50 protein-coding genes and 2 tRNA genes (2 of these 52 cut by a window edge) are annotated in these 56,630 nt (G+C 71.8%); 16 read left to right on the top strand and 36 right to left on the bottom strand.

Annotation, left to right across the window (positions count from 1 at the left end; translation table 11 throughout):
• On the bottom strand, nt 1–514 hold the beginning of the coding sequence (locus tag PVE36_RS04865; protein WP_277454930.1) for an ATP-dependent DNA helicase RecG. 1,712 nt of this gene lie to the left of the window's left edge; only the first 514 of its 2,226 coding nucleotides appear in the window; it begins with the start codon at nt 512–514; its stop codon lies beyond the left edge, outside the window.
• Entirely contained in the window at nt 514–2,175 is a 1,662-nt protein-coding gene (locus tag PVE36_RS04860) for a DAK2 domain-containing protein (protein WP_277454928.1), read from the bottom strand. Before PVE36_RS04860 ends, PVE36_RS04865 begins: the two co-directional genes overlap by 1 nt.
• Before the next feature lie 210 nt (nt 2,176–2,385).
• Here PVE36_RS04860 and rpmB point away from each other — a divergent pair, with 210 nt between their 5' ends.
• Nucleotides 2,386–2,580, top strand: a complete 195-nt coding sequence (gene rpmB / locus PVE36_RS04855) for a 50S ribosomal protein L28 (protein WP_185990182.1) — start codon at nt 2,386–2,388, stop codon at nt 2,578–2,580.
• A gap of 95 nt (nt 2,581–2,675) precedes the next feature.
• Here the strand turns inward: rpmB and thiL are convergent, their stop codons facing one another.
• Nucleotides 2,676–3,689, bottom strand: a complete 1,014-nt coding sequence (gene thiL / locus PVE36_RS04850; protein WP_277454926.1) for a thiamine-phosphate kinase — start codon at nt 3,687–3,689, stop codon at nt 2,676–2,678.
• 55 nt (nt 3,690–3,744) lie between these two features.
• On the opposite strand from thiL, the gene PVE36_RS04845 reads away from it, so the two are divergent.
• Nucleotides 3,745–4,212, top strand: a complete 468-nt coding sequence (locus PVE36_RS04845) for a DUF3515 family protein (protein WP_277454925.1) — start codon at nt 3,745–3,747, stop codon at nt 4,210–4,212.
• Nucleotides 4,213–4,323: 111 nt separating this feature from the next.
• Here PVE36_RS04845 and PVE36_RS04840 read toward each other — a convergent pair whose 3' ends face one another.
• Nucleotides 4,324–5,451, bottom strand: coding sequence for a D-alanine--D-alanine ligase family protein (locus tag PVE36_RS04840; protein ID WP_277454924.1), 1,128 nt, complete (start codon nt 5,449–5,451; stop codon nt 4,324–4,326).
• A gap of 30 nt (nt 5,452–5,481) precedes the next feature.
• On the opposite strand from PVE36_RS04840, the gene PVE36_RS04835 reads away from it, so the two are divergent.
• Nucleotides 5,482–6,603, top strand: a complete 1,122-nt coding sequence (locus PVE36_RS04835) for a PLP-dependent transferase (protein ID WP_277454923.1) — start codon at nt 5,482–5,484, stop codon at nt 6,601–6,603.
• Between the two features lie 43 nt (nt 6,604–6,646).
• Here the strand turns inward: PVE36_RS04835 and PVE36_RS04830 are convergent, their stop codons facing one another.
• Both PVE36_RS04830 and PVE36_RS04825 read right to left on the bottom strand, forming a co-directional pair.
• Nucleotides 6,647–7,645: an NAD(P)H-dependent glycerol-3-phosphate dehydrogenase gene (locus tag PVE36_RS04830; RefSeq protein ID WP_277454921.1), complete on the bottom strand. Its 999-nt coding sequence runs from the start codon at nt 7,643–7,645 to the stop codon at nt 6,647–6,649.
• Nucleotides 7,642–8,397, bottom strand: a complete 756-nt coding sequence (locus PVE36_RS04825; RefSeq protein WP_277454919.1) for a lysophospholipid acyltransferase family protein — start codon at nt 8,395–8,397, stop codon at nt 7,642–7,644. The genes PVE36_RS04830 and PVE36_RS04825 overlap by 4 nt, the downstream gene beginning before the upstream one ends.
• A 78-nt stretch (nt 8,398–8,475) precedes the next feature.
• Between PVE36_RS04825 and PVE36_RS04820 the strand changes: the two genes are divergently transcribed.
• Nucleotides 8,476–8,685, top strand: coding sequence for a hypothetical protein (locus PVE36_RS04820; RefSeq protein ID WP_277454918.1), 210 nt, complete (start codon nt 8,476–8,478; stop codon nt 8,683–8,685).
• A gap of 105 nt (nt 8,686–8,790) precedes the next feature.
• On the opposite strand, the gene PVE36_RS04815 is transcribed toward PVE36_RS04820, so the two are convergent.
• The 3 genes from PVE36_RS04815 to leuC all read right to left on the bottom strand — a co-directional run bounded on the left by PVE36_RS04815 (nt 8,791) and on the right by leuC (nt 11,927).
• Entirely contained in the window at nt 8,791–9,654 is an 864-nt protein-coding gene (locus PVE36_RS04815) for an HU family DNA-binding protein (protein WP_277454917.1), read from the bottom strand.
• Nucleotides 9,655–9,914: 260 nt separating this feature from the next.
• Nucleotides 9,915–10,508: a 3-isopropylmalate dehydratase small subunit gene (gene leuD, locus PVE36_RS04810; protein WP_277454916.1), complete on the bottom strand. Its 594-nt coding sequence runs from the start codon at nt 10,506–10,508 to the stop codon at nt 9,915–9,917.
• Nucleotides 10,509–10,517: 9 nt separating this feature from the next.
• Nucleotides 10,518–11,927: a 3-isopropylmalate dehydratase large subunit gene (gene leuC, locus PVE36_RS04805; protein WP_277454915.1), complete on the bottom strand. Its 1,410-nt coding sequence runs from the start codon at nt 11,925–11,927 to the stop codon at nt 10,518–10,520.
• A gap of 121 nt (nt 11,928–12,048) precedes the next feature.
• Between leuC and PVE36_RS04800 the strand changes: the two genes are divergently transcribed.
• Nucleotides 12,049–12,798 (top strand): IclR family transcriptional regulator, encoded by a 750-nt coding sequence (locus PVE36_RS04800; RefSeq protein WP_277239974.1) that lies wholly within the window; start codon nt 12,049–12,051, stop codon nt 12,796–12,798.
• Between the two features lie 97 nt (nt 12,799–12,895).
• On the opposite strand, the gene PVE36_RS04795 is transcribed toward PVE36_RS04800, so the two are convergent.
• The 5 genes from PVE36_RS04795 to PVE36_RS04775 form a co-directional block, all read right to left on the bottom strand.
• A tRNA-Glu gene (locus PVE36_RS04795) sits at nt 12,896–12,968 on the bottom strand.
• A 100-nt stretch (nt 12,969–13,068) separates the two neighbouring features.
• Nucleotides 13,069–13,140, bottom strand: a tRNA-Gln gene (locus PVE36_RS04790).
• A gap of 95 nt (nt 13,141–13,235) precedes the next feature.
• Nucleotides 13,236–14,777 carry a glutamate--tRNA ligase gene (gene gltX / locus PVE36_RS04785; protein ID WP_277454913.1) on the bottom strand — a complete coding sequence of 514 codons (1,542 nt, stop codon included), beginning with the start codon at nt 14,775–14,777 and terminating at the stop codon, nt 13,236–13,238.
• A 71-nt stretch (nt 14,778–14,848) separates the two neighbouring features.
• Complete coding sequence (locus PVE36_RS04780) at nt 14,849–15,184, bottom strand: YnfA family protein (RefSeq protein WP_277454912.1); 336 nt, start codon at nt 15,182–15,184, stop codon at nt 14,849–14,851.
• A 9-nt stretch (nt 15,185–15,193) separates the two neighbouring features.
• Entirely contained in the window at nt 15,194–15,967 is a 774-nt protein-coding gene (locus PVE36_RS04775) for a fumarylacetoacetate hydrolase family protein (protein ID WP_277454911.1), read from the bottom strand.
• A 153-nt stretch (nt 15,968–16,120) separates the two neighbouring features.
• Here PVE36_RS04775 and PVE36_RS04770 point away from each other — a divergent pair, with 153 nt between their 5' ends.
• On the top strand, nt 16,121–17,044 hold the full coding sequence (locus PVE36_RS04770) for a 3-methyladenine DNA glycosylase (protein WP_277454909.1): 924 nt from the start codon (nt 16,121–16,123) through the stop codon (nt 17,042–17,044).
• Nucleotides 17,041–17,928 carry a DUF1353 domain-containing protein gene (locus PVE36_RS04765; RefSeq protein WP_277454907.1) on the top strand — a complete coding sequence of 296 codons (888 nt, stop codon included), beginning with the start codon at nt 17,041–17,043 and terminating at the stop codon, nt 17,926–17,928. The genes PVE36_RS04770 and PVE36_RS04765 overlap by 4 nt, the downstream gene beginning before the upstream one ends.
• Before the next feature lie 108 nt (nt 17,929–18,036).
• Here PVE36_RS04765 and PVE36_RS04760 read toward each other — a convergent pair whose 3' ends face one another.
• Both PVE36_RS04760 and PVE36_RS04755 read right to left on the bottom strand, forming a co-directional pair.
• Complete coding sequence (locus PVE36_RS04760) at nt 18,037–18,762, bottom strand: TetR/AcrR family transcriptional regulator (RefSeq protein ID WP_277454905.1); 726 nt, start codon at nt 18,760–18,762, stop codon at nt 18,037–18,039.
• A gap of 78 nt (nt 18,763–18,840) precedes the next feature.
• Nucleotides 18,841–19,992 (bottom strand): helix-turn-helix domain-containing protein, encoded by a 1,152-nt coding sequence (locus PVE36_RS04755; protein ID WP_277454903.1) that lies wholly within the window; start codon nt 19,990–19,992, stop codon nt 18,841–18,843.
• Nucleotides 19,993–20,073: 81 nt separating this feature from the next.
• On the opposite strand from PVE36_RS04755, the gene PVE36_RS04750 reads away from it, so the two are divergent.
• Nucleotides 20,074–23,517, top strand: a complete 3,444-nt coding sequence (locus PVE36_RS04750) for a bifunctional proline dehydrogenase/L-glutamate gamma-semialdehyde dehydrogenase (RefSeq protein ID WP_277454902.1) — start codon at nt 20,074–20,076, stop codon at nt 23,515–23,517.
• A 61-nt stretch (nt 23,518–23,578) separates the two neighbouring features.
• Here PVE36_RS04750 and PVE36_RS04745 read toward each other — a convergent pair whose 3' ends face one another.
• The 6 genes from PVE36_RS04745 to PVE36_RS04720 all read right to left on the bottom strand — a co-directional run bounded on the left by PVE36_RS04745 (nt 23,579) and on the right by PVE36_RS04720 (nt 31,183).
• On the bottom strand, nt 23,579–24,277 hold the full coding sequence (locus PVE36_RS04745) for a GAF and ANTAR domain-containing protein (RefSeq protein ID WP_277454901.1): 699 nt from the start codon (nt 24,275–24,277) through the stop codon (nt 23,579–23,581).
• 59 nt (nt 24,278–24,336) lie between these two features.
• On the bottom strand, nt 24,337–25,920 hold the full coding sequence (gene cimA, locus PVE36_RS04740; RefSeq protein ID WP_277454900.1) for a citramalate synthase: 1,584 nt from the start codon (nt 25,918–25,920) through the stop codon (nt 24,337–24,339).
• 319 nt (nt 25,921–26,239) lie between these two features.
• The gene (locus PVE36_RS04735) at nt 26,240–27,070 is read right to left on the bottom strand and encodes an HAD family hydrolase (protein ID WP_277454899.1); all 831 of its coding nucleotides are present in this window, start codon (nt 27,068–27,070) and stop codon (nt 26,240–26,242) included.
• On the bottom strand, nt 27,049–28,149 hold the full coding sequence (locus tag PVE36_RS04730; RefSeq protein WP_277454898.1) for a branched-chain amino acid aminotransferase: 1,101 nt from the start codon (nt 28,147–28,149) through the stop codon (nt 27,049–27,051). Before PVE36_RS04730 ends, PVE36_RS04735 begins: the two co-directional genes overlap by 22 nt.
• Before the next feature lie 60 nt (nt 28,150–28,209).
• Complete coding sequence (locus PVE36_RS04725) at nt 28,210–29,253, bottom strand: 3-isopropylmalate dehydrogenase (RefSeq protein WP_277454897.1); 1,044 nt, start codon at nt 29,251–29,253, stop codon at nt 28,210–28,212.
• 76 nt (nt 29,254–29,329) lie between these two features.
• Complete coding sequence (locus PVE36_RS04720; protein WP_277454895.1) at nt 29,330–31,183, bottom strand: MFS transporter; 1,854 nt, start codon at nt 31,181–31,183, stop codon at nt 29,330–29,332.
• A gap of 129 nt (nt 31,184–31,312) precedes the next feature.
• Here PVE36_RS04720 and PVE36_RS04715 point away from each other — a divergent pair, with 129 nt between their 5' ends.
• The gene (locus PVE36_RS04715; protein WP_277454893.1) at nt 31,313–31,558 is read left to right on the top strand and encodes a hypothetical protein; all 246 of its coding nucleotides are present in this window, start codon (nt 31,313–31,315) and stop codon (nt 31,556–31,558) included.
• Nucleotides 31,559–31,605: 47 nt separating this feature from the next.
• Here PVE36_RS04715 and ilvD read toward each other — a convergent pair whose 3' ends face one another.
• A complete protein-coding gene (gene ilvD, locus PVE36_RS04710; RefSeq protein ID WP_277454891.1) occupies nt 31,606–33,447 on the bottom strand; it encodes a dihydroxy-acid dehydratase in 1,842 nt (613 codons plus the stop codon).
• Nucleotides 33,448–33,889: 442 nt separating this feature from the next.
• Here ilvD and PVE36_RS04705 point away from each other — a divergent pair, with 442 nt between their 5' ends.
• Together PVE36_RS04705 and PVE36_RS16185 are read left to right on the top strand one after the other, a co-directional pair.
• On the top strand, nt 33,890–36,595 hold the full coding sequence (locus tag PVE36_RS04705) for an ABC transporter ATP-binding protein (protein WP_346780617.1): 2,706 nt from the start codon (nt 33,890–33,892) through the stop codon (nt 36,593–36,595).
• Complete coding sequence (locus PVE36_RS16185; RefSeq protein ID WP_346780634.1) at nt 36,592–37,419, top strand: ATP-binding cassette domain-containing protein; 828 nt, start codon at nt 36,592–36,594, stop codon at nt 37,417–37,419. The genes PVE36_RS04705 and PVE36_RS16185 overlap by 4 nt, the downstream gene beginning before the upstream one ends.
• Before the next feature lie 122 nt (nt 37,420–37,541).
• Here PVE36_RS16185 and ilvC read toward each other — a convergent pair whose 3' ends face one another.
• The 3 genes from ilvC to PVE36_RS04690 all read right to left on the bottom strand — a co-directional run bounded on the left by ilvC (nt 37,542) and on the right by PVE36_RS04690 (nt 41,056).
• Nucleotides 37,542–38,567, bottom strand: coding sequence for a ketol-acid reductoisomerase (ilvC, locus tag PVE36_RS04700; protein ID WP_277454890.1), 1,026 nt, complete (start codon nt 38,565–38,567; stop codon nt 37,542–37,544).
• Between the two features lie 79 nt (nt 38,568–38,646).
• Nucleotides 38,647–39,156, bottom strand: coding sequence for an acetolactate synthase small subunit (ilvN, locus tag PVE36_RS04695; RefSeq protein WP_277239953.1), 510 nt, complete (start codon nt 39,154–39,156; stop codon nt 38,647–38,649).
• Between the two features lie 10 nt (nt 39,157–39,166).
• On the bottom strand, nt 39,167–41,056 hold the full coding sequence (locus PVE36_RS04690) for an acetolactate synthase large subunit (RefSeq protein ID WP_277454888.1): 1,890 nt from the start codon (nt 41,054–41,056) through the stop codon (nt 39,167–39,169).
• A 275-nt stretch (nt 41,057–41,331) separates the two neighbouring features.
• On the opposite strand from PVE36_RS04690, the gene PVE36_RS04685 reads away from it, so the two are divergent.
• On the top strand, nt 41,332–42,279 hold the full coding sequence (locus tag PVE36_RS04685; RefSeq protein WP_277454887.1) for a GNAT family N-acetyltransferase: 948 nt from the start codon (nt 41,332–41,334) through the stop codon (nt 42,277–42,279).
• A 63-nt stretch (nt 42,280–42,342) separates the two neighbouring features.
• On the opposite strand, the gene PVE36_RS04680 is transcribed toward PVE36_RS04685, so the two are convergent.
• The 5 genes from PVE36_RS04680 to gatC form a co-directional block, all read right to left on the bottom strand.
• Nucleotides 42,343–42,879 (bottom strand): histidine phosphatase family protein, encoded by a 537-nt coding sequence (locus tag PVE36_RS04680; RefSeq protein WP_277454886.1) that lies wholly within the window; start codon nt 42,877–42,879, stop codon nt 42,343–42,345.
• Between the two features lie 81 nt (nt 42,880–42,960).
• Nucleotides 42,961–43,875 carry a 2-hydroxyacid dehydrogenase gene (locus tag PVE36_RS04675; protein WP_277454885.1) on the bottom strand — a complete coding sequence of 305 codons (915 nt, stop codon included), beginning with the start codon at nt 43,873–43,875 and terminating at the stop codon, nt 42,961–42,963.
• A 42-nt stretch (nt 43,876–43,917) separates the two neighbouring features.
• Nucleotides 43,918–45,492, bottom strand: a complete 1,575-nt coding sequence (gene gatB, locus PVE36_RS04670) for an Asp-tRNA(Asn)/Glu-tRNA(Gln) amidotransferase subunit GatB (protein WP_277454884.1) — start codon at nt 45,490–45,492, stop codon at nt 43,918–43,920.
• A 2-nt stretch (nt 45,493–45,494) separates the two neighbouring features.
• The gene (gene gatA, locus PVE36_RS04665) at nt 45,495–47,009 is read right to left on the bottom strand and encodes an Asp-tRNA(Asn)/Glu-tRNA(Gln) amidotransferase subunit GatA (RefSeq protein WP_277454883.1); all 1,515 of its coding nucleotides are present in this window, start codon (nt 47,007–47,009) and stop codon (nt 45,495–45,497) included.
• Between the two features lie 31 nt (nt 47,010–47,040).
• Nucleotides 47,041–47,337, bottom strand: coding sequence for an Asp-tRNA(Asn)/Glu-tRNA(Gln) amidotransferase subunit GatC (gatC, locus tag PVE36_RS04660; protein WP_277454881.1), 297 nt, complete (start codon nt 47,335–47,337; stop codon nt 47,041–47,043).
• A 258-nt stretch (nt 47,338–47,595) separates the two neighbouring features.
• On the opposite strand from gatC, the gene PVE36_RS04655 reads away from it, so the two are divergent.
• The gene (locus PVE36_RS04655; RefSeq protein WP_277454880.1) at nt 47,596–48,507 is read left to right on the top strand and encodes a DUF559 domain-containing protein; all 912 of its coding nucleotides are present in this window, start codon (nt 47,596–47,598) and stop codon (nt 48,505–48,507) included.
• A 96-nt stretch (nt 48,508–48,603) separates the two neighbouring features.
• Here PVE36_RS04655 and PVE36_RS04650 read toward each other — a convergent pair whose 3' ends face one another.
• Entirely contained in the window at nt 48,604–49,410 is an 807-nt protein-coding gene (locus PVE36_RS04650; protein ID WP_277454878.1) for a carbon-nitrogen hydrolase family protein, read from the bottom strand.
• Nucleotides 49,411–49,433: 23 nt separating this feature from the next.
• On the opposite strand from PVE36_RS04650, the gene PVE36_RS04645 reads away from it, so the two are divergent.
• Nucleotides 49,434–49,877 (top strand): HIT family protein, encoded by a 444-nt coding sequence (locus PVE36_RS04645; protein ID WP_277454877.1) that lies wholly within the window; start codon nt 49,434–49,436, stop codon nt 49,875–49,877.
• Between the two features lie 73 nt (nt 49,878–49,950).
• Nucleotides 49,951–50,445, top strand: coding sequence for a thiol peroxidase (gene tpx, locus PVE36_RS04640; RefSeq protein ID WP_277454876.1), 495 nt, complete (start codon nt 49,951–49,953; stop codon nt 50,443–50,445).
• Between the two features lie 95 nt (nt 50,446–50,540).
• Here tpx and PVE36_RS04635 read toward each other — a convergent pair whose 3' ends face one another.
• From PVE36_RS04635 to ligA, 4 genes are all read right to left on the bottom strand, one after another.
• Nucleotides 50,541–51,236, bottom strand: a complete 696-nt coding sequence (locus tag PVE36_RS04635) for a class I SAM-dependent methyltransferase (protein WP_277454875.1) — start codon at nt 51,234–51,236, stop codon at nt 50,541–50,543.
• A 117-nt stretch (nt 51,237–51,353) separates the two neighbouring features.
• The gene (locus tag PVE36_RS04630) at nt 51,354–53,093 is read right to left on the bottom strand and encodes a DEAD/DEAH box helicase (protein ID WP_277454874.1); all 1,740 of its coding nucleotides are present in this window, start codon (nt 53,091–53,093) and stop codon (nt 51,354–51,356) included.
• A gap of 94 nt (nt 53,094–53,187) precedes the next feature.
• The gene (locus PVE36_RS04625) at nt 53,188–53,664 is read right to left on the bottom strand and encodes a DUF664 domain-containing protein (RefSeq protein ID WP_277454872.1); all 477 of its coding nucleotides are present in this window, start codon (nt 53,662–53,664) and stop codon (nt 53,188–53,190) included.
• On the bottom strand, nt 53,661–55,838 hold the full coding sequence (gene ligA / locus PVE36_RS04620) for an NAD-dependent DNA ligase LigA (protein WP_277454870.1): 2,178 nt from the start codon (nt 55,836–55,838) through the stop codon (nt 53,661–53,663). The genes PVE36_RS04625 and ligA overlap by 4 nt, the downstream gene beginning before the upstream one ends.
• Before the next feature lie 134 nt (nt 55,839–55,972).
• Between ligA and PVE36_RS04615 the strand changes: the two genes are divergently transcribed.
• Nucleotides 55,973–56,630, top strand: partial view of a long-chain fatty acid--CoA ligase gene (locus tag PVE36_RS04615; protein WP_277454868.1) — the 5' portion only. The gene runs 845 nt beyond the window's last position; only the first 658 of its 1,503 coding nucleotides appear in the window; the start codon lies at nt 55,973–55,975; its stop codon lies off the right edge, out of view.

The following is a 56,630-nucleotide window of genomic DNA, read 5'->3' as shown; positions in this document are numbered from 1 at the left end:
GCACGAGGCGGACGCAGCGGGTGATCGTCCACGGGTGCACCCCGGGGACGTGCCGGTAGATCGGGATGAGGCCCCGGTGGTCGACGTCGCCGAGCTCGCCCAGGGCGGCGGCCTCCTCGAGCGTGGCGTACCCGGGGTGGGCCAGCTGCCGGACGCCGCGGTACTCGGTGACCGAGCCGGCGAAGAGGAACTCCTGCCCGGCGACGAGCTTGCGCTCGTGGCCGCGGGCGTCGAAGAAGGTCACCCGCATCCGGGAGCGTCCGTCGGTGATCGTCGCCTCGAGCATGCGCCCGCGGCGGGACTTCATCGAGCGGGTCTGCGCCGACTCGACGCGGGCGACCGCGACGAGGAAGTCGCCGATGCGCGGCTGTCCGAGGTCGGCCTCGGCGCTGCGGTAGCGACGCGGCCAGAAGTCGAGCAGCTGCCCGACGGTCTCGATGCCCCGGTGCTTGCCCAGCTTGCCCGCGGCCTGTCCCCCGATGAGGCCCTTGAGCCGGGTGTCCTCCCCCGCCACTACTCCACCCCGAAGAGCAGCGGGTAGTGCGGCTGGCCCCCGTCGATGACCTCGACCTCGACGCGCTGGGACTCCACCCGCGCGGTGAGGCGCTCGACGAGTCCGTCCGGGGCGTCCTCGCCGACGACGACCGTCACCAGCTCCGCCCCGGTGCCGGTGATGGTGTCCAGGACCTCCCGGGCGACCTCGTCCATGTCGGACCCGACGATCGTGATGTCACCGGCGACGACGCCGAGGACGTCACCGATCTCGCACGCACCGCCGCTGGTCAGGCCGGACTTCACCGCGACGGTCACGCCGCCGTGGCGGGTCGCGGCGGCCGTGCGGGTCATCGCCAGGACGTTCTGCGTGACGGTCAGGCCCGGGTCGAAGACCGCGAGGGCGGCCAGGCCCTGGACCGCGGTGGTCGACCCGATGACGTGGACGGTCCGGCCCTCCTGCGCGGCGGCCTGGGCGGCGACATCGGCGGCCATGCGCGTGTCCCGGTCGTTGGGCAGGAGGATGACCTCCTCGGTGCCGCCCTCGCGCACGGCCGCGACGAGCTCCCCGGCGGATGCCCGGTGCCCCGGTCCGGAGGGCACGGAGACCGCGCCGGCCTGCGTGATCACCTCGGCGATGCCGGGCCCGGCCGCGCAGGCCACGAGCGAGACCCCGCGCTGCGGGGTGGCGGGCGTGGTGTCCAGGAGGGTGACGACCACGCGGTCGGGAGCGCCGTGGGCGAGCCCGGCCTGGAGGACACCACCGATGTCGTCGGTGTGCACGTGCACGTGCGTGAGGTCCTCGGCGCCGGAGACGACGACGCTGTCCCCGAGCCCGTCGAGCTCCCGTCGCAGGACGAGGACACCCTCCTCCGGGACCTCGCGCAGCAGGTACATCACCTCGTACGCGGGCCCGTCGTGACCGTCGCGGTCGTAGCCGACCGCGGGCGCCCGGTCACCACCGTCGTGCGACCAGTCGGCACGCCGCTCCAGCGTGGTGTTGAGGGTGAAGTCGTCGACGGCGAAGTGCTGCGCCGGCCCCTTGTCGTGCACGACCCGGTCGAGCGCCTCGATGAAGAGCAGGTACCCCGCACCGCCGGCGTCGACGACTCCGGCGTCGGCGAGGACCTGCAGCTGCTCGGGCGTGCGGGCCAGGGCCTCGCGGGCGGCGGTGACGGCGGCGACCGTCAGCTCACCGAGGCTCCCGCCCTCGCGGGCGGCCTGCTCGGCGGCCGCTGCCGTCGCGTCGGCGACGGTGAGGATCGTGCCCTCCTGCGGACGCACGACGCTCTCGCGCGCCCGGCGGGCACCCTGGGCGATGGCCCGGGCGACGGCCGGGGCGTCCACGACGGTCAGGTGCTCGCCGGCGATCACGTCGCTCACCCCGCGCACGAGCTGGCTGAGGATCACCCCGGAGTTGCCCCGGGCGGACATCAGGGCCGCCCGGGACATCGCGGCGACCTCGGCGTCCAGGCGCGGCGAGCCCTCCTCCCCGAGCCGCTCCTGCTCCGTGCGGGTGGCGTGCAGCGCCTGGTCGAGGGTGAGGTACATGTTGGTCCCGGTGTCCCCGTCGGGGACCGGGAAGACGTTGAGCGCGTCGATCTCGGCTCGCCGCGCGGCGAGCGCAGCCCGGGTCACGACGACCCATCGCCGCACCGACTCGGCGTCCATGACCTCCAGCACGTCGTCACGGTATCCGAGGGGAGCGACAGCACGGTGGACGACGCCCCGCTCGCCACGCTCACGTGCCGTTCCCGCGGCCCGGGCCGGCTCGTTTTGGCCCCCGGGGCCGCGCTCCGCTACGCTGTACCGGTTGCCCGGCACCATCTCCCCCCTTCGTGGTGGAGCGCCGGAGCGCATCACTCACGTTACTGACGAACACAGGAGATACCCGTGGCTGCCAACTGCGACGTCTGCGGCAAGGGACCGTCCTTCGGACACTCCATCTCGCACTCGCACCGCCGCACCAAGCGTCGCTGGAACCCGAACATCCAGCGGGTTCGGGCCAAGGTGGGCGACGCCGGTGCGACCCCGAAGCGTCTCAATGTCTGCACTTCGTGCCTCAAGGCCGGCAAGGTCCAGCGCTGACCTGCTGACGACGAAGACGCCGCCGCCCCGTGAGGGGACGGCGGCTTTTTCGTGCCTGCACCCCCGCGAAGGGGCGGCCCACCCCGCACGTGCTCTCACCCGGAGAAGTGGTCCCAGCCGCTGACCGGGGGCACCTCACCGTCGACGACGACCTCACCGGGACCCTCCGCGCACACCCCGATGACCTCCCAGCCGTCGGGGACCTCGTGCGGGAAGGTCGCCGCGAGCGAGTGCTCCTCCCCTCCGGAGAGCACCTGACGCATCGCCTCCTCGGCACCGAGGGCCAGGGTGAGCGGCCCCGTGGTGAACGCGGCCAGGGCCCCGCCGTCGAGCTCGATGCGCACCCCGCTGGCCCGCGCCACGCGCCCGAGGTCGCGCACGAGCCCGTCGGAGAGGTCGATCATCGCGGTCGCGCCGGCGGCGGAGGCCTCGGGTCCCGCACGCCACGGGACGTCCTCGGTGCGGCGGTGGACCCGGCACAGCACCTCGACCGCCCGGGCCAGCGGGTCGTCGACGTCGCCGAGGGGCGCGTCGCGGTGCGTGCGACCACGACCGGCCAGGAGCAGCTGCAGGCCGCCGCCCGAGCGCCCCAGGCTCCCGCGGACCGCGACGACGTCCCCCGCGCCCGCACCGTCCCGACCCACCGCGCGACCTCCCCGCAGGTCACCGACGGCGGTGATGCCCACGACGATGCTCCCCTCCCCCGCGGAGGACAGGTCTCCCCCGATCACGGGGGCGCCGGCCTCGCGGGCGGCCTGCGCGATGCCCTCGGCGAGGGCCAGGGCCCACTCGACCTCCGTGGCCGGGTCCGCGGCCAGGGCGACGAGCAGCCCGGTCGGCACCGCACCCATGGCGGCGATGTCGGCGATGTTCTGGGCAACGACCTTGTGTCCGACGTCCGTCGGCGAGGACCAGTCGTCGTGCCAGTCGCGCCCGCGGACCATGGAGTCGGTGGTCAGCACCACCGACCCGGACGGTGCGGCGACCACCGCGGCGTCGTCGCCGGGACCGACGAGCACCTCCGCCGACCCGGTGGTCCCACCGAAGAGCGGGAAGAGGCGGCGCAGCAGCTCCTCCTCGGAGACGTCCTGCAGGCGGGCCGGAGTCATCCGTCTCTCCTCGGGTGGGCGAAGGGGGTCAGGACGGCACGGTAGCCTCCCGGCCGTGCCTTCTTCCCCCCGCCGTCGCGCACGCCTCCTCCCGGGCGGCCTCGGCCTGCTCGTCCTGGTGGCACTGGGCGCCTGCGCCGGGCCCGTGGAGGTCGCGATCCCCGCGCAGGCGGAGGCGCCGGCGTGCGCCGCCGCGAGCGAGCACTGGCCCGCGGAGATCCTCGGCGAGGCACCCACGCAGACCGAGCCGAGCGACCCGACCGTCATCGCGTGGGCGGACCCCGCCGTCATCGCCCGGTGCGGGATGCCCGCCCTCGGACCGACGGAGAACCAGTGCATCGTCGTCGACGGCATCGACTGGGTCGCGGAGGACCTCGGTGACGGGACGAAGCTGACCACCTTCGGGCGGGAACCGGCGATCGAGGTCCTCGTGCCCGACGAGCACGGGCCGGCCCCGCTCCTGCTCCCGGCGTTCTCCGAGGCCGCGGAGCAGCTGCCGACCAACGACTACTCCTGCAGCTGACGGGTCCGACCTGCGCAACTGCTTAGGCTCCTGCACCCGACCTGCGCAACTGCTTAGGCTCCTGCACCCGCACTGCGCAACTGCTGAGGCTCCTGCACCTCCACGCTCCGGCTACCGCAGGCCGACGGGGCGCTCGAGCGCGAGCTGGATGAGCTCGTCGACGAGCTGTGGGTAGGACAGGCCGCTCTCCTGCCACATCCGCGGGTACATCGAGGTCGGGGTGAAGCCGGGCATCGTGTTGATCTCGTTGATCAGGACCTTGCCCCGGTCGGTGACGAAGCAGTCGACCCGGGCCGGTCCCTCGCACGCCAGCGCCTCGAAGGCCGCCGCCGCGAGACGACGCACCTCCGTGGTCACGGCCTCCGACAGGTCCGCCGGGCAGGACAGGCGCACGGAGGCGTCGTCGAGGTACTTGGCCTCGAAGTCGTAGAAGTCGTGGCCGTGGCCGGACTCGACGACGATCTCACCGGGCAGGGAGGTCCGCGGGGCGTCGAGCCCCCGTCCCTCCAGCACGGAGCACTCGATCTCGCGGCCGGTGACGCCCTGCTCGACGATGACCTTCAGGTCGTGCTCGCGCGCGGCCTCGATCGCCCCCTCGAGCTGGTCGGGGTGCTCGACCTTGGCCACGCCCATCGACGAGCCGGCGCGACAGGGCTTGACGAAGACCGGGAAGTGCAGCGAGGCGACGGCGTCCATCGCGGCAGCCTTGTCGCGGCGCCACTCCCGGTCGGTGATGACGGTGTACGGGCCGACGGGGAGTCCGGCACCGGCGAAGACGACCTTCATGTAGTGCTTGTCCATGCCGGCGGCGGAGGCGAGCACCCCGGAGCCCACGTACCGCATGTCGGTGAGCTCGAGCATCCCCTGGAGGGTGCCGTCCTCGCCGTAGGGGCCGTGCAGCACCGGGAAGACGACGTCGACCTCGCCGAGGGTCTCGAGCGCCTCTCCGGTGCGGTGCACGCTCAGCGCGCTCTCGCCGGCGCGCGTGGGCAGGATGACCGCGGTGCCGGTGTCCTCCACCTGCGGGGTCTGCGTGGGGGTGAGCGCCAGCCGGTCGGGGTCGTCGGAGGCCAGCACCCAGGCACCGTCACGGGTGATGCCGACGGGCACGACGTCATAGGCCTCGCGGTCGATCGCCCGCAGCACGCCGGCTGCGGTGGCACACGAGACGGCGTGCTCGGAGGACCGACCGCCGAAGACGACGGCGACGCGAGGCTTGCGATTGGGATGGCTGCTCATCGAGGGAAGACTAACCTCTAACCTGCGGCCATGACCGACCAGCGCCCGAGCTCCCCCACCCCCGCCCACGCCCACGAGCTGTCCCCACGGACGCAGGTCGTCGCAGCCGGTCGCCCACCGCGCGAGCCGGGCGCCTCCCTCAACCCCCCGGTCACCTTCACCTCGACCTACGTCGCCGACGGACCGATCAACTACGCGCGCGTCGGCAACCCGACGTGGACCCCCTTCGAGGAGGCCGTCGGTGGGCTCGAAGGGGGCGAGGCGCTCCTCTACTCCTCGGGCATGGCCGCGGTCGCGGCCGTCCTCGCGCTCGTCCCCGTCGGCGGGGTCGTCGTCGCCCCGGCCGCCGCGTACAACGGCGTCGTCGTCTCGCTCACCGAGGCGGCCGGGGCCGGACGGCTCGAGGTGCGCTGGGTCGACGTCGGCGACACCGCGGGAGTGCGTGCGGCCCTGCCCGGCGCCGACCTGCTCTGGCTGGAGTCCCCGACCAACCCGCTGCTCGACGTCGCCGACCTCGCGGGTCTCACCGCGGCGGCGCACGAGGTCGGCGCACTGGTCGCCGTGGACAACACCTTCGCCACCCCCCTGCTGCAGCGTCCTCTCGAGGACGGGGCCGACGTCGTCGTGCACTCGGCGACGAAGTACCTCTCCGGCCACTCCGACGTGGTCCTCGGCCTGGCGGTCACCGCTGCCGACGACCGGGGCCGCGACCTGCGGGCGCGTCTGGCCCGCCACCGCACGCTCGGTGGGGCCATCGCCGGTCCGATGGAGGCCTGGCTCGCCCTGCGCGGGCTGCGCACCCTCTCCCTTCGCGTGGAGCGGGCCTGCGACAACGCCGCCGAGCTCGCCCGACGGCTGGCCGACCACCCACGGATCTCACGGGTGCGCTACCCCGGGTGGGGCGCGATCGTGTCCGTCGAGGTCGCCGGCGCCACCGACGGGGTCGAGGAGGCCGAGGCCCTCGCCGCCGGGACACTCATCTGGTCCAACTCCACCAGCCTCGGGGGCGTCGAGTCGCAGCTCGAGCGCCGCCGCCGCCAGCCCGGCGAGCCCGAGGCCGTCCCGGTCAACCTCGTGCGGATGTCGGTGGGCGTCGAAGACGTCGACGACCTGTGGCGCGACCTGGAGCAGTCCCTGGCCGCGCTCGGCTGAGATCGGGGCCGTGGGACGACCCCGCAGCTGGGTCCGGCGGGGCTCAGTCCGTCTCGGACTTGCGGGCCCGGGCGAGCAGCTCGCGCCCGATCTCGGTGACCTGGACGCCCTCGTGCACGGCGCGGTTGACCTGCTCGATGATCGGCACGTCGACGCCGTTGCTGTGGGCGAGCTCGAGGATCGAGGAGCAGGACTTCACGCCCTCCGCGGTCTGCTTGGCCTGCGCGGTGACCTCCTCCAGCGTCAGCCCCTGGCCGAGCTTGACCCCGAAGGAGTGGTTGCGCGACAGCGGCGACATGCACGTGGCGATGAGGTCGCCGACTCCGGCGAGGCCGGACATCGTCCGCGGGTCGGCACCCAGTGCCGTGGCCAGACGGGTCGTCTCGGCGAGGCCCCGGGTGATGATCGTCGCCTTGGTGTTGTCGCCCATCCCCAGCCCGGAGGCCATGCCCACGGCGAGCGCGATGACGTTCTTGACCGCTCCCCCGATCTCCGCACCGACGAGGTCGGGCGAGGTGTAGGGGCGGAAATAGCTCGTCGAGCACGCGGCGGCGACGGTGTCGGCGGAGCGCTCGTCCGGGCACGCGACGACGGTGGCGGCCGGCTGGCGCTGGATGATCTCGCGGGAGAGGTTCGGGCCGCTCACGGCGACGATCCGCTCGAACGGGATCCCGGCCACCTCGTGGATGACCTCGCTCATCCGCTTCGTCGTGCCGAGCTCGATGCCCTTCATCAGCGAGACGATGATCTTGTCCCCGGTCAGGAGCGGGGCCCACTCCGTGAGGTTGTCGCGCAGGGACTGCGAGGGCACCGAGAGGATGACGATCTCGGCGCCGTCGACGACGTGTGCGGGGTCGCTCGAGGCGGAGATGCGCGAGGAGAGCTCGATCCCGGGCGCGTAGTCCTCGTTGACGCCCCGGTTGAGCTGCTCGACCAGCTCGGGGCGCCGGCCCCACACCCGCACGTCGTTCCCCGCGTCGGCGAGGATCGCGGCAAAGGCGGTCCCCCAGCTCCCGGCACCAAAGACGGCGATGTGGTTCACGACTCTCCTCCTGATCGGTAGTCACCCGTGGACCGCAGTCCGTGGGCCTTGGGGTCGAAGCGCTCGGCCGGGGCCCTCTCCCCGCGCAGCTGTTCCAGCTCGTGGGTGAGCGCCTGCATGATCCGGTCGGTGCCCGTGTGGATCGCCTCGCGGGTCACCGGGTCCGAGCGTAGGTCCGCCAGCTCGACCGGTGGGCCGAAGCGGATGCGCACCAGGGTCCGGTGCCACGTCGGCGTCGGCCTCCGGGCGTAGGGGGCCAGCAGGTCCTGCGGCCCCCACTGGGCGATCGGGATGACCGGGCAGCCGGCGTGCAGCGCCAGGCGTGCCGCGCCGGTCTTGCCGCGCATGGGCCACATGTCCGGGTCGCGGGTGAGCGAGCCCTCGGGGTAGACCGCGACGCACGCGCCCGCCTCGATCGCCCGGATGGCGGGCCCGATCGACCGGGCCGCGGTCACCGTCTCGCGGTCGACCCGCACCTGGTGGGTGTGCCGCATGACCGACCGGACGACGGGGGTCTCGAAGAGGCTGCTCTTGGCGAGGAAGACCGGCGGGCGCCCCTGGTTGTACAGCACGTGCGCCCACGGGAAGGGGTCGATGTGCGAGACGTGGTTCGGCGCCACGATGAAGCCACCCGAGCGCGGGAGGTGCTCCAGCCCGCTCACCTCGTAGCGCATCAGCGACCGCAGGACCGGGCGCAGGATGCCGGCGACGACCCGGTACATGACCGGTGTCGGCAGGCGGTGTGCGGTCATGGCACCTCTCGGTCCGGGGCGGCGCCGTCGGCGCCTCGGGTGGAGAGTTCAGCCTATGACACGACTACCCTCGGACCCGTGCAGGCCACGGTCTTCTCCCAGTCCCCCGACACCGGGGCCGTCGTCGTCACCGACGCCGGCCTCTCCCACGACGTCGCGCCCGAGGTCGTCGCGGCGAGCGGCCTGCGCTTCCTGCGCCCCGGGCAGCGGGTGAGCATCACCGAGACCGACGGGGTCATCACCCGGCTGTGGATCGTCGGGATCGGCGACGACGAGGCGATCACCTGAGCGACCCCCGGGGGCGAAGGGGGTGTGGGACCGGCCGAGGGGCCGTCACGGTGATCCGTGGCGGCCCCTCGGTGCTGTGCACCGCGCTGCGGTGCGGGCGTGGTCTCAGCTGGAGCCGGAACCGGAGCTGGAGCCGGAGCCGGAGTTCGAGCTGCTCGTCGTGGACTTCGAGGCGGTGCTCTTCTTGGCCGGGCTGGACTTCTTCGCCGGGGTGGACTTCTTGGCCGACGACGACTTCGAGGCCGTGCTCTTCTTCGCCGGGGTCGACTTCTTCGCGGTCGAGGACGAGGAGCCGGACTTCTTCGCCGGAGTGCTCTTCTTGGCCGACGACGACTTCGAGGCCGTGCTCTTCTTCGCCGGGGTCGACTTCTTCGCGGCCGAGGACGAGGAGCCGGACTTCGTGGCGGGGGTCGACTTCTTGGCCGACGACGCCGTGGACTTCTTCGCGGCCGAGGACTTCGAGGCCGTCTTCTTGGCGGGTGAGGACTTCTTCGCCGCCGAGGTCTTCGTCGCGGTGGACTTCTTCGCCGCCCCCGTCTTCTTCGCAGCGGTGGACGAGCCCTCGGACGCGGCCTTCTTGGCCTTCTTGCCACCGGGGATCGCGCTACCGGCGATGTTGCGGGCGGTGCCCGCCGCGGAGGTGACGGTGCCGGCAGCGGCACGCGCGGCGGCGGGCGCGGCCTTCGGAAGTGACTTGGGGTCGGCGACGTAGGTCTTGAAGCTCGTCCCGGCCTTGAACCGCGGGACGGTGGTCTTCTTGATCTTCACGACCTCACCGGTGCGCGGGTTGCGGCCGGTCCGGGCGGCGCGGGCCGCCTTCTCGAAGGTGCCGAAACCCGTGATGGCGACGCGTCCCCCCTTGGCGACCTCACGGACGATCGTGTCGAGCACGACCTCCAGTGCTTCCTGGGCCGCCTTCCGGCTGCCCAACCTCTCCTCGAGAGCCTTGACGAGTTCTGCCTTGTTCACGGTCACTCCCGTAACGGTTCGGCGCCGGGCAGTCCCCGGCTCGGACAGCCGAGTCGTTCACCCGACCTGTACACGACGGTAGGGCTGGTGGCGCTCCCTGTGGAGCATTTCGGGGTGACCAGTTTTTATTGGCGCACAAGCGCATTCGCGGTCATCCGACCGGCCCACGAGGGCGCCGGGACCGGCGGCGACCGGCGGTCGGATCGCGACGAGCAGCGAGTGCTGCTGTGCGCCAACGAGGTTCGTCAGGACCTCTCGACTCAGGCGGGCTGTGTCGTCGGCTTCCAGCTGGGGCGCGAGGCCTCGAAGTCGGTGACGTCCTGCTCGTGGCGCAGCGTCAGGCCGATGTCGTCGAGTCCCTCGATCAGACGCCAGCGGGTGTAGTCGTCGACGTGGAAGGCGCAGGTGATGTCGCCCGCGACAACGGTCTTCGCCGTGAGGTCGACGGTGATCTCCGCGCCGGGGTTGTTCTCGAGGTACTTCCACAGCAGCTCGACGTCGTCCTGGGCGACCTGCGCGGCGAGCAGACCCTGCTTGCCGGAGTTGCCCCGGAAGATGTCGGCGAAGCGCGAGGAGATGACGACCCTGAAGCCGTAGTCCTTCAGCGCCCAGACCGCGTGCTCGCGCGAGGAGCCCGTGCCGAAGTCGGGACCGACGACGAGGACCGAGCCGTCGCGGTACGCGGGCTGGTTGAGCACGAAGGTCTCGTCGTTGCGCCACGCGGCGAAGAGTCCGTCCTCGAACCCGGTGCGCGAGACCCGCTTGAGGTAGACGGCCGGGATGATCTGGTCGGTGTCGACATTGCTGCGGCGCAGCGGGACACCGGTGCCGGTGTGCGTCGTGAACTTCTCCATGGCTGCTCCTCAGGCTCCTGCGAGGTCGTCGAGGTCGGCGGGACTGGACAGGGTGCCGCGCACGGCGGTGGCCGCGGCCACCAGCGGGGAGACGAGGTGGGTGCGACCCCCCTTCCCCTGGCGTCCCTCGAAGTTGCGGTTGCTCGTCGAGGCGGACCGCTCCCCCGGCGAGAGGATGTCGGGGTTCATGCCCAGGCACATCGAGCAGCCGGGCAGGCGCCACTCGGCGCCGGCCTCGGTGAAGACCGCGTCCAGGCCCTCCGCCTCGGCCTGCAGGCGCACGCGGGCGGACCCGGGAACCACGAGCATGCGCACGCTGTCGGCCACGTGGCGGCCCTTGACGATCTCGGCCGCGGCGCGCAGGTCCTCGATGCGGCCGTTGGTGCACGAACCGACGAAGACGGTGTCGATCGCGATCTCGCGCAGCGGCGTGCCCGCGGTCAGGTCCATGTACTCCAGGGCCTTCGTGGCAGCGAAGCGCGCATCCTCGTCGGCCATGGCCGACGGGTCCGGGACGGCCTCGGCCAGCGGGGACCCCTGACCGGGGTTGGTCCCCCAGGTGACGAAGGGGGTCAACGTCGAGGCGTCGATGTCGACCTCGGCGTCGAAGACGGCGTCGTCGTCGGTGCGCAGCTGCCGCCAGCTGTCGAGTGCGGCGTCCCAGTCGGCGCCGGTCGGCGCGTGGTCACGGCCCTCGAGGTAGGCGAAGGTCGTCTCGTCGGGGGCGATCATGCCGGCCCGGGCACCGGCCTCGATCGACATGTTGCACACGGTCATCCGGGCCTCCATCGACAGCGCCTCGATGGCCTCGCCGCGGTACTCCAGGACGTAGCCCTGCCCGCCGCCGGTACCGATCTTCGCGATGACCGCCAGGATGATGTCCTTCGCCGTCACGCCCGGCTGCAGCTCGCCGTGGACGTTGATCGCCATCGTCTTGAAGGGGTGGAGCGAGAGCGTCTGGGTGGCCAGGACGTGCTCGACCTCGCTCGTGCCGATGCCGAAGGCGAGCGCGCCGAAGGCACCGTGGGTGCTCGTGTGGCTGTCGCCGCAGACGACGGTCGTGCCGGGCTGGGTCAGCCCCAGCTGCGGACCGACGACGTGGACGATGCCCTGCTCGGCATCGCCCATCGGGTAGAGCTTCACCCCGAACTCGGCGCAGTTGTCGCGCAGCGTCTCGACCTGGACCTTGCTCACCGGGTCGGTGATGGGGCCGGGCGTCGTCGGGACGTTGTGGTCCTCGGTCGCGAGGGTGAGGTCGGGACGGCGGACGGGCCGACCGGCGAGACGCAGCCCCTCGAAGGCCTGCGGGCTCGTCACCTCGTGCAGGAGGTGCAGGTCGATGTAGAGCAGGTCGGGCTCGCCCTCGTTGCGACGGACGACGTGGGCGTCCCACACCTTCTCGGCCAGCGTTCCAGCCATGTCCTCATCCTCATCCCATGCGGTGTGCCACAGATGTGCACGGTGCGTTTCGACCGACATTCGCATGCCGTCCGACCCACGATATCTTGCGTCTCAAGAATTGAGATGTCAGTATCACTCCATGGACAACGGAAGTGGAGTGGGCGTCCTGGACAAGGCCGCCGTCGTGCTCGGGGCCCTCGAGGCCGGCCCGTCGACCCTCGCGCAGCTGGTCGCTGCCACCGGACTGGCCCGACCGACGGCGCACCGGCTCGCCGTCGCGCTGGAGCACCATCGGCTCGTCGGACGCGACATGCAGGGACGCTTCGTCCTCGGCCCGCGCCTGGGCGAGCTCGCCGCCTCCGCCGGTGAGGACAAGCTCCTGGTCGCCGCCGGTCCCGTCCTCGGCGCGCTGCGCGACCACACCAACGAGTCCGCCCAGCTCTTCCGCCGCCAGGGCGAGCACCGCGTCTGCGTCTCCGCCGCGGAGCGCCCGGTCGGGCTGCGCGACTCCATCCCGGTGGGCGCGACCCTGACGATGCACGCCGGCTCCGCCGCGCAGGTGCTGCTCGCGTGGGAGGAGCCCGACCGGCTGCACCGCGGTCTGGTCGAGGCCGCCTTCACCGCGACCATGCTCTCCGGCGTGCGCCGCCGCGGGTGGGCGCAGAGCGTCGGTGAGCGCGAGGCCGGCGTCGCCTCGGTCTCCGCCCCGGTGCGCTCCCCCTCCGGCCGCGTCATCGCCGCCGTGTCCATCTCCGGACCCATCGAGCGCCTCTCCCGCCAGCCGGGCCGCCTGCACGCCGCGACCGTCATCGCCGGCGCCAACAAGCTCACCGAGGTGCTGGAGAAGCACGCCCGGGCGGCCGAGGCCGCCGACCGCGACACCGAGTGACGAAGGGGGCGCCCCCTTCGCCCATCGGCCCGTGTCGATCCGCCCGCCTGCACACGACAAAGGCCCCCGTTCCGAGGAACGGGGGCCTTGCTCGATGTAGCCCCGACGGGATTCGAACCCGCGCTACCGCCTTGAGAGGGCGGCGTGCTAGGCCACTACACAACGGGGCCATCTGCTGTTTCCCGACCGGCCGACCGGCTGGGCAACGGAGAGAACCTTACCCACAAGGGGGCTCTTCTCCGAAATCGAGCGGCAGAACCGCTCTCAGCGCTGGGGTACCAGGACTCGAACCTAGAACAACTGAACCAGAATCAGCCGTGTTGCCAATTACACCATACCCCAAGGGGGTATCACCGACCCTTCGGACCGAAGTCCGCGCGGCCTGTGAACCGAGTGGTGATACTACCCGGCCCGAGACGCCCCGCCCAAATCGGGGCTCAGGCCAGCGACGCGCGCAGGTTCCGCAGGCGGGTGATCGTGGAGTCCTTGCCCAGGATCTCCATCGACTCGAAGAGCGGCGGGCTGACCTTCTGCCCCGACACGGCCGTGCGCAGCGGACCGAAGGCCAGGCGCGGCTTGATGCCCATCCCGTCGACGATCGCCTCGCGCAGCACCCGCTCGATCTCGGCGGCGTGCCACTGGTTGCCCTCGCGGTTCGCCCCGAGCGCACCCTCCGGCAGGGTGAGCGGCTCGAGCGCGGCGAGCGCGGCGTCGAGGACCTCGCCCGCGGTGTCCTTCAGTACCTGGCGCGCGTCCTCCGCGATCTCCAGCTCCGCGTCGGCGACGTAGAACGGACGCACGAGCGCGGTCGCCTCGGTGAGCAGGTTGATCCGCGTCTGGATCTGCTCGGTGACACTCTTCAGCCGCGCGAGCTCACCCAGCCCGGGGTTGTCGCCGAGCACGCCGTCGGCCTGCAGGAAGGGCAGCAGCCGCGCGGCGAGGTCGTCCAGCTCGAGGCCGCGGATCCACGCGCCGTTGAGCCAGTCGAGCTTCTTCAGGTCGAAGATCGGACCGACGGTGTTGACCTTGTCCCAGGCGAAGACGCGGGTGAACTCATCGATGGTGAACTTCTCGACGTCCTCGCCGCTCTCCCCCTTCGCCGGCGGGTAGGCCAGCAGGCCGAGGAAGTTGACGACGGCCTCGGGCAGGTACCCCTGCTCCGAGAACCACGTCAGGCGCGCCTCGGGGTTCTTGCGCTTGGAGATCTTCGACTTGTTCTGGTTGCGCAGCAGCGGCATGTGCGCAAACTTCGGCGGCTCCAGCCCGAGCCACCGGTACAGCAGCACGTGCTTGGGCGTGGAGGAGATCCACTCCTCACCGCGCACGACGTGGGTGATGCCCATCTCGTGGTCGTCGACGACGACGGCCAGGTGGTAGGTCGGGAAGCCGTCGCCCTTGAGGATGACCTGGTCGTCGGGCACGGGTGCCGAGACGGTCCCGCGGATGACGTCCTCGAAGGTCGTCGGCGCGTCGTCGGGCACGAGCATCCGCACGACCGGGGTCTCGTTGAACCCCTCGAGCTGGGCCCGCTCCTCCTTCGTCTTGCCGACGCACATGCGGTCGTAGCCGGTGGGCAGCTTCAGCTTCTGCTGCTTCTCGCGCATCGCCTGCAGCCGCTCGCTGGAGCACCAGCAGTGGTAGGCGTGCCCGTCCTCGATGAGCTTCTCGACGTAGGGCCGGTAGGTGTCCAGCCGCTCGCTCTGCCGGTACGGCGCGTAGGGGCCGCCCACGTCCGGGCCCTCGTCCCAGGTCAGGCCGAGCCACCCGAGGGTGTCGTAGAGCTGCTGCTCGCTCGTCTCGTTGAACCGCGCCCGGTCGGTGTCCTCGATGCGCAGGACGAAGGAGCCGCCCTGCTGCCGCGCGTACGCGAGGTTGAACAGCGCCATGTAGGCGGTGCCGACGTGCGGGTCCCCCGTCGGCGAGGGGGCGACACGCAGTCGCGGGGCGGTGGACGTGGGGTCTGCGGAGGAGCTGCTCATGATGGGCCGATCGTATCGCCGCGCCGGGACGCCGCCCGCGCCGGAGGGCGAAGGGGGCACCCCCGCCTTCCTCAGGCCGAGCGCGGCGCGTACATGATCAGCGCGACGCCGACGAGGCAGACGAGCGCGCCGGTGATGTCCCAGCGGTCGGGCCGGAAGCCGTCGACGGCCATCCCCCACAGCAGCGAGCCGGCGACGAAGACCCCGCCGTAGGCGGCGAGGATGCGCCCGAAGTGCGCATCGGGCTGGAAGGTGGCCACGACGCCGTAGAGCCCGAGGGCGACGACTCCCGCGCCGATCCACAGCCAGCCGCGGTGCTCGCGCAGCCCCTGCCACACCAGCCACGCGCCGCCGATCTCGAGCAGCGCGGCGAGGACGAAGAGCGGGACCGAGCGGGCGACGTCCACGTCAGTCGCTCACTCCGCGGCGACGAAGGGGTTGGACAGCGTCCCGATGTTCTCGATCTCGATCTCGACGCGCTGTCCCGCCTCGACCGGCCCGACCCCGGCCGGGGTACCGGTGAGGATGATGTCGCCGGGCAGCAGGGTGAATGCTTTGGAGCAGTGGCTGATCAGGTCGAGGACCTGGTGGACCATGTCGCGGGTGTGCCCGTCCTGGACGACCTCGCCGTCGCGGCGGGTGACGACGGAGACGTCCTGCGGGTCGAGGTCGGTCTCGATCCACGGCCCGAGCGGGCAGAAGGTGTCCATGCCCTTCGCCCGGGCCCACTGGCCGTCGCCGCGCTGCAGGTCGCGGGCGGAGACGTCGTTGGCGATCGTGTAGCCGAAGACGACCTTCTTCGCCTCCTCGGGCGAGATGTCCTTGCACATCCGCCCGATGATCACGGCGAGCTCACCCTCGTAGTGGACCTCGGAGGTCGACGGCGGGATGACGACGGGGTCGTTCGGCCCGACGACCGCGGTGTTGGGGATGAGGAACATCAGCGGTTCCTCGGGGACGTCGTTGCCCATCTCCGCCGCGTGGTCGGCGTAGTTGCGTCCGATACCGATGATCTTGCTGCGCGGGATGACCGGCGCGAGCAGCCGCACCTCGTCGACCGTCGTCGTCCTCCCGGTCAGCTCGATCCGCTGGTAGAGCGGGTCCCCGCTCACCTCGGCGATCTTCGTCCCGCCACCGTCGACGAGCCCGTAGACCGGCTCGTCACCTTCCGTGTACCTCGCGATGCGCACAGCGCCACACTAGGCGATCGGATCCTCCCTTCGAGGTTCGCCCGCTTCGCGGACTCACGCCTCAGGGAGCGTGGGACATGTCAGAACCCGGTGATCGAGGCGCGCAGGCCGCCCGCGGCCGGAGCCTCGGGACCAGGGATCTACGGTGGTCGGGTGGGCACGCCGGTCGAGAGGACGCTTCCGCGGGCGCAGTGGCTCGCGCTGGCCGAGGAGCACTCGGAGAGCGTCGACCGACTGACCGCCGGCCACCGGGAGCGACGGCAGCGCGGCGAGCGCCACCCGGTCGAGGACTTCCTCTTCGAGTACTACCGCCACCGTCCCACGCACCTGCGGAGGTGGCACCCGGGCGCCGGCACGGCCCTGGCCGACGCGGCGGACGTGTACGGCGGGCGTCCCGGGTACGTCGTGGACGAGGAGGGCACTGCGCGCCTGGACATCGACTCCGTCGTGGAGCGAAGGGGGCGCGCCCTCGGCTTCGTGCACGGCCTGCTCGGCGCGACGCTGTCGCGCCCCGCGACGCACGACTGCTTCGGCCTGCACGAGTGGGCGATGGTCTACCGGCTCGCCCCGGGCGAGCAGCGCCACGAGCAGCTCCCGCTCCGCCTGTCGCAGGAGGAGACGGATGCCGTCGTCGAGCGCAACCGGGTCAGGTGCAGCCACTTCGACGCCTACCGCTTCTTCACCCCGGACGCGGTGGGGCGCAACTCCCTTCGCCCCACCCGCGAGGACCAGGTGGCCTTCGAGCAGCCGGGCTGCCTGCACGCGGGGATGGACCTCTACAAGTGGTGCTTCAAGCTCGCCCCCGCGGTCCCGTCCGGTCTGACGCTCGCGGCCTTCGAGCTGGCCCGGGAGATCCGCGAGCTGGACATGGCCGCCTCGCCGTACGACCTGTCCGACGTCGGCATCGCACCGGTGGCGATCGAGACACCGGCGGGCAAGGCCGAGTACGTGGAGCGGCAGCGCGGGTTCACGGCGCGCTCCAACGCGCTGCGACGCCGCCTCCTGGACGTCCTCGACGACCTCTCCGCCCGTGCCGGCACCCGGTCGTCACCGTCCGCTGCCACGCTGGGGGCGTGACACACCAGCTGGCGCCACAGGTCCGACGCTTCTACGACGGGGGGACGCTCGAGGAGGCCCCCGACCCGAGCGCTCCCCCGGTCGTCGCGCTGGAGCGCACGGCGGAGATGGAGGAGCCCGACGACTTCCGGATGGTGCGACGCATCGCCTACCTCGACCGCGAGCTGGGTGAGCTGCTCGTCCCCGCGGACCCGAGCACCTTCACCACCGACCTGGCCTCGGTGCCGTCGGTGTTCGCGTGGCTGATCCCCCGCAGCGGTCACCACCTGCCGGCGGCCCTGCTCCACGACGGGCTGGTCAGCTGGCCCCCGGAGCCGCCCGCGTACCTCAGCACCCGGGGCATCGAGGTCGACGTCGAGGAAGCCAACCGGGTCTTCCGGGACGCCATGGCCGACACCGGGGCCGGGCTCGTGCGTCGCTGGCTGATGTGGACGGCGGTCACCCTGGCCGTCATGGTCCGGGGCGACAGGACGTGGTCCCGCGCGCAGACCTGGCGCTGGCGCGTGGCCTCCGTCGGCTCCCTCGTCGTGCTGACCGTGCTCGGGCTGTGGACCACGGCGGACCTCGTCGACCTCGACCTGCCCCTCGTCGGTGGTGTCCCGTGGATGGGTGAGGGTGCCCTGGGGATGCGGCTGGCCACGGGGGCCGCCGGGGCGATCGCCATCCCGTTGGTCCTCGCCCAGCTGTGGGGACGGTTCCGGACCGCCGGGATGATCGCCGGCACGGCCCTCGCGCTATTGCTCCACGTGACACTCGCGGTGGCCGCCCTGACCGGTCTCTACCGCGCGCTCGAGTGGCTGTGCGCACGGGCACCGACCGTCGCGCTGGCCCTGGCCGCGGTCATGGCAGTCGCTGCGCTCGTCGTCTTCGTCGGCGCGCTCTGAACGCACCGCCCCCTTCGCAAGAGCCCAAGCAGTTGCGAGACCGTCCCCTTCGCAAGAGCCTAAGCAGTTGCGAATCGCCCCCTGCGCAAGGGCCTGGGCAGGTACGGGTCAGTGCAGCTCGGGCATGACGAGCGGGCCGGGCTCGACGACGAATCCCATCAGCTTCATCAGCCCGCGCAGGTAGGCGCTGAAGTACTCCTGCGGGTCCATGTCGCTCTCCGCGAGGAAGCCCCTGGCCTCGAAGCCGACGTGCCCGGCGAGCGAGGCCAGCGCGGACAGGGCGATCGAGCGTGCCGCCGCCGGGACGTCCTCGCTCCCGCGCGCCGAGGTCACCGGGAAGGCCGATGCCTGCGGATCGAGCTGTCCGGACTCGATCGCGTCGGCGACGATTCGCGCGAGCATCTCCATGGCCCCGCCGGCGGCGGCCTGCAGCCGGTCCGGCACGACGGTGATCAGGCGGGGCGAGACGAGCAGCTCGTACTCGGACCGGTGGTCGAAGTGCCACTGGCGCATGGCCATGGCCACGCGGTACCACGCGGTGGCGTGGTCCGACTCCGGTGCGCTGGCGCGCGCCCGGGCCATCGCCGAGGCAAGCCCCTCGTAGGCGTCCACGGCGAGCAGGCCGAGCAGCTCGTCGTGCCCGGACACGTGTCGGTAGAGGCCCGAGGGGGTCATGTCGACCGCCCGCGCCACGGCCCGCATGGTCACCCCGCTCGGGCCGTGCAGGCGCAGCTCCTCGCGCGCGGCGTCGAGGATCTCACCCAGCGCACGCTCCTGGATCCGCTCCCGTCGCGTGATGCCGACCCGGTCGGGTTCCGATCCGGCATCGACCATGGCTACCTCCTTGACAGGGAGCAGGGTTCCGGCCGAGTCTATGCCGCTTCGCCGAAGGGGTGCTGCACCGGCACCGGCTCATGTCGTGCGCAGGACGACGAGGGCGAGATGGAGCTCGAGTCGGTCGCGTCCGCGCGAGAGGTCCAACCCGGTGAGCGCCTCGATGCGGTGGATCCGGTGGTACACGCTCTGCCGGTGCAGACCGAGGCGGGCGGCCGTCGATGCGACGGACCCCGCCTCCTCGAGGTACACCCACGCCGTCTCGAGGAGCTCCTCGGGGCCGTCCAGGAGCGCCGTGGCCGCGGGTGTGCGCACGGCCTCGACGAGCTCGTCCGCGGCGCGGCCGCCGAGCAGCCGCGTCACCCCGAGCGCGTCCCAGGCGTGCACCCGGGTGGCGGCCGGGCCGCTCGGCTGCGTCCGGTCCCTCGGACGCACGACGCGGAGGGCGGCGCGGGCCCGCCGGTCCGAGACGACCGCCTCACGCAGGGGTACCTCGTCCCCGACGCCCGCCACGACCTCGGGCAGGCCCAGACGGGCCAGGGCGGTGATCGCGGACTCGACGACGTCCCTCACCGGCGAGCCGGGTCCCTCGGTCGGGACGAGCAGGACGAGGTCCCCGGAGCGTTCGGCGACCCCGACGTCGCGCGGCACTCCCCCGGGCCCGTGGACCTGGTCGGCCTGCAGGCGCACACCGGGCGCCCCGCCGAGGACGGCACAGACGACGCTCGCGGTGCTCGCGATCGCGAGGTCGTCGGCGAGCTCGCGCGCGATGCCACCCCGCCCCTCCGCACCCGTCTCGAGGAGGTCGAGCAGCAGTCGCTCGGTCTCCCGCCGGCGCGAGGTGGCCCGGGCCAGGACCTCGCCCGCACGGGCCGCGAGGGCCTGGGCCGCCCGTACGCGCTCGGGCGCCAGACCCTCCGGCGGCTCCACCGCCCACAGGTAGCCGCGGACGACGCCACGGGCGCGCGCCGGAAGGCACAGGCGCGCGGCGATCTCCCGCTCCGGGTGCGCAGGGACGTGGACCGGCCCGCGCGCCCGGGCGATGTCGAAGGACTCGAACCACTCCCGCGTCCGCTGCCCGGCACCACGGCCCAGGACGGTCTCGACCCGGACGTGGTCGGCACCCGCGTCGTGGGCGGCGAAGGCGAGCAGGCGCAGCCCGCGATCCTCGAGCGTCACGGGAGCATCGAGGATCGCCGAGGCCTCGTCCACGAGCTCCTGCAGATCCATTGGACAAGTGTATGACCCCCTTCGCCCAAGAGGTGGCAGTTGTCTGTGGTGCCACACACCCGGCCGCCCTACCGTCGGAGGATGACCACGGCACCCGACACCACGACCGCCTCCGGCGCCCACCCGGCCACCGCAGCCCTGACCCCCTTCGTCGAGGACGCCGTCGCCCTCGCCGAGCGCTGGGCCGCTGCCGCCCACGCCGGGCAGACCAAGCGCGAGGCGCAGACCACCGGCCAGCTGGCCGCGCTCCTCTCCGACGCGGGTGGTGGCCTGGACCTGGCCGTCTTCTTCGTCGACCGTGTCGCCCGCCCCGAGGACGACAAGGCCGCGGCCAATGCGCTCAGCCAGATCACCGCCGCGGACGCCACCTCCTTCCTCGGCCCGGTCGACCGCGGTCTGCTCGGCCTCGGCGCGACGGTCGCCAGGATCGCGCCGAAGGTCGTCGTCCCCGCCGCCCGCGCGCGGATGAAGCAGATGGTCGGCCACCTGCTCGTCGACGCGAACGACCCGACCCTTGGTCGGCACCTCGCCGCTGCCCGCGAGGACGGGTTCCGCCTGAACATCAACCTGCTGGGCGAGGCCGTCCTCGGCGAGGACGAGGCCGCCTCCCGCACCCGGCGCACCCGCGAGCTGCTCGAGCGCGGCGACGTCGACTACGTCTCGATCAAGGCCTCCTCGCTCGTCAGCCAGATCAGCGTGTGGGACACCCCCGGCACGGTCGAGCGCTGCGTCGAGCGCCTGCGCCCCCTCTACGCCGCGGCGAAGGCGTCCACCCCGCACGCCTTCGTCAACCTCGACATGGAGGAGTACCGCGACCTGGAGATGACGCTCGAGCTGTTCATGGCGATCCTCTCCGAGCCGGACTTCCACGACCTCGAGGCCGGCATCGTCCTGCAGGCCTACCTGCCGGACGCGCTGCCCGCCATGGAGCGCCTCATCGCCTTCGCCGCCGAGCGCCGGGCCCAGGGCCGCGCGGGTGTGAAGATCCGCCTGGTCAAGGGCGCCAACCTCGCCATGGAGAAGGTCGAGGCGGTCATGCACGGCTGGGAGCAGGCCCCCTACCCGACGAAGGGTGACGTCGACGCGAACTACCTGCGCTGCGTCGAGCGCGCCCTGCGCGCCGACAGCGTCGCTGCCGGGGTGCGTATCGGGGTCGCCTCGCACAACCTCTACGACGTCGCGAGCGCGCACCTGCTCGCCCAGTCCCGCGGCGTCGAGGACGCCCTCGACATCGAGATGCTGCAGGGCATGTCGCCGGCGCAGGCCCGCGCGGTCCGCGACGACGTCGGCACGGTCATCCTCTACACCCCGGTCGTCGCACCGGAGGACTTCGACTCCGCCGTCTCCTACCTCGTGCGCCGCCTCGAGGAGAACGCCTCCCCGGAGAACTACCTGCACGCCTTCTTCTCCGACGACTCGGCCGCGATGCCCGACCAGGAGACCCGCTTCCGCGCGAGCGTCGGGGCCATCGGGACGACCCCGACCGGCCCGCGCCGGCCCGTCGAGCCCGCGACGATCGGCGACACCTTCGCCAACACCCCCGACGCCGACCCGGCCCTGGCCGAGCACCGGGAGTGGGCCGCCCGGGCGGTCGCCCAGCCGATGCCCGAGCTGACCTCGCGGCACCTGGACGTCATCGCCCACGTCGAGGAGGTCGTCGCCACCGGGCGTGCGGCGCACGAGGGCTGGGCCGCGCGTCCCGCGCAGGAGCGCGCCGCGGTGCTGCGTGACGCCGCCCGCGAGCTCAACGCGCGCCGCGAGGCCCTCGTGGCGGTCATGGCCGCCGAGGCCGGCAAGACCATCGCCGAGTCCGACCCCGAGGTCTCCGAGGCCGTCGACTTCGCGCGCTACTACGCCGACCGGGCCCTCGAGCTCGAGGACGGGCCGATGGCCGACGGGGCACGGTTCACCCCCTTCGCCCTGACGCTGATCACCCCGCCGTGGAACTTCCCGGTCGCCATACCGATCGGTGGTGTCCTCGCCTCCCTCGCCGCCGGCTCCGCCGTGATCATCAAGCCGGCACCGCAGACGCCCGGGTGCGTCGAGGAGGCCGTCGCCGCGCTGCACGCCGCCGGTGTCCCGACCGACGTGCTCCAGGTGGTGCGCACGGAGGAGAACGAGGTCGGTCAGCGCCTCGTCTCGCACGAGGACGTCGACGCGGTCGTGCTCACCGGCGCGAGCGAGACGGCCCGGCTCTTCGCCGGGTGGCGCGCCGGGCGCGAGGAGGGCGCCCGGGTGCTCGGTGAGACATCGGGCAAGAACGCCCTGGTCGTCACCCCCTCGGCCGACATCGACCTCGCCGTCGCCGACCTCGTCTCCTCGGCCTTCGGGCACGCGGGCCAGAAGTGCTCGGCCGCCTCGCTCGGCATCCTCGTCGGGTCCATCGCCACCTCCCCGCGGTTCCGCCGCCAGCTGGTCGACGCGGTCAGCTCGATCGCCGTGGGCTGGCCCAGCGACCTGGGCACCCGGATGGGGCCGGTCATCGAGCCGCCGAGCGACAAGCTGCTGCGCGCGCTGACCACCCTCGAGCCCGGTGAGAGCTGGCTGGTCGAGCCCCGGCAGCTCGACGACACCGGTCGCCTGTGGTCGCCGGGAGTCAAGGAAGGGGTGGCCCCCGGGTCCTTCTTCCACCTCACCGAGGTCTTCGGCCCTGTGCTCGGCCTGATGCGGGCCGACTCGCTGGAGCAGGCGATCGAGCTGCAGAACGCCACCGACTTCGGCCTCACCGGGGGTTTGCACAGCCTCGACGAGTCGGAGATCCGGCACTGGACCGACGCCGTCGAGGTCGGCAACGGCTACGTCAACCGGCACATCACCGGGGCCATCGTGCAGCGCCAGTCCTTCGGTGGATGGAAGTCCTCCTCCATCGGGCCGGGCGCCAAGGCCGGTGGGCCGAACTACGTGGCCCAGCTGGGCACCTGGCGTGCCGACGGGCTCCCCACCCACGGGACCACCCCTTCGTCCGCGGTGCGCCGCACCGTCGACGCGCAGCTCGCAGCACTCGGCTCGACCGTGCCCGACGCGGACCGGCCGTGGATCGAGGCGGCGATCTCCAGCGACGCCGCCGCGTGGGCGCTCGAGTTCGGTGTCGAGCACGACAAGAGTGCACTCGTCGTGGAGACGAATGTCTTCCGCTACCGGCCGCACCCGAACGTGCTCGTGCGCGCCGGGGCCGGTGCCACCGTCGCCGAGGTCGTGCGCCTCGCCGCCGCCGCCACCCTCACCGGGGCGGGTGTGCTCGTGTCGGCCGACCCGGCGCTGAAGCTCCCCGGGAGCCTCGGCCACGTCCAGGTCGAGGCCGAGGACGACGCGGCCTTCCTCGCCCGCGCCGGGCGGGTCGAGCACGCCCGGGTGCGCCTGGTCGGGACGGATGCACCCGCGCTCGTCGACGACCTCGTCGCCGCAGGAGTGGACGTCATCACCGGGCCGGTCCTCGCGACCGGCCGGCGTGAGCTGCTGCCCTTCCTGCGCGAGCAGGCGGTGAGCACCACGCGCCACCGCTTCGGGCACGTCACGACGTCGTAGGGGTGCGGCGGCCTCGTCCCCCCGGCCGCTCGATCATCTGCGACCCCGATGGTCGAGCGGCCTACGACCCGGGACGGTAGGTGCCGTTGGCGGTCTCGATGAGCTCCTGGGCGAGGTCACGGATCTTGATGTTGCTCGTGGTGGAGACGCGGACCAGGAACTGGAACGCGCGGTCCTCGTCGATCCGGTACCGCTCCATCACCAGCCCGACCGCCTGGCCGATCGCCTTGCGCGTGGCGATGGCCTCGCCGAGCTGCTCCTCGCGCCGAGCCCGCCCCAGGGCGATGGCGGCGTGGACGGCGAACAGCTCCGCGGTGTGGACCACCTCGGCATCGATCGTGTCGCTCTCGGTGGCGTAGAGGTTGAGCACGCCGAGCGTCTCCGGCTCGACGTACAGCCGCACGCCCATCTGCGCCCGGACCCCCATCTCGACCGCGCGGGGCACGAAGTTGGGCCACCGCGTCTCGTCGCGCATCCGGTTCGCGACGGTGACCGAGTCGGACTCCACCGCCTGGACGCAGGGCCCCTCGCGCAGGGAGTACTGCAGTGCGTCGAGCTCCCACACCAGCTGGTCGGTGCCGGCCTTCGTCTCGATGTCGCCCCTCCGGTGGACGATCGAGATGCCGACGTGGTCGATGTCCTCGAGCGAGTGCGCGGCAGCCTGCACGATGCCGTCCAGCGTGCCCTCCAGGTCCTGGGGGGTGTTGATCTCGCGAGCCGCCTCGACGAGCGCCTCGGCCAGCAGGGACTCGTGGGTCATGGTTCCTCCGCATCACGGCAGTCCCGCGCGCCGGGTACCGGTTCCAGCGTAGACCCGGGTCAGCGGGCGGGGACCCCGGCGCGCATCAGCCCGTAGGTGACACCGTCGAGGAGCGCCTCCCACGAGGCCTCGACGATGTTGTCGGCGACGCCCACGGTGGTCCACGACGTGTGTGCGTCGCTCGTCTCGATGAGCACGCGGGTGGTGGCGTCGGTGCCGTGCGCGGCGTCGAGGATGCGCACCTTGTAGTCGATGAGCTCCAGCCCCTCGATCTCCGGGTAGACCACCGAGAGCGCCTGGCGCAGACCGTGGTCGAGGGCGTTGACGGGGCCGTTGCCCTCCCCCGTCGCGACGATCCGCTGCCCGCCGGCGACGGCCTTGACGGTGGCCTCGGACAGGGCGTTCTCCCCGCCTCGGGCGTCGATCATGACCCGCCAGGACTCGACCTCCGCGTACACGGGCGCCTCCTCGTCGAGCTCGCGACGCAGCAGCAGCTCGAAGGACGCGTCCGCCGCGTCGAAGGTGTACCCCTGCCGCTCCAGCTGCTTGACCTTGGCCAGCACGCGGGACAGCGCCGCGTCGTCACCGGCGAGGTCGACGCCGAACTCGCGGCTCTTCAGCTCCACCGTCGCACGGCCGGCCATGTCGGAGACGAGCATGCGCATGTCGTTGCCGACCGACTTGGGGTCGATGTGCTGGTAGAGGTCCGGGTCCACCTTGATCGCGCTCGCGTGCAGACCGGCCTTGTGCGCGAAGGCCCCCGAGCCGACGTACGGCTGGCGGGAGAAGGGCGGGAAGTTCGTCACCTCGCTCACCGCGTGGGCGATGCGGGTCGCGTCCTGCAACCGGTAGGGCTCGACGAGGTCCATGCCGAGCTTGAGCTGGAGGTTGGCGACGACGGTGATCAGGTCGGCGTTGCCGGTGCGCTCGCCGTAGGCGTTGATCGTCCCCTGGACGTGGTCGGCCCCCGCCTCCACCGCGGCCATCGAGTTGGCGACCGCGCACCCGGTGTCGTTGTGGCAGTGAATGCCCAGACGCGCACCGGTGACCGCGATGACGTCGGCGACCGCGGCACGCACCTGGCCGGGCAGCATGCCCCCGTTGGTGTCGCACACGGCCACGACCTCGGCGCCGGACTCGTGGGCGGCCGTGACGCAGGCCAGCGCGTAGTCGCGGTCGAGGAGGTAGCCGTCGAAGAAGTGCTCGCCGTCGACCATCACCGTGCGTCCGTGGGAGCGCAGGTGGGCCACGGTGTCCCGGATCATCTCGAGGTTCTCCGCGACGCTCGTGCGCAGCGCCCGCTCGACGTGGCCGGGGTGCATCTTCGCCACGAGGGTGATCACCTCGGCGCCAGAGTCGAGCAGCGCCTGCACCTGCGGGTCCGAGGCGGCATCGACGCCGGCCCTGCGGGTCGCGCCGAAGGCGGCGAGCGTGGCGTTGCGCAGGTCCAACTCGTCCCGGGCCCGGGCGAAGAACTCGGTGTCGTTGGGGTTGGCCCCGGGCCAACCCCCTTCGATGTGGGTGACGCCCAGCTCGTCGAGCAGACGGCTGATGGCCAGCTTGTCCGCGACGGAGACGTTGATGCCCTCCTGCTGGGCGCCGTCGCGCAGGGTCGTGTCGTAGACGTGGAATCCGGTGCTCATCGGTGCTCTCCGTCGGACGGGGCGAAGGGGGCGTGTCGCCGAGGTCGGTGGGTGACACCTGCACGTCGCGCCGGTCCTTCGCGAGGGTGATGCTCCGGACCCGATGCCTCGTCGACTCCGGCCCGCTGGCTGCTCCTCGACAAAAGCAAAGACCCCCCGGGTGCGGGAGGTCTGCGCGACGAGCAGGTGGCTCGTCGCGCCTAGATAATGAGCTCGGCCGCGGTGGCGGCGCGGTACATCATCAGAGGCATCACGTCGTCACTGTCCCACTGCACGCACCCGTCGCCTCGCTGCTGTCCGGCATGTGGACTGGCTGGGCTCACGGACCGAGACCGTCGAGGAGCATCTCGAGGGTCCGGGCCACGCCGTCCTCGTCGTTGCCCGGGCAGTGGTCGGTGACCGCAGTCAGCACGTCCGGGTGGGCATTGGCCACGGCGAAGGAGCGCCCGGCCCACTGCAGCATCGGCAGGTCGTTGGGCATGTCCCCGAAGGCCCACACCTCCTCGGGCACGATCCCGAGCTCGTCGCTCCACTCGCGCAGCGCCGCCGCCTTGGTGACGCCGAGCGCGGAGATCTCCGCGAGCCCACCCGCCCCGGAGAAGGCGACGATCGCCCGGTCCCCCACGACCTGCGTCGCGACCTCGATGAACTCCTCGTCGCTCAGGTGCGGGTTGCGGGCGAGCAGCTTGCCGACCGCCGCATCCCGGAGCAGCTCGATCTCCGACGTCGTCACGAGGTCCTCGGGATGGTCGTGGATCGCGGCGAACATGCTCTCCGCAGCCAGCCCCGTCGAGCGCTCCGCGGCGAAGCCGGTACCGGGCACCTGCTCGCGCAGGTCGCGCACGATCTCGGTGACGACGTCCCGGGCCATCGTCCGCTCCCGGAAGACCCGCTGGCGCGCGACGTCGTAACGGAAGGCGCCGTTGCCGCAGATCGCCACACCCCGGGCACCGACGACGTCCGCGAGCTCGTCGAGCCACCGCGGCGGGCGGGCCGTGACGAGCACCGTCTCGAGACCGACCTCGGCGACACCGCGCAGGGCGGCGACGGACCGCCTCGAGACGGTGCCGTCCGAGCGCAGCAGCGTGCCGTCGAGGTCGGTCGCGATCAGGCGCGGGGTGCCGCGCCTCAGGCCAGTCGGGTCATCCAACCGCGGGTGTCCTCGGCGACGCCGTACTGGATGTCCAGCAGGGCCTGGCGGATGGATCGGGTGACCTCTCCCCCTTCGGTACCGGCGGTGGACGCGACGGACCCGCCCTCCCAGCGCAGCTCGCCGACGGGCGTGACGACGGCGGCGGTGCCGCAGGCGAAGATCTCGGTGATCTCGCCGGACGCGACGCCGTCCTTCCACTCGTCGATGCCGATGCGGGCCTCCTCCGGCTGCAGCCCGAGGTCGGGCGCGAGCTCGAGGATGGAGTCGCGGGTGACGCCCTCGAGGATGGAGCCCGTGAGCGCCGGGGTGCGCAGACGACCGTCCTTCATGACGAAGAAGAGGTTCATCCCGCCGAGCTCCTCGATGTAGGTGTGCGTCGAGGAGTCGAGGAAGACCACCTGGTCGCACCCCTGGGCGGCGCCCTCCAGCTGACCGGCCAGGGACGAGGCGTAGTTGCCACCGCACTTCGCGGCACCCGTGCCGCCCTCGCCGGCGCGCGCGTAGTCGGTGCTCAACCAGAGGTTGACCGGCTTCATGCCACCGGGGAAGTACGCACCGGCCGGGCTGGCGATGACGGAGAAGGTCACCTCGTTGGCCGGGCGGACGCCGATGAAGGCCTCCGAGGCGAACATGAAGGGGCGCAGGTAGAGGCTGGACTCACCGGTGCCGGAGTCGGGCACCCACGCCTTGTCGGTCTCCACGAGCGCGCGGATGGCGCCGATGAAGTCCTCCTCGCTCAGCACCGGCAGCGCGAGGCGCTCGCAGCTGCGGGCCATCCGGGCGGCGTTGCGGTCCGGCCGGAAGGTCCACACGGACCCGTCCGCGTGCCGGTAGGCCTTCATGCCCTCGAAGACCTCCTGCGCGTAGTGCAGGACGGCCGCGGCGGGCGAGAGCGAGAGCGGCCCGAAGGGGCGGACCTGACCGTCGTGCCAGCCCGTCGCCTTCGTCCAGGTGGCGGTGACCATGTGGTCGGTGAAGGTGGTGCCGAAGGCCGGGTTGGCGAGGATCGTCTCGCGCTCGGCAGCAGGCAGGGGGTCCTCGCGGCGGGTGGTTGCGAAGGTGAGCTCAGCGGTCATCGGTGACTCGACTCCTCAGGTGTTCGGGTCCTCGCAGGGTAGTCCTCCCTGTGCACCACATCACAAACGGGCAGCGACGGCGTCACCGATCGCCGAGGTGGACCGCTCACCGGCCCGCTCGGCGAGGTCCGCGGCGACCGCGGCCTCGACGCGCCGCGCGTCCTCGGGACGACCGAGGTGCTCCAGCAGCATCGCCGCGGAGAGGATCGCCGCTGTCGGGTCGGCCTTGCCCTGCCCGGCGATGTCCGGTGCGGAGCCGTGGACCGGCTCGAACATGCTCGGCGCCTCGCGGGAGGGGTTGATGTTGCCGCTGGCGGCCAGGCCGATGCCACCGGCGATCGCGGCCGCGATGTCGGTGATGATGTCACCGAAGAGGTTGTCGGTGACGATGACGTCGAAGCGCGCCGGGTCGGTGGCCATGAAGATCGTCGCCGCGTCGACGTGCTGGTAGGCGGTCTCGACGTCGGGGTACTCCGCGCCGACCTCCTCGACGGTGCGTCGCCACAGGTGACCGGCGTGGGTGAGCACGTTGTGCTTGTGCACGAGGGTCAGGTGCCTGCGCGGGCGGGCCTGCGCGCGGGCGAAGGCGTCCCGCACCACGCGCTCGATGCCGAAGCGGGTGTTGACACTGACCTCGGTCGCGACCTCGTGCGGGGTGCCGACGCGCAGCGCTCCACCGTTGCCGACGTACGGGCCCTCGGTGCCCTCGCGGACGACGACGAAGTCGAGGCCCTTGTCGGTCACCTCGCTCGACAGCGGGCTGGTCACCCCCGGGAAGAGCTTGGCCGGGCGCAGGTTGACGTAGTGGTCCAGCGCGAAGCGAAGGGGGAGCAGCACCCCGCGCTCGAGGACGCCGGAGGGGACGGTCGGGTCGCCGATGGCCCCGAGCAGGATCCCGTCGTGCCCGCGGATCTCCTCGACGACCGAGTCCGGCAGGGTCTCCCCCGTGCGGTGCCAGCGCTGGGCGCCGAGGTCGTACTCGGTGGTGGAGACCGTCACCCCGGACGCGGCCAGGACCTTCAGTCCCTCGGCCACCACCTCGGGGCCGATCCCGTCCCCGCCGATGACGGCGATGTCGAAGCTGTCCTGCGGTGCGTCGGTCATGTGCTCAGGCTAGGCCGCGGTCCGCGATGTGGGCGGGCTGTATTGCAGTGCGGACAGGGGGCTGCTGTCGGCCGGGCTACTCGCCGACCGGTCCGTAGGTGCGGCCCGACACCCTCCGGATGCGACCCTCGTCGAGGGCGGCGTCCAGCGCCCTGGCGAAACGCCCCGGGCCCCAGTAGCGCGCCCCGACGAGACGGACGAGCTCCCTGCGCTCGGTGGCACCGTGCTCGTCCAGCGCCGCGGCGATCGCGGCGATCTCGCGGTCCAGAGCACGATCCGCGCTCGCTGCTCGGACCGGGTCCACGCCCCCGGTACGGGAGGAGGACAGGGCCGCGCTTGGGCCGGGTCGGTACCGACGCCCGCCGGTGGTCTCCCGGACCTGTCGCCGGCGGGCCCGTTCCCGCACCCGCTCGTCGAGCTCGGCCCGGTCACGCGCACGCTCGTCGTCGTCCGGCACCCCGTCCTCGACCTCCGGCCGATGGTGACGCGGGGCAGCTGCGGTGTCCGCGGACGTGGACTCGTCGCCGGACTTCCCGGCCTCCTCGGACTCCCCGGACTCATCGGACTCCTCCTCCGCCTCGGAGGCCGTCAGCGGTTGGGCGATGTCCTCCAGGTTCGCCTGCTCGGACCGCACGCCGAGGAAGATCTCGGCCACTCCGCCCAGTGCCATGACACCGGCCGCGATGAAGAAGCCCACGGCGACGAACACGGCCTCCTCGGTACCGATGAGTCGACCGAAGAGCAGGGGCCCGACGGTTCCGCCGATGGCGGTCCCCAGCGCGTAGAAGAACGCGATTGCCAGGGCGCGGGTCTCCATCGGGAAGACCTCGCTCACGGTGAGGTAGGCAGCACTGGCGCCGGCGGAGGCGAGGAAGAAGATCGCCACGATGAAGGCGATGAACGTCCACCGGTTGAGTGCCCCGTTCATCAACAGGATGGCCAGCGGGATGGTCAGCAGCGCCGACCCGAGGTACGTGCCGGCGATCATCGGGATCCGACCGACCGTGTCGAAGAAGCGCCCCAGCAGGACGGGGCCCAGGAAGTTGCTCAGTGCCCAGATGATGATGAAGATCGGCACCAGCCCGGACGCGACCCCGAAGAAGGTGCTCAGCAGCGTCCCGAGGTTGAACGTGATCCCGTTGTAGATGAAGGCCTGCCCGACGAACAGGGCCACACCGAGGACGGTGCGCTTGGGGTAGAGCTTGAAGGCGGTGCGCGCGATCATCCGGAACGGGATCGCCCTGCGCTGGCGGACCGTCAGCGTGTCCTCCGGCTCGGACAGCTCCTCGCCGGTCTCCTGCCTGACCTCGCGCTCGATCTCGTCGACGATCCGCTCGGCCTCGTCCTCGTGGCCGTGGATGAACAGCCAGCGTGGGCTCTCGGGCACGTGGCGGCGGACGAAGAGGATGGCCAGCCCGAGGACCGCTCCGGCGGCGAATGCCACCCGCCAGCCGAGCCAGGTGGGGAAGACGTCGCTGAGGAAGAACAGGGCCGACCCGGCCCCGATGGCCGCGCCCAGCCAGTAGGACCCGTTGATGACCAGGTCGACCTGTCCGCGCACCCGGGCGGGGATCAGCTCGTCGATCGCCGAGTTGATCGCCGCGTACTCGCCACCGATGCCGGCGCCGGTGAAGAACCGCGCCAGGTAGAAGAACCAGGGCGCGAAGGCGAATGCCGTCGCCACCGTGGCCACGAGGTAGACCAGCAGCGTCGCGATGAACATCTTCTTGCGCCCGAGCCGGTCGGTCAGCTGGCCGAAGAAGAGTGCTCCCAGGCATGCGCCGGCGATGTAGATGGCCCCGGCGAGTCCGATCTGACCGGCAGAGAGGCTGAGCCCACTGCCCTCCTCGGTCAACCGGGCCGCCACCGAGGACACCATCGTGACCTCGAGCCCGTCGAGGATCCACACCGCACCGAGTCCGATGACCACACGCCAGTGGAACTTCGACCAGGGAAGACGATCGAGCCGTGATGGCACCTGGGTCTCGATGGTGCCTGTCTGTACCGCCTGAGACATGCACCGTGGCTACCCCCGGGCGCCCGTCCGTAAACTGAGCAGATGTTCACCTGTCGCGTGCTCGGCCATCGTCTGCGCTTCCGGGCCGAGGGACCCGTCCTGCGCTGGGAGTGCGAGCGCGGCTGCGGCGAAGGGGGATCGAAGACCTACGACTCGGCCGATGCCGCCGGGCGCTATGCGGCCGCCTTCGACCGGCAGGACAACCAGGACCTCGGCAAGCGGGCTCCGCTGATCGGTCTGCTGCCGCTGCGGCTCTGGCGGAGCCTGCGTCGCCCACGAGGCGAGTGACGCACGCACACGCCGCCGCCCACGGGCGGTGACCACCAGGTCCCGGGTCAGTCGACCTTGCGCGCCGCGCCCTTGTCGGCGGACTGGGCGAACTTCGCGAAGATCTTCAGCGCGGCGGTGACGGGACGGTCACGGGAGACCGGGGCCCACCCCTTCGCGTCCTGCTCCGTGCGGCGCCGCTGCAGCTCCTCGTCGTCGACGAGGAGGTTGACCCGACGACCCGGGATGTCGAACTCGATGACGTCGCCGTCCTGCACCAACCCGATCGCCCCGCCGGCGGCGGCCTCCGGGGAGACGTGCCCGATGGACAGGCCCGAGGAGCCACCGGAGAAGCGGCCGTCGGTGATCAGTGCGCACTTCGGGCCCAGGCCGGTGCCCTTGAGGTAGGAGGTGGGGTAGAGCATCTCCTGCATGCCGGGACCGCCCTTGGGGCCCTCGTAGCGGATGACGACGACCTCGCCCTCCTGCACCTGCTTCGACAGGATCATCTCCACGGCCGCCTCCTGGGACTCGGCGACCCGCGCCGGCCCGGAGAAGGTCCACTGGTGCTCGGGCACCCCCGCGGTCTTGACGATGCAGCCGTCCGGGGCGAGGTTGCCCGTGAGGACGGCCAGGCCGCCCTCGCTGGAGTAGGCGTGGTCGACGGAGTGGATGCAGCCGTTCTCGGGGTCGGTGTCCAGGCTGGTCCAGCGGTTGGTCGAGGAGAAGGCCTCGGTCGTGCGCACCCCGCCCGGAGCGGCATGGAAGAGCTCCTTGGCCCGCTCGGTGGCGGTGCCCGAGCGGATGTCCCAGTCGGCGAGCCACTCGTCGAGCTTCGTGCTGTGCACGGCCCGCACGCCCGTGTCGAGCATGCCGCCGCGGTTGAGCTCACCGAGGATCGCGGGGATCCCACCGGCGCGGTGGACGTCCTCCATGTAGAAGTCACTGGAGTTCGGCGCGACCTTGACCAGGCACGGGGTGACGCGGGAGAGGGCGTCGATGTCGTGCTGGTCGAAGTCGACCTCCGCCTCCTGCGCCGCGGCGAGCAGGTGCAGGATCGTGTTGGTCGAGCCGCCCATGGCGATGTCCAGGCGCATGGCGTTGGCGAAGGCGGGCTTCGTCGCGATCGAGCGCGGCAGGACCGACTCGTCGTCCCCGTCGTAGTAGTCGCGGCAGAGGTCCACGACGAGGCGGCCGGCGTCGAGGAAGAGGTCGCGGCGTGCCTCCGCGGTGGCCAGCGTCGAGCCGTTGCCCGGGAGCGAGAGGCCGAGCGCCTCGGTGAGGCAGTTCATGGAGTTGGCGGTGAACATGCCCGAGCAGGAACCGCACGTCGGGCAGGCCGACTGCTCGATCGCGGTGATCTCCTCGTCGCTCACGTTCTCGTCGACGGCCTTGACCATCGCGTCGACGAGGTCGAGACGGGTGGCGGCGGTTCCATCAGCACCGATGATCGCCTTGCCGGCCTCCATCGGCCCGCCGGAGACGAAGACGGTCGGGATGTTCAGCCGGAGCGCGGCCAGCAGCATCCCGGGCGTGATCTTGTCGCAGTTCGAGATGCACACGAGGGCGTCGGCGCAGTGCGCGTTGACCATGTACTCGATCGAGTCGGCGATGACCTCGCGGCTCGGCAGCGAGTAGAGCATGCCGTGGTGTCCCATCGCGATGCCGTCGTCGACGGCGATCGTGTCGAACTCCTTGCCCACTCCCCCGGCCTCCTCGATGGCACCGGCGACGAGCTGGCCCATGTCCTTCAGGTGCACGTGCCCGGGCACGAACTGGGTGAAGGAGTTGGCGATCGCGACGATCGGCTTGCCGAAGTCACCCTCGCCCATCCCGGTCGCGCGCCAGAGGGCGCGGGCACCGGCCATGTTGCGACCGTGGGTGGTGGTTCGGGAACGCAGCTCAGGCATGGGCTCACCGTAGTTCGCCCGTCCGGTCGGTGATACGGCGTCTCACACGCCAGACCGCCCCCGGCCGGTGCGGCGGGGGCGGTCTGGTCCGTCATGCGGAAACTGGCTGTGTCAGCTGATGTCAGTGACCGCCCTGCTCGCGCCGGTCCAGGCTCTCCTGCAGGGCGCGGCGGACCTCGATGGTCTCTTCGCTCATGGTGGCTCCTCGGGTGACGTGCGTGCGGTGATGCTGCTGCCGGGCACGACGTGGGTGGGGGTGCCGCTGCGGTGGGAGGCGGCCGGGTGGGCCGCCGTTGCCTCGACGGTACGCCGGTGCGCCCACTGGCCGGAATGCCCCGTCCACCCCTCGGACGGGGGCGGGGCTCCCGCCGTCGTGCCCGAAGTCCTCGGGCCCGAAATGGGGAGGCGCCGTGTCGGTGGGCGGACATACCCTTGACACGTCATGACCCAGACCCTCGAGCGGACCGCCACAGCCGCCACTCCCCCTTCCGCCTCCACCCCGACGCCGCCCGAGCGCACCGTCGACTGGCGTCGCATGCGCTCACCCGCGGCCGCCGCAGCGCTGGTCTGCTCGGCGATCGCCGCCGTCTCGCTCACCCTCGGCACGGTCGTCATCGGTCGCCTCGCGGAGGACCCCACCACCGGACTCGTCCAGCTGCTCGCGCTCCTCGTCGTCGGTGGTGCCCTGGTCGACAACGCAGGCAAGGTCGTCTGGGTCGGTCTGTCCGACCGGGCCGAGGGGGTGCTGCGCGACGACCTCCTCGACGCGGCCCTCGCCCAGCCGGTCGCCACGCTCTCGGAGCAGGCCGCCGGCGAGATCCTCGACCGGGTCGACGACGACACCCACGAGGTCGGCAACCTCATGCGGTGGCAGATCTGGATGTTCGCGCGCACGGCGTTCTCGGTCGTGCCGATGTGGATCGTCGCCGGCATCACCTGGTGGCCGGCGTGGTTCCTCTTCCCCGTGCTCGCCGCAGTCACCGGCGGCGCGATCCGGCCGCTGCTGGGCGAGATCTCCCGCCTGAAGGTCATCGAGGAGATGGCCTGGACCGACCACGCCAGCGCGCTCGAGGAGGGCATCGCCGGGCGCGACGACCTGCGCACCAGCCTGGGCCAGGCGCACATGGTCCAGCGTCTGGCCAGCCTCACCGCAGCGGTGCACGCACGCTTCCGCGACGTCGTCGCCGTGGAGGCCCGGCTGGCCCGTCGGGCCGGCCTGCTGCTGCACACGCTGCTCGCGGGCATCGGGGTGGCGGGGATCGCGCTGACGGTCGGCGGGTCGCTCTCGGTCGGCGAGCTGGTCACGCTCTTCATCGTCACCTCGACGTTCGTCGGTCTGGTCACCCAGCTCTCGCACCACCTGCCCGACCTGCAGGCCGGGCTCGGCGCGGTGATCCGGTTGCGCCAGATGCTCGCCGTCGAGCCGGAGCCGAAGGGGGGCGCCCCCGTCCCCACGGGCGCGCAGCTGGACGTGGAGGTACGCGGCCTCGACTTCTCCTACGGGGAGGGCGGCTTCGCGCTGCGCGACGTCACCTTCTCCTGCCCGGCCGGTGAGACGGTCGCCCTCGTCGGACGCACCGGGTCGGGCAAGTCCACCCTCGCGTCCTTCATCTCCCGGGCGATCGAGCCCCCGCGCGGCAGCGTCTTCGTCGGCGGCGTCGACGTGCGCGACATCGACCTGGAGCTGCTGCGCACCGACGTCGGAGTGGTCACCCAGCGCACCGAGATCGTCGCGGGGACCCTCGCGGACAACATCGCGCTCTTCGACGACACCCCCCGCGCCGACGTCGAGGCCGCGGTCGTCGAGCTCGGCCTGTCCGACTGGGTCGAGGGCCTGCCCGGTGGTCTCGACACGCTGCTCGGGCCGGGCGGCACGACCCTGTCCGCCGGTGAGGAGCAGCTCGTCGCCTTCGCGCGGCTGCTCGTGCGCGACGTGCGCGTCGTCGTCCTCGACGAGGCCACCGCGCGCATGGACCCCGTCACCGAGCGGCGGGTCGTCTCCGCCTCCGACCGGCTGCTCGTCGGGCGCACCGGCATCCTCATCGCCCACCGCCTCAACACCATCGAGCGGGCGCCGCACCTCGTCGTGCTCGACCACGGCCGGGTGATCCAGCAGGGGCGCCGCACCGAGCTCGCGGACACCCCCGGCCCCTTCCGGGACCTGCTCCTCGACAGCCGCACCGAGACCGACGCGGCGCCCCCACCCCACGGGCCGGAGGAGCACGCCGACCTCGACCCGGTCGGTGGCCGCCGCCGGACGACGACCCCACCGGTCGCCCCCGAGATCGGCGACGGCCCCTCGCTCGCCCGCGGGATCGTCCACGCCCTCTCGGTCAAGCCGGCCTGGGGCATCGTCGGGGCGCTGGCCTTCCTCGCCCTCTCGCTCCTCGGCGCCCAGGGCGCCATCACCGGGCTCGTCTGGGGCAAGGCCGCCGAGGCACTGCAGGACGGACGTACGCCCACGGCCCTGACCGTGCTGCTCGTGCTCTGCCTGCTCGTCGTCCCGTTCATCACCGCCGAGGCCTTCGCGCGCTACCCCCGGTGGTGGATCGAGGTCATGCTGCGCACGCGCATGTCCGTGCTCATCGGCCAGACCCGCAGCGAGCGCCTCCCCCGCACGCCTCCCGGCGAGGTCGTCGCGCGCTCGATGGACGCCGACCGCTACGCCCGCTACGCCGACCGGTGGGTCGACTTCCTCAACGGTCTGGCGATCGCGGTCGTCACGGCGGTGCTCGCCGGCACCTGGGTCGCCGGCGCCGTGCTCCTGGCGGTCATGTCGGTCTCGGCACTCGCCGCCACCTTCGGTCGGCCGGTGGCCGGACGGTCGGCGGCCGCCGCCTCCACCGCGCGGGCCCGATTCGGTCGTGCGGTCGTCTCGGCGCTCGAGTCGGTGCGCACGATCAAGCTGGCGGCAGCGACCCCTTCGTCCGCCGGCACCTGCGCCGGGTCGACGACGGGCGCGTGGCGGCCGCCGTCAAGGAGCACCGGGTCCAGGCCGTCCTCGACGCCGTGCCCCTCGTCATGGTCCAGTGCGGGGTCGTCGCCGCGTGGGCCATCCACGTCGCCGGGGGCTGGGGCCTGGCGACCGCGATCCTCGTCTCCGGGGCGGTCGCGGGCTTCGACTGGTTCGGGCGGGTGGCGAGCATGATCGTCACCGAGGCACCCGGCACCCGCGCGTGGCAGGTCGAGACGGCCCGCTTCGCCGGGGGCGCCGACCTGATGGACCTGCCCGAGGGCGTCGACCTCGTCACGGGCGCGGCACCCGCGCCGGTGGCGGGCGCGCGCGAGCCGCTGACGCGACTGGAGCTGCGCGGTCTGACCGTCGTCCACGACGACGGCACCATCGGCGCGAGCGACGTCGACCTGACGGTCTCGGCCGGGGAGCTCGTCCTGCTCGTCGGGCAGGTCGGGTCAGGCAAGTCGAGCCTGCTCGCGTCGCTGGCGGGGCTCGTCGACCACCGTGGCGCGCTGCGGTGGAACGGCCGCGAGATCGAGGACCCGCAGCGCGAGCTGCGCCCCGGCCGGGTCGCCCACGTCGCGCAGGTGCCGAGGGTGCTGTCAGGGACCTTCACCGACAACGTCCTGCTCGGGCACGAGCGTCCCTTCGACGCGCCGGTCGAGCTCGCCCGCCTCACCGAGGACGTCTCCTCGGCCGGCGGGCCGACGTCACTCGTCGGCCACCGCGGCGTGCGCCTGTCCGGCGGCCAGGTGCAGCGACTCGCGCTCGCCCGGGCGCTGGCCACCGAGGCCGAGCTGCTGCTCGCCGACGACATCTCCTCCGCGCTCGACGCGACCACCGAGATCGCGTTGTGGCACGGCCTGCGCGAGCGGGGCGCGACCGTCATCGGCGCCACCTCCAAGCGAGCCGCCCTCGAGGCGGCCGACCGGGTCGTCGTGCTCGTCTCCGGTCGGGTCGCCGCCTCCGGTCCGTGGGAGTCGCTCGCCCCGCGGTGGGGGCACCTCGCCGGCTGAGCCGGGTGCCCCCTTCGGCCTCTGTCCGCAGTCGGCACGACGAAGGGGGCGCCCCGGCTGGTGTGCCGGTGGGCGCCCCCTCGGGGCCCGACCGCGGGGGTGACCGCGGCGGGAGTCGGCGATCAGCGGGCGGCAGAGCCCTCGGTGTAGTCGTCGTCGCCGGTCTGCCAGGCGAAGTGCGAGCGCAGGAGCTTGCCGGTGGCCTCGATCGGGTGACCTGCCTCCTGCTCACGCAGCTTCGTGAACTCGGCGGCGCCGTTGTCCTGGTCGTCGATGAAGCGCTTGGCGAAGGAGCCGTCCTGGATGTCGGCGAGAATGCCCTGCATCGACTCCTTGACCTTGCTGTCGATGACGCGCGGGCCGGAGACGTAGTCGCCGTACTCCGCGGTGTCGGAGATCGACCAGCGCTGCTTGGCGATGCCGCCCTCCCACATGAGGTCGACGATGAGCTTCAGCTCGTGGAGGACCTCGAAGTAGGCGATCTCCGGCTGGTAGCCCGCCTCGGTCAGGGTCTCGAAGCCGGCCTGGACGAGGTGCGACATGCCACCGCAGAGGACGGCCTGCTCGCCGAAGAGGTCGGTCTCGGTCTCCTCGGTGAAGGTGGTCTTGATGACGCCCGCCCGGGTGCCGCCGATGCCCTTGGCGTAGGACTTCGCGATGTCCCAGGCCTGGCCGGAGGCGTCCTGCTCCACGGCGATGATGTCCGGGATGCCACGGCCGTCGACGAACTCGCGCCGGACGGTGTGGCCGGGGGCCTTCGGCGCGACGAGGATGACGTCGACGCCGGCCGGGGCCTGGATGTAGCCGAAGCGCACGTTGAAGCCGTGGCCGAAGACGAGCACGTCGCCCTCGTCGAGGACGGGCTCGATGTCCTCGGCGTAGACGTGGCGCTGGACCTGGTCGGGGGCGAGGATGACGACGACATCGGCCTCGGCCGCGGCCTCGCGCGGCGTGAGGACGGTCAGGCCCTCCTGCTCGGCCTTGGCGCGGGAGGCACTCCCCTCCTTGAGGCCGACACGCACGTCGACCCCGCTGTCGCGCAGGTTGAGTGCGTGGGCGTGGCCCTGGGAGCCGTAGCCGATGACGGCCACCTTGCGTCCCTGGATGATGGACAGGTCCGCGTTGTCGTCGTAGATCAGCTCGGCCATGGGGGGTCTTCTCCTTGGTGGATCGGTGGTGGTGTTCGGGTCATCGTCGCGCGCAGCCGGTGCGCGCGGCGAGGGTGTCTCAGTGGCGGGAACGATCGGTGATGGAGCGGGGGCCACGGCCGATGGCGACGACACCGGACTGGACGAGCTCCTTGATCCCGTAGGGCTGGAGGATCTCGAGCATCGCGGAGATCTTGTCGCTGTTGCCGTAGACCTGCAGGGTCATCGCCTCGCGCGTCGTGTCGACGATCTTCGCCTTGAACATCTGCGCGGTCTCGAGGATCCCGCTGCGCTGGCCGGCCTCGGCGCGGACCTTGACCAGCACGACCTGGCTGGTGACCGAGGACAGCGGGTCGAGCTCGACGACCTTGAGGACCTCGACGAGCTTGTTCAGCTGCTTGGTCACCTGCTCCAGCGGCAGCAGGTCGACGTCCACGACGACCGTCATCCGGGAGATCTCCGGGTGCTCGGTCGGGCCGACGGCCAGCGAGTCGATGTTGAATCCGCGGCGGGAGAACAGCGCCGAGATCCGGGCGAGGACGCCGGGCTTGTTCTCGACGAGGACGGAGAGGGTGTGCTTGGTGCTCATCGTCGTGACGTCACTTTCCCTGGTCGGCGGTGGGGTCGGTGGCCGTGACTTCGTCCTGCTCGACCGCCTCGGAGTCCTCGCGGTCCCAGACCGGGGCGGTGTCGCGCGCGACCTGGATGGCGTCGTTGCTCACGCCGGCGGGCACCATCGGCCAGACCATGGCGTCGCGCTCGACGACGAAGTCGACGACGACCGGCCGGTCGTTGATCGACATCGCCTCCTGGATCGTCGCCTCGAGGTCCTCGGGGCGCTCGCAGCGCAGCCCGACGCACCCGTAGGCCTCGGCGAGCTTGACGAAGTCGGGGATGCGGCTGCCGACCGAGGTGTGCAGGTCGGTGTTGGAGTAGCGCTCGTTGTAGAAGAGCGACTGCCACTGCCGGACCATGCCCAGGCTGGAGTTGTTGATGACCGCGACCTTGATCGGGATGTCGTTGATGACGCAGGTCGCGAGCTCCTGGTTGGTCATCTGGAAGCAGCCGTCGCCGTCGATCGCCCAGACCACCCGGTCCGGCTCCCCGACCTTGGCGCCCATCGCGGCCGGCACCGCGTAACCCATCGTCCCGGCGCCACCGGAGTTCAGCCACGAGTTGGGGCGCTCGTAATTGATGAACTGGGCGGCCCACATCTGGTGCTGGCCGACACCGGCGGCGTAGACGGCCTCGGGGCCGGCGATCTCGCCGAGCCGGCGGATGACCTGCTGCGGCATCAGCGCGTCCTCGCCGTGCGGCTGGTAGCCGACCGGGTACTCCTCGGTCCACCCCCTCGTCGTCGTGGCCCAACCGGCGTACTGCCGGGGCGTGACCTCGGCGGCCGGGCCCTCGCCCGCCTCGATGGCGATGACCAGCTCGTTGAGGATGGCGCGGGCGTCGCCGACAATCGGCACGTCCGCGACGCGGTTCTTGGAGATCTCCGCGGGGTCGATGTCGGCGTGGATGACGCGGGCGCCGGGCGCGAAGGAGGCCAGCTGGCCGGTGACCCGGTCGTCGAAGCGCGCACCGATGGTGATGAGCAGGTCACTGCGCTGCAGGCCGGTGACGGCCGCGACCGAGCCGTGCATGCCCGGCATGCCCAGGTGCAGGGGGTGGCCGTCGGGGAAGGCGCCGCGGGCCATGAGCGTCGTCACGACCGGGATGCCGGTGAGCTCGGCCAGGCGCAGCAGCTCGGCGTGCGCCCCGGAGCGGATGATGCCGCCACCGGCGTAGATGACCGGCCGCTCGCTGGCGGCCATGAGCTTGACGGCCTCGCGGATCTGCTTGGCGTGCGGGCGGGTCACCGGGTGGTAGCCGGGCAGGTCGAACCGCGGCGGCCAGCTGAAGGTCGTCGTGGCCTGCAGGGCGTCCTTGGCGATGTCGACGAGGACCGGGCCGGGGCGGCCGGTGCTGGCGATGTGGAAGGCCTCGGCGATGACGCGCGGGATGTCGGCGGCGTCGGTCACGAGGTAGTTGTGCTTGGTCACCGGCATCGTGATGCCGCGGATGTCCGCCTCCTGGAAGGCGTCGGTGCCGATGGCCCCGGAGGCCACCTGACCGGTGATCGCGACCATCGGGACGGAGTCCATGTGGGCGTCCGCGATCGCCGTGACGAGGTTGGTCGCGCCCGGGCCGGAGGTGGCCATGCACACGCCGACCTTGCCGGTGGCCGAGGCGTAGCCCTCCGCGGCGTGGCCGGCGCCCTGCTCGTGCCGCACGAGGATGTGCCGCACCGAGGTGGAGTCCATGAGGGGGTCGTAGGCCGGCAGGATCGCGCCGCCCGGGATGCCGAAGACGACCTCCGCGCCGACGTGCTCGAGGGCACGGACGAGGCTGCTGGCCCCGGTCACCTGCTCGGGCACTGATCGTGCGGCCTCTGCCCGACGCGCGACGGCGGCCGGGCTCGGGGTGCTGCTGCGTGTATCAGTCACCGTGCGTCCTTTGGTTCGGGGCGTGCCATCCGTGTCTTCTCCCATGGTCTCCCGGCATGAAAAAGCCCCTCAGCCCGGGGTCCGGGCATGAAGGGCGCGCGCTGCAGTCGACGACGTCGTCGCTCAGGCAGCGCGCCGGGGAAGTACGAGGAGGAGTGCCACGTCGCAAACTCTCCCCCGCCGCCGGGGTCGTGTCAATGGTTGAGACACGGCCGTCCATGATGCGAGACCGAAAATGAGGGGACACGGTGGGTGGCCGGTGGGAGGCTGGTCGGGTGACGCACACCCCCTTCGTCCTGCCGGCCGGGGCCGACGACCTCACCGCCCGTCCGCTGGAGACGGCCGACGCCGAGGCGGTCACCGCACTCGCGCGCGGCGATGAGATGGAGGTGCTGGCCGAGCCGATGACCGAGCTCGTCGACGTCATCGGCGAGTGGCGCCGGCCGAGCGTCGACCTGGAGCGGGACACGGTCTCGGTCTGGTCGGACGGTCGCCTCGTCGCCCACGCCTTCGTCGCCGGTCGCGGGTCGGTGGAGGCGGTCGTCGCCGCCGACCACCGCGGTCGCGGCCTCGGGACCGCGCTCGTGGCGTGGCTGCGCGCGGCCTCCGCCGCCCGGGGCCTGGCCACCATGGGGCAGACGGTCCCCGTCGGCAGCCCGGCGCAGGCCTTCCTCGTCGCCGCCGGTGCGCGGGCGACGTACGACTCGTGGGTGCTCGAGCTGCTCCCCGACCGCACCGTCCCGACCCAGCCCCTGCCCGGGGGCCACGCGCTCGACCTCGCCCGCGACGACGAGCTGCCGGCGGTCCACCGGGTCATCGACGACGCCTTCAGCGTCTGGCCGGAGCGGGAGCCGGTGCCCTACGCGGACTGGCACGCGGAGTTCGTCGAGGGTGACGACGCGGCGCCGTGGCAGCGGCGGGTGGTCCGGGACGGCGCCGGCGAGGTCGTGGGCGCCGCGATGGTCACCGCGAGCGAGGACGGGATGGTCTGGGTCAACCAGCTCGCGGTCCGCTCCGACCGACGCGGTGAGGGGCTCGGCCGGGCCCTGCTCGCCGACTCCTTCCTCGAGGGCCGCCGTCGCGGCCTGCCCCGTGCCGGGCTCTCGACCGATTCCCGGACGGGCGCGCTCCCGTTGTACGAAGGGGTGGGCATGGTGGTCAGCGCCACCTTCACCCACCTCGTCCTCGATGTCGGGGACGAAGGGGGCTCCCCCGGCCGGTAGGGATGTCACAGGATGCGGGTGGCCGGCGTCTACATGTAGCCCCGAGCTGCGGGCGGTGCAGCCCTAGGTCGAGGTGAGGACCGGCACGTGGAAGCGGTCGAGCGTGGCCGTGTCGAAGGCCAGATCGGACCAGTGCCCGGAGAAGCGCAGCACCGCGGCGGCACCGGGCGGGAAGCCCTCGGCGAGCAGGTCGTGGGCCGGGCCGGACCCCTCCCCGTCGGCCAGGAGGCTCGTCGCCGCCGGCAGCCCCGGCGCGTGCCCGATGACGAGGAGCACGCTCGCGTCCTCCGATGCCTCGTGCACGACGGCGAGGACGTCCTCGGCACCGGCGTTGTAGAGCCGGTGCTCGATCCGGACCTCCGCCTCGGGGCACCCCGCCTCCGCGAGCTCGGCCATCGTCTCGCGCGTGCGCTGGGCCGGTGAGCACATGACCTCGTCGCAGCCGATGCCCCTCTCGACGAGCCAGTGGCCGACGGCCTGCGCCTCCGTCCGCCCGGCCTCGCTCAGGCTGCGCTCACGATCGTCCTGACCGGCACTCGCGGACTCGGCCGAGGCGTGCCGCAGCAGGACGAGGGTGCGGTCCTCTGCTGACGTCGTCATGATCTGAGTGTGGCGCGCCTCACGATGGATTGCCACCCCACGCGCCAACCGCGGCCATCTCGAGTCCCGGCGACCTCGGGGTCAGCGGGCGACGACGTTGAGCGGCTCCTCCCCCACGGCGAGGAGCCGCAGCTGGCGACGCAGCAGGTCGACCATCCTCGGCCGGAAGGCGTCGGTGACCCCGCCGGTGTGCGGGCTGATGATCACGCCGGGCTCGCTCCACAGAGGGTGGTCGGACGGCAGCGGCTCGGGATCGGTCACGTCGAGCGCGAAGCGCAGTCGTCCCGTGTGCCGCAGCGCCGCCTCGGTGTCCAGCGCCGGGCCGCGCCCGACGTTGACGACGAGGGCGTCGTCGGCCAGCAGGGAGAGGACCTCGTCGTCGAGGATGCCCGTCGTCGCGTCGGTCCCCGGGAGCACCGAGATCACGATGTCCTGCCCGGGCAGCAGGTCGGGCAGCTCGTCGATGCCGTGGACCCGGTCGACGAGGTCGTCCCCGCCGCGGGCCCGTGAGGCCACCGCGGTCACGGACACCTCGAAGGGGGCGAGTCGCCGCACGATCGCCGAGCCCACCGAGCCGTAGCCCAGGACGAGGACGCGCTTGTCGGCCAGCCCCGGCCGGAAGTGACGGGGCAGCCACTCCCCCTTCGCCTGGGCGGTGGCGAACTCGTCCAGACCGCGCTGGGAGGCGAGCACGAGGGTCAGCGCGAGCTCGGCCGTCGCCGCGTCGTGGACGCCCTGCGCGTTGGCCAGGGCGACACCCTCGGGGATCACCGGCAGCGCGGCGTCGTGGCCGGCGGAGAGCAGCTGCACGAAGCGCACCGACGGCTTGCCACCCACCGGCTCGATCTGCGCGGAGGGGGCCATGTACGGCGCGACGAAGACCTCGACGTCCTCCTCCGGGGGCGGCTGCGTCGGGTCCCAGACGACCGGGGTCACTCCCTCGATCGGTCCCACGTCGTCGAGCCAGGTCTGGTCAGGGAAGGAGACGGTCAGCATGATCCGACCGTAACGCTCTCACCCGTGGAGGTGTGCGCGCGGTCAGCCCTCGACGCCGAGCCTGGCCAGGATGAGCTCGCGGGCCTTGCCGGCGTCGGCCTGGCCCTTCATCTCCTTCATGACCTGACCGATGAGGGCACCGGCCGCCTGGACCTTGCCGCCGCGGATCTTCTCGGCGATGTCGGGGTTGTTCGCGATGACCGTGTCGACCGCGCCCTCGAGGGCCCCGTCGTCCTGGACGAGCTCGAGGCCGCGGGCGTCGGCGACCCGGGTCGGCCCCCCTTCGCCGTCGAGGACGCCCTCGAGCACCTGGCGGGCCATCTTGTCGTTGAGCCGACCGGCACCGACCATCGACTCGAGCTCGGCGACGTGCTCCGGGGTCAGGCCGACCTGCTCGGCGTAGCCGACGAGATCGGTGCCCGCCTCGTTGGCGCGCCGGGAGGGCTCACCGAGCCACCACTTGCGGGCGGCCTGCGGCTTCGCGCCGGCGGCGACGGTGGCCTCGATCAGCTCGCTGGCGCCGGCGTTGAGCACATCGCGCATCTCCAGGTCGGAGTAGCCCCACTCCTCCTGCAGCCGCTTGCGGCGCTGCGCAGGGGGCTCGGGCAGGGTCGAGCGCAGCTGCTCGACCCGCTCGCGGGGCGGGGCGACCGGCACGAGGTCCGGCTCGGGGAAGTACCGGTAGTCCTCCGCGTCGGACTTCTCGCGCCCGCTCGTGGTGATGCCGGTGTCCTCGTGCCAGTGCCGCGTCTCCTGCAGGATCGAGCCGCCGCTGCTGAGGACGGCGGCGTGGCGACAGACCTCGTAGCGCACGGCGCGCTCGACGGAGCGCAGGGAGTTGACGTTCTTGGTCTCCGAACGGGTGCCGAGCGGGACCTGGAGCTGCTCGGCGGACGCGGCGCCGTCCCCCGCCCGCTCGCGCAGGGAGAGGTTGACGTCGCACCGCATGGAGCCCTGCTCCATCTTCACGTCGGAGACGTCGAGCGCGCGCAGCAGATCGCGCAGGGCCGAGACGTAGGCCTTGGCGACCTCCGGGGCGCGGTCACCCGCACCGACGATCGGCTTGGTGACGATCTCGATGAGCGGGATGCCCGCGCGGTTGAAGTCCAGGAGCGAGTACTCCGCACCCTGGATGCGGCCGGTGGAGCCACCGATGTGCATGCTCTTGCCGGTGTCCTCCTCCATGTGGGCCCGCTCGATCTCCACCCTGAAGGTCTCGCTGCCCTCCCCGGACCGGGCCGGGATCTCCACGTCGAGGTAGCCGTCGAAGGCGATCGGCTCGTCGTACTGCGAGGTCTGGAAGTTCTTCGGCATGTCCGGGTAGAAGTAGTTCTTCCGGGCGAAGCGGCACCAGCGCGCGATCTCGCAGTTGAGGGCCAGGCCGATCCGGATCGCCGACTCGACACCGGTCTCGTTGACCACCGGCAGGGCGCCGGGCAGGCCGAGGCAGACCGGGCACACCTGGGTGTTCGGCTCCGCGCCGAAGCCGGTGGCGCAGCCGCAGAACATCTTGGTCCTCGTGCCGAGCTCGACGTGGACCTCCAGGCCCATCACCGGGTCGAAGCCGGCCAGGGCCTCGTCGTAGTCGAGGACGTCGTCGGTCGTGGTCGTCGCCATGGTCAGGCTCCCTTCGTGGTCGCCAGCTCGGGGGCCTGCTCGAGCAGGTGGCCACCCCAGGCGGAGACGAGGCGCTGCTCGAGGGCTGCGCCGACGGTGTACAGGCGGTCATCGGCCATCGCCGGGGCGAGGACCTGGAAGCCCGCGGGCAGGCCGTCCTCGGCGAGACCGCTCGGCAGGGACATGCCGGGGATGCCCGCGAGGTTGGCCGGGATGGTCGCGATGTCCCCGCGGTACATGGCCATCGGGTCGTCGGTCTTCTCACCGAAGCGGAAGGCCGTGGTCGGCGCGGTCGGGCTGACGAGCACGTCCGCGACCTCGAAGGCCGTGGCGAAGTCGTCGGCGATGAGCCGGCGCACCTTCTGCGCGCTGCCGTAGTAGGCGTCGTAGTAGCCGGAGGAGAGGGCGTAGGTGCCCAGGATGATCCGGCGCTTGACCTCGTCGCCGAAGCCGGCATCGCGGCTGGCCGCCATGACCTGCTCGGCGCTGGGGGCGTCGACACCCTCCGGGGCGACGCGCAGCCCGTAGCGCATGGCGTCGAATCGGGCGAGGTTGCTGCTCGCCTCGCTCGGCATGATCAGGTAGTAGGCCCCGAGCGCGTAGACGAAGTTGGGGCAGGAGACCTCGACGACCTCGGCGCCGGCGTCGACCAGGTGCTGCACGGCCTCGTCGAAGCGGGCCTGCACCTGGGGCGCGAAGCCCTCACCGGTCAGCTCCTTGACGATGCCGACCTTCATCCCCGCGACGTCCGCACGCCGCGCGGCGCCGACGACGTCGGGGACGGGGGCGTCGATCGAGGTCGAGTCGAGCGGGTCGTGCCCGGCCATGACCTCGTGCAGCAGCGCGGTGTCGAGGACGGTGCGGGCGCACGGGCCCGCTTGGTCGAGGGAGGAGGCCATCGCGATCAGCCCGTAGCGCGACATCGCGCCGTAGGTCGGCTTGACGCCGACCGAGCCGGTCAGGGCGGCCGGCTGGCGGATCGAGCCACCGGTGTCGGTGCCGGTGGCGAAGGGGGCCTGCCAGGACGCGACGACCGCGCTCGAGCCACCGCCGGACCCACCCGGGATACGGTCGAGGTCCCACGGGTTGCGGGTCAGGCCGAAGGCGGACCGCTCCGTCGAGGAGCCCATCGCGAACTCGTCCATGTTGGTCTTGCCGAGGATCGGCAGGCCGGCCGCCTTGAGCTTGCCGACGACCGTGGCGTCGTAGGGCGGGACCCAGCCCTCGAGCATCCTCGACCCGGCGGTCGTGGGGATGCCGGTCGTGGTCATCACGTCCTTGACGGCGATCGGGACGCCGGCGAGGCGGTGGAGGTCCTCCCCCTTCGCCCGGCGCTCGTCGACGGCACGGGCCTCGGCCAGGGCGGAGTCGCCCGAGACGTGCAGGTAGGCGCCGATGGTCTCGTCCACACCCTCGATCCGGTCGAGGTGGGCGCGGGTGACCTGCTCCGAGGAGAGGTCACCGGAAGCCAGCGCGTCGGCGAGCGCGGCAGCGGTCATGCGGGTGGGGTCACTCACGTGGGGTCCTTCGGGGGGAGGTCGGCAGTCGTCAGTCTTCGGTGAGGATGCGCGGCACGGCGAAGCGCGACAGCTCCGAGTCCGGCGCGCCGGCGAGGGCTTCCTCGGGGGTCAGCGACGGACGGACCTCGTCCGGACGGGTGACGTTGGTGATCGGCATGGGGTGGCTCATCGGCTCGACGGCGTCGATCGGCGCCTGCTGCACCGCCTCCACGGAGGAGATGATCTGCCCGAGCTCACCGACCATCGTGTCGAGCTCGGCGTCGGTGAGGTCGATGCGGGCCAGCGACGCCAGGTGGGCCACGTCGTCACGGGAGAGGTCTACCATGCCGGACAGTCTATGAGTCGCCTGGGCACGACCCCGCCCCCGGTCGTTCCGGGGCAGGGGGACCGCTCGCCTGTACCTTCGCGCCGGCCCCCGTGGCTACTCGCGGGTACGACGGGCACTTCCCTGACCCTGGTGTCGACCTGCGCCCGTACACCCGGGTGCTGGGCACATCGCGACGGCAAGTGCACGTCGTACCCGCGAGTCGGCTCTGTGGACGACCATCGGCACGCAGGACGCCGGACCACGAGGATGCTGGACGTGCCGGTGCAGGAGGTCCTTGCCGAGCTCGGCGGGGGTGCCTCCCGCGCCGAGCTGCTGAGGTACGTCACCGAGTACGAGTTGCGTCAGGCCGTCAACCGGGGGGCGGTGCGCCGACCGGCACGTGGCCGATACGCCCTGCCCGTCCCCGCCTGGACGAGGGAGCGCGCGGAACTGGCGGATCTGGCCGCGGCCGGCAGACGCGCAGCGCACGAGGTGACGGGGACGGCCATCCTCCTGACGGCTGCGGCCCGGTGGGGTTGGCCGATGAAGTGGGTCCCCACCAAGCCGCAGGTCGCCGTTCCGCGCAATCGCAAGGTTCCGCCCCGTGTGCTGCGCACCTTCGATGTGCGCTTCCGAGCCGTGCCACCCGACGACCGCGAGGACGGTTGGGTGACTTCCCGGGTCCGGACAGCGCTGGACTGCGCCAGTCTCCTACCTGCCGACGAGGCCGTTGCGGTCCTCGACTCCGCCTTGCGCGAGGGAGCAGTGGACCGCGACGAACTGCTCTTGGCCGCGTCCGGTCTACCGCTGCGATACCGCCGCAAGGTCGAGGGTCTGCTCCGGGCGGCGAGCCCGCACGCAGCCAATCCCTTCGAGTCGGTCCTGCGCTGGATCGTCTCGGACATCCCCGGTCTCATCGTCGAGCCCCAGGTGAACATCCGCGATGAACTTGGCCCGATCGGCATCGTCGACCTCGCGGACGAGCGGGTGAAGATCGTGCTGGAGGCGGACTCCTTCGAGTGGCACGGCAGCCGAGAGGCACTCGAGAAGGACTGCATCCGCTACGACCGACTGACCGCAGACGGCTGGCTGGTGCTCCGTTTCAGCTGGGACCGCGTGATGAACCATCCGGAGTGGGTGCGCGACATCGTCCTCCGCACGCTCGCCCATCGTGACTCGCGGGTATGACGTGCACTTGCCGGGACGAGGGGCAGCGCCGCTCTTGTTACTGGGCCCCGCCCGAGGCCGCGTCATGCGAGTGCACGTCGCACCCGCGAGTAACTTTCAGAGCACCGGGACGGTGGCGCGGGTGCGTTCGACGATCGCCCGGTCGATCTCGGCCACGAGCACGTCCTCTCCCCCGCCGAGGCGGGCGCGCACCTCGCCGGTCGGGTCGGCCAGGACCGAGCGGCCGATGCCCAGGGGCCCGGAGACCGAGTACTTCGTCCACGCCTGGCCGACGGCGAGCAGCCAGGCCTGGGCGTCGTGGGCGCGGGCGCGGGTGAGCAGGTCCCACTGCGAGGCCTTCCCCGGCCCGTCGCCCCACGAGGCGGGCAGCACGACGAGCTCGGCGCCGCGACGCCCCAGCTCGGTGAAGTGCTCGCCGAAACGCACGTCGTAGCAGGTCGAGAGTCCCACCCTCCATCCGTCGACGTCGACGGTGACGACCTCGTCGCCGGGAGCGACGGTGTCGGACTCCGTGGTGCCGAAGGCGTCGTAGAGGTGGATCTTGCGGTAGATCGTCTCCGCCGTCCCGGGCCCGGTGACCAGGAGCGTGTTGTGCACCCGGGCGCGGTCCTTCCCCTCGTCGGTGGTGATCGTGTCCGCGGGGGTGAACATCCCCACGACCAGGGTCACGTCGTGCTCGAGCGCGAGCGCCCGCACCCCGTCGGCGAAGCGCCCGTCGAGGGGCTCGGCGACCGTGTCGAGGCGCCCCGCGAAGGAGGCCATCGCGGCCTCGGGGTGCACGACGAGCCGAGCGCCGCGCTCGGCGGCGCGCGCGGTCAGGTCGGCGATCGTGCGCAGGTTCTCGGTCGGGTCGCCGGTGGCGGTGAACTGCGCACCGGCGAGGCGAAGGGAGTCACGTGCCATGCCTCCACCCTAGGCTTGGCGGCATGGCGACTCTCTTCACCAAGATCATCACCGGCGAGATCCCCGGACGCTTCGTCTGGTCGGACGAGACCTGCGTGGCCTTCCTGACCATCGAGCCCATGACCGACGGGCACGTCATGGTCGTCAGCCGCGAGGAGATCGCGCAGTGGACGGAGGCCGACGCCGGGACGTGGGCCCACCTGCAGCACGTCGCGCAGGTCATCGGTCGCGCCCAGCAGGCGGAGTGGGACGCGCCGCGGATCGGGATGATGCTCGAGGGCTTCGAGGTGGCGCACCTGCACGTGCACATCTGGCCGGCCCGGTCGCACCAGGACTTCGACCCGAGCCGGGTCATGCGGGACGTGCCCGACGAGCGCTTCGAGGAGGCCGCGGAGCGCCTGCGCTCCCGGCTGCGCGCAGACGGGCACGCGGAGCAGGTCGTGGGTCCGGGTCCGCTGCCGTCCTGACACACCCCGTCGACCACCGGCCGCATGGCGGGCCGGTGCAGACAGTGGAGCCCGGAACGTGTAGGCATGGGGTATGGCTACCACTGCATTCAAGGGCAACCCCGTCAACACGGTCGGCGAGCTGCCGGCCCCCGGCGCCAGCGCTCCGGCCTTCGACCTCGTGGGCGACGGCCTGTCGGCGCTGACCAGCGCCGACGTGTCCGGCCGCGTCGTCCTCAACATCTTCCCGAGCATCGACACCGGCGTCTGCGCCGCGAGCGTGCGCAAGTTCAACGAGCTCGCCGCGAGCCTCGACAACACCACCGTCGTCAACGTCTCGAAGGACCTCCCCTTCGCCCAGGCCCGCTTCTGCGGCGCCGAGGGCATCGAGGACGTCAAGGTCGGCTCGGCCTTCCGCTCCTCCTTCGGTGAGGACTACGGCGTGACCATGGCGGACGGACCGATGGAGGGCCTGCTCGCGCGCTCGGTCGTCGTCCTCGACGCCGAGGGCACGGTCGTCCACACCGAGCTGGTCCCCGAGATCACCCAGGAGCCGGACTACGACGCCACGGTCAAGGCCCTGGCCTGACCGGCACCGACTGGGCGGTACATCCCTGACTCACCTCGTGCCAGTGCCCGCCCGGGCACTGGCACGACGTGTGTCCCCGACCGACCCCGGAGCGCTTAGAGGCGGGTCAACTCGATCATCCGCTGGTTGCGGGGATGTCCCCAGTCACCGATGTAGCGGAAGGACCACGGGCTGAAGCTCGACGCCCAGCGGATGTCGTCGCGGTAGTACCAGAAGACGTTGCGCTCCGTGTACTGCCCGCGCTTCGGGATCCCGTCGACGGGGAAGTCCGCGGCCTGCTCGAAGAACGTGACGAAGAACCGCCCGCCGGGTCGCATGACCTGCGCCACGCGGTGCAGGCACAACCGGATGTGGTTCAGGGAGATGTGCGTGAAGACCGACTGGGCGATCGCCATGTCGAAGGCGACGTCGAAGTCCGCGTCGAACCGGTCCGTGCTGCGCAGGTTCCCGACGGGCAGCCGCCCGCGCTGGCCGTCGGTCAGCTCGGTGTCGTACCCGGCGACGATGAGGTCCCGGTTGACGTCGATGCCGTAGTAGTGGCCCGGGTCCAGGTGCTCGACGAGGTGACGCCCGGCCCGCAGGCTCCCGCACCCCACGTCCAGGAAGCGCTGCCGGGGCTCCAGTCCCTGCTGGACCAGGAAGTCGCGCTGCAGCTGCCCGATCTCCTCCCAGTGGCCACCGACGAAGTCGCGGTGCTTCTGCCGGGCCACGGCCTCCGCACCGAACTTCCTCCCGGCGTAGTCGGGCTCGGGCCTGCCCATGGCCTCGATCCGCGTCTCGATCTCGGTCATCGTCGATCACTCACTCACCGGTCGGGAAGACTGTCACCCTAACGGACGTGCCGACGCCCTGCCCGGATCACCGCGCGCGACCGACCTCGATGTGGGCGTGCGCCGATCCCGCCACGATCAGGGGCGCCGGCCCTTGCGGTGCGGCTTCTTGTCGGGGCGTCCGCCACGGCCCCTGTCTTCCCGCAACTCGATGAGCTGACCGGAGATGCGGGTGCGACGCAGCCGCTCCTCCGTCCCGGCAGGCAGCGTCGCGGGCAGCTCCACGAGTGAGTGGTCCGCACGGATGTCGATGTGCCCGAAGTCCTGCCGGCCCAGACCGCCCTCGTTGGCGAGGGCACCGACGATCTGGCGCGGTTCGACCTTCTGCCGTCGTCCGACGGCGATCCGGTACGTGGCCATCGGACCCGATGCACCACGTGGTCCCCGCTTGCCACGCTCGTCGCGACCGCCGCGGTCCTTGCGACCGCCGCGGTCCGTGCGCTCGTCCCGCTCGCGCCTCGGCGGGCGCACCGGGTCCGGCTCCATCAGCATCGGCTCGTCGCCCTGCAGGACGATCGCCAGGGCGGCGGCGACGTCGAGCTCCGGCACGTCGTGCTCGCGCACGTAGTGGGACACGACATCGCGGAAGGCCGCGAGGTCGGTGGAACCCAGCGCCGTCGTGATCCGGTCGTCCAGACGGCTCAGGCGGGTCGCATTGATGTCCTCGACGCTGGGCAGCGGCATCTCGGTCAGGGTCGTGCGGGTCGCCTTCTCGATCGACTTGAGCAGGTGGCGCTCGCGCGGCGTCACGAAGGAGATCGCGTCGCCCGAGCGCCCCGCCCGACCCGTGCGGCCGATGCGGTGCACGTAGGACTCGGTGTCGGTCGGGATGTCGTAGTTGACGACATGGCTGATCCGCTCGACGTCCAGCCCGCGGGCTGCCACGTCGGTCGCCACGAGGATGTCGAGCTTGCCCGACTTGAGCTGGGAGACGGTCCGCTCGCGCTGCGCCTGGGCGACGTCGCCGTTGATGGCCGCGGCGGAGAACCCCCGCGCGCGCAGCTTCTCCGCGAGCGTCTCGGTCTCGTTCTTCGTCCGGACGAAGACGATCATCCCCTCGAAGTTCTCGACCTCGAGGATCCTCGTCAGCGCGTCCACCTTCTGCGGGTACGAGACGAAGAGATATCGCTGGGTGATGTTGGGCGTCGTCGATGCCTTGCGCTCGACGGTGATCTCGAGCGCGTCGGTCAGGTACTTCTTCGAGATGCGCCGGATTTGCGACGGCATGGTCGCGGAGAAGAGGGCGACGTGCTTCTCCTCCGGGGTGTCGGCGAGGATCGTCTCGACGTCCTCTGCGAAGCCCATCTTGAGCATCTCGTCGGCCTCGTCGAGCACGAGGAAGCGCAGCTCCGTCAGGTCGAGCGTGCCCTTCTCGAGGTGATCCATGATCCGGCCGGGCGTGCCGACGACGACGTGGACACCACGCCGCAGGGCGCTCAGCTGCACGCCGTACCCCTGCCCGCCGTACACCGGCAGGACCTTCACGTTCGGCATCCGCGAGGCGTACTTCTCGAAGGCCTCGCACACCTGGAGCGCGAGCTCACGGGTGGGGGCGAGGACGAGCGCCTGCGGTGACTTCTGCTTGGGGTCGAGCCGACTGAGGATCGGCAGGGCGAATGCCGCGGTCTTGCCGGTACCGGTCTGCGCGAGCCCGACCACGTGACGGCCCTCGAGCAGGGCGGGGATCGTCGCGGCCTGGATCGGCGAGGGCGTCTCGTAGCCGACGTCCCTCAGCGCGCGCTCGACACGGTCGTCGAGACCGAGGTCGGCAAAGGACGACCGATCGGACTCCGGGCTGGTCACATTGTCGTCGCTCACAACCCGACCGTAGTCGGGGCCGCCCCGTCGCGGCCAGTGACCCGCGGGCGGGAGCCGATCGGGTGGTGCGCATCACTGCAGGACGAAGGGGGGGTCACCGCCCCGTGAGCAGGTCGACGGTGAGGTCGACGTGCCCGAGGTGCTGGAAGAGCTCCTCGATGACGTGCAGCACGACGAAGCCCTGGGTGATGACCTCCGGCTCGCCCTCGTGGTGCTCGACCGGACCCCGCGGCACCTCCCCCGGCTCGAACCGCTGCAGGTCGTCGAGCCATCGTCGTCGCTGCGCGGCCACGAGCTCCTCGAGCTGGGCGAGCGTCCCGGTCGCGGTGAACTCGGCCGCCCGGTCCCGGTTGACCGGGCGGCCGGCGACGACCTCGCCGCCCCAGTGCTCCATGACCCCGCAGCAGTGGGTGACCAAGGCGAAGACGCTGTTGGCATCCTCCACGTCGGGGCGCCGTGACAGCAGCTCCTCGCCACCCGACTCCACGAGCTCGTCGGCCTTGGCCAGCAGCCGGACCAGCGCGGTGTCCACGTACCACTGCAGCGTGCTCCGCAGGTCCGGTGCCGTCATCCCTCGTCGTCCTCGTCGTCCTCGCCGAAGCCGGCGACCGTCCCGGTCTCGAGCAGCTCGACGAACTGCTCCTCGGTGATGATCGGCCGGCCGAGGTCGCGGGCCTTGGCCTCCTTCGTGCCGGCGTTGTCGCCGACGACCACCCAGTCGGTCTTCTTGCTCACCGACCCCGAGGCCTTGCCACCGCGCTCGAGGATGGCCTCCTTGGCGGAGTCACGACTGAACTTCTCCAGCGAGCCGGTGACGACGACGGTCATCCCGGACAGGGTCTGGACGATCGACTCGTCGCGCTCGTCCTCCATGCGCACTCCGTCGGCGGCCCACTGGTCGACGATCTGCCGGTGCCACTCGTTGCCCTCGCCGTCGAACCACTCGCGCACCGACGCGGCGATCCGGGGGCCGACGCCCTCCACGTCGGCGAGCTGCTCCTCGGTGGCCTCGCGGATGGCCGCCATCGAGCCGAAGTGCTGGGCCAGCGCCCGGGCGGCCGTGGGTCCCACGTGCCGGATCGACAGCGCGACGAGCACCCGCCACAGCGGCTGCTCCTTGGCTGTCTGCAGGTTGTCCACGAGCTTGGCACCGTTGGCCGACAGCACCCGTCCGTCGTGCACGGCCTCGGGCGGGTCGTTCTTCTTCGCCGCACGGGTGAAGAGCGGGACCCGGGCGATGTCCTCGGCCGTCAGGGAGAAGAGCGTCGACTCGTCGCTGATGACATCGGCGTCGAGCAACCCGACGACGCCCTCCCACCCGAGCACCTCGATGTCGAAGGCCCCGCGCCCGGCGAGGGAGGAGAGCCGCTCGCGCAGCTGGCTGGGGCAGGTGCGCGAGTTGGGGCAGCGGATGTCCTTGTCGCCCTCCTTCTGCTGGCCCAGCTCGGTGCCGCAGGAAGGGCAGTGCGTCGGCATGACGAACTCCCGCTCGCTGCCGTCCCGCAGCTCGACGACCGGGCCGAGGATCTCCGGGATGACGTCGCCGGCCTTGCGTAGCACGACCGTGTCGCCGATGAGCACCCCCTTGCGCTTGACCTCGTGGGCGTTGTGCAACGTCGCCAGGGAGACCGTGGACCCGGCGACGGTGACCGGCTCCATCACGCCGAAGGGGGTGACCCGCCCGGTGCGTCCGACGTTGACCTGGATGTCGAGCAGCGTCGTGTTGACCTCCTCGGGCGGGTACTTCCAGGCGATGGCCCAGCGGGGGGCGCGCGAGGTCGTGCCGAGGCGGCGCTGCACGGCGATCTCGTCGACCTTGACGACGACGCCGTCGATCTCGTGGTCGTAGTCGTGGCGCTGCTCCTCCACCTCGGAGATGAAGCGCCGCACCTGCTCCATGGAGTCGAAGACCCGGTAGTGCGGGGAGGTGGGCAGCCCCCACGACGCCATCAGCTCGTAGGCATGGCTCTGGCTCTCGACGGCGAAGCCCTCGCGCCGGCCCGTGCCGTGGACGAGCATCCGCAGCGGGCGGCGGGCGGTGACGCGGGGGTCCTTCTGCCGCAACGAGCCGGCGGCCGAGTTGCGCGGGTTGGCGAAGGGGGCCTTGCCGGCCTCGACGAGGCCGGCGTTGAGCTCGGCGAAGTCCTCGAGGCGGAAGAAGACCTCCCCACGGACCTCGACCAGGTCCGGGATCGGGTGCTCGCTGCCGTCCAGCCGGGTGGGGATGTCCGCAATCGTGCGCACGTTCATCGTGATGTCCTCACCGGTGCGACCGTCACCGCGCGTCAGCGCGCGGGTGAGCCGGCCCCCTTCGTACAGGAGGTTGACGGCGAGGCCGTCGATCTTCAGCTCGCACAGGTAGTGGAAGCCGGAGACCTCGCGCTCGACGCGGGCCGCCCAGTCGACCAGCTCGTCGGCCTCCACGGCGTTGTCGAGCGAGAGCATCCGCTCGAGGTGGTCGACGGCGGTGAACTCGGTGGAGAAGACCGCTCCGCCGACGGCCTGCGTCGGTGACTCGGGGGTGCGAAGGGAGGGGTGCGCCTCCTCGATCTCGGTCAGCCGGCGGATGAGCCCGTCGTAGGCCGCATCGCTGATCGTGGGAGCGTCCTTGACGTGGTAGGCGAACTGGGCGGCGCTTGCCTGCTCGGCCAGCTCGGTCCACTCGTCGCGGATGTCCTCGGGCACGTCGGCCGGGGTCTCCGGCTCCGCCCGGGGTGACTCGTCGGTCTCGGGGATCTCACTCACGCTCCCATCCTGCCGCAGACCCCGGACAACCGGTCCCTGAGGAGGTTGCGCAGCAACCGTCTCGTAGGGCCCCTTCCGTGCGACCCGGACAACGGTGTTGGATGGCACCACCACCGGCTTACCCAGGAGTACCCATGACCAACTTGGCGAGCAACCTCGTCACCACCGCCCAGACCCACCCGGACAAGGTGGCCATCAAGCTCGACGACGCCGAGCTGACCTGGCAGCAGCTGCACGGTCTCGCCGCGAAGACGGCCGGTGCCCTGCGTGCTGCCGGTCTCGAGCCGGGCGACCGCGTCGCGCTGATCCTGCCGAACATCCCCGCCTTCCCGGTCCTCTTCTACGGGACCCTGCTCGCCGGCGGCACCGTCGTGCCCATGAACCCGCTGCTGAAGGCGCAGGAGGTGGAGTACTTCTTCACCGACTCCGGCGCGAAGTTCGCCTTCGCGTGGGGTGACTTCCTCGCCGAGGCGCAGGGCGGCGCGGAGGGCACCTCGACGAAGGTCATCGCCTCCGGCCCGGTCGGCCCGAGCGAGGAGGACCTGCCGGCGGGCGAGCCGATCGCCACGCCCGTCGAGCGCGACGACGAGGACACCGCGGTCATCCTCTACACCTCCGGCACGACCGGTCGGCCCAAGGGCGCGGAGCTGACCCACCGGAACCTGGACCTCAACGCGCAGCGCTCCGCGCACGACATCATCGGCATCACCGCCGACGACGTCGTCATGGGCTGCCTGCCGCTCTTCCACGTCTTCGGCCTGACGTGCGGCCTCAACACCTCCGTCCTCACCG

The sequence above is a fragment of the Janibacter sp. DB-40 genome, assembly GCF_029510815.1.
In the GTDB taxonomy this organism is placed as follows: Bacteria; Actinomycetota; Actinomycetes; order Actinomycetales; family Dermatophilaceae; genus Janibacter.
The sequence above is the reverse complement of the archived record's forward strand: the minus strand, read 5'-3'. Positions and strand labels throughout refer to the sequence as shown.

Bases quoted from the DNA above. Each gene is read 5' to 3' on its own strand.
- leuC (WP_277454915.1), bottom strand. From the start codon at position 11,927: ATGGCTGGAACGCTGGCCGAGAAGGTGTGGGACGCCCACGTCGTCCGT.
- ilvD (WP_277454891.1), bottom strand. From the start codon at position 33,447: ATGCCTGAGCTGCGTTCCCGAACCACCACCCACGGTCGCAACATGGCC.
- PVE36_RS04725 (WP_277454897.1), bottom strand. From the start codon at position 29,253: ATGACCGACGCACCGCAGGACAGCTTCGACATCGCCGTCATCGGCGGG.
- PVE36_RS04730 (WP_277454898.1), bottom strand. From the start codon at position 28,149: ATGACCGCTGAGCTCACCTTCGCAACCACCCGCCGCGAGGACCCCCTG.
- PVE36_RS04755 (WP_277454903.1), bottom strand. From the start codon at position 19,992: ATGGATCTGCAGGAGCTCGTGGACGAGGCCTCGGCGATCCTCGATGCT.
- PVE36_RS04675 (WP_277454885.1), bottom strand. From the start codon at position 43,875: ATGCTGACCGTCTCCTTCCCTGACCAGACCTGGCTCGACGACGTGGGA.
- PVE36_RS16185 (WP_346780634.1), top strand. From the start codon at position 36,592: ATGATCGTCACCGAGGCACCCGGCACCCGCGCGTGGCAGGTCGAGACG.
- gatC (WP_277454881.1), bottom strand. From the start codon at position 47,337: ATGGTAGACCTCTCCCGTGACGACGTGGCCCACCTGGCGTCGCTGGCC.
- PVE36_RS04635 (WP_277454875.1), bottom strand. From the start codon at position 51,236: ATGACCGAGATCGAGACGCGGATCGAGGCCATGGGCAGGCCCGAGCCC.
- ilvN (WP_277239953.1), bottom strand. From the start codon at position 39,156: ATGAGCACCAAGCACACCCTCTCCGTCCTCGTCGAGAACAAGCCCGGC.
- PVE36_RS04680 (WP_277454886.1), bottom strand. From the start codon at position 42,879: ATGACGACGTCAGCAGAGGACCGCACCCTCGTCCTGCTGCGGCACGCC.
- gltX (WP_277454913.1), bottom strand. From the start codon at position 14,777: ATGAGCAGCTCCTCCGCAGACCCCACGTCCACCGCCCCGCGACTGCGT.
- PVE36_RS04835 (WP_277454923.1), top strand. From the start codon at position 5,482: ATGACCGACCAGCGCCCGAGCTCCCCCACCCCCGCCCACGCCCACGAG.
- PVE36_RS04625 (WP_277454872.1), bottom strand. From the start codon at position 53,664: ATGACGGCACCGGACCTGCGGAGCACGCTGCAGTGGTACGTGGACACC.
- PVE36_RS04825 (WP_277454919.1), bottom strand. From the start codon at position 8,397: ATGACCGCACACCGCCTGCCGACACCGGTCATGTACCGGGTCGTCGCC.
- gatB (WP_277454884.1), bottom strand. From the start codon at position 45,492: ATGGCGACGACCACGACCGACGACGTCCTCGACTACGACGAGGCCCTG.
- PVE36_RS04760 (WP_277454905.1), bottom strand. From the start codon at position 18,762: ATGGTCGATGCCGGATCGGAACCCGACCGGGTCGGCATCACGCGACGG.
- PVE36_RS04715 (WP_277454893.1), top strand. From the start codon at position 31,313: ATGTTCACCTGTCGCGTGCTCGGCCATCGTCTGCGCTTCCGGGCCGAG.
- PVE36_RS04650 (WP_277454878.1), bottom strand. From the start codon at position 49,410: ATGGCACGTGACTCCCTTCGCCTCGCCGGTGCGCAGTTCACCGCCACC.
- thiL (WP_277454926.1), bottom strand. From the start codon at position 3,689: ATGACTCCGGCCCGCCTGCAGGACGTCTCCGAGGAGGAGCTGCTGCGC.
- ilvC (WP_277454890.1), bottom strand. From the start codon at position 38,567: ATGGCCGAGCTGATCTACGACGACAACGCGGACCTGTCCATCATCCAG.
- PVE36_RS04750 (WP_277454902.1), top strand. From the start codon at position 20,074: ATGACCACGGCACCCGACACCACGACCGCCTCCGGCGCCCACCCGGCC.
- PVE36_RS04840 (WP_277454924.1), bottom strand. From the start codon at position 5,451: ATGAGCAGCCATCCCAATCGCAAGCCTCGCGTCGCCGTCGTCTTCGGC.
- cimA (WP_277454900.1), bottom strand. From the start codon at position 25,920: ATGAGCACCGGATTCCACGTCTACGACACGACCCTGCGCGACGGCGCC.
- leuD (WP_277454916.1), bottom strand. From the start codon at position 10,508: ATGGAGAAGTTCACGACGCACACCGGCACCGGTGTCCCGCTGCGCCGC.
- PVE36_RS04745 (WP_277454901.1), bottom strand. From the start codon at position 24,277: ATGACCCACGAGTCCCTGCTGGCCGAGGCGCTCGTCGAGGCGGCTCGC.
- tpx (WP_277454876.1), top strand. From the start codon at position 49,951: ATGGCTACCACTGCATTCAAGGGCAACCCCGTCAACACGGTCGGCGAG.
- PVE36_RS04705 (WP_346780617.1), top strand. From the start codon at position 33,890: ATGACCCAGACCCTCGAGCGGACCGCCACAGCCGCCACTCCCCCTTCC.
- PVE36_RS04645 (WP_277454877.1), top strand. From the start codon at position 49,434: ATGGCGACTCTCTTCACCAAGATCATCACCGGCGAGATCCCCGGACGC.
- PVE36_RS04800 (WP_277239974.1), top strand. From the start codon at position 12,049: ATGGACAACGGAAGTGGAGTGGGCGTCCTGGACAAGGCCGCCGTCGTG.